This window comes from Burkholderia sp. ZZQ-2 (assembly GCF_050768715.1).
Classification (GTDB): Bacteria; Pseudomonadota; Gammaproteobacteria; order Burkholderiales; family Burkholderiaceae; genus Burkholderia; species Burkholderia cepacia.
The window spans coordinates 1-52,764 of sequence record NZ_LDVA01000299.1 but is presented as its reverse complement, the minus strand read 5'-3'; the positions used below and the strand labels follow the sequence as shown (position 1 = coordinate 52,764).

The 52,764-nt window shown below is 64.5% G+C and carries 60 protein-coding genes; 55 read left to right on the top strand and 5 right to left on the bottom strand.

Features of this window, described 5'->3' with window-relative positions; genetic code table 11:
• The 32 genes from tuf to dsbD form a co-directional block, all read left to right on the top strand.
• On the top strand, positions 1-1,173 hold a 1,173-nt coding region (gene tuf, locus ABY44_RS27050), incomplete at its 5' end, for an elongation factor Tu (RefSeq protein ID WP_258959413.1).
• A gap of 285 nt (positions 1,174-1,458) precedes the next feature.
• A complete protein-coding gene (gene rpsJ, locus ABY44_RS27045; protein WP_004199280.1) occupies positions 1,459-1,770 on the top strand; it encodes a 30S ribosomal protein S10 in 312 nt (103 codons plus the stop codon).
• 178 nt (positions 1,771-1,948) lie between these two features.
• Positions 1,949-2,599, top strand: a complete 651-nt coding sequence (gene rplC / locus ABY44_RS27040; protein WP_006482922.1) for a 50S ribosomal protein L3 — start codon at positions 1,949-1,951, stop codon at positions 2,597-2,599.
• On the top strand, positions 2,599-3,219 hold the full coding sequence (rplD, locus tag ABY44_RS27035) for a 50S ribosomal protein L4 (RefSeq protein ID WP_006477192.1): 621 nt from the start codon (positions 2,599-2,601) through the stop codon (positions 3,217-3,219). Before rplC ends, rplD begins: the two co-directional genes overlap by 1 nt.
• Positions 3,216-3,530, top strand: coding sequence for a 50S ribosomal protein L23 (gene rplW / locus ABY44_RS27030; RefSeq protein ID WP_004199275.1), 315 nt, complete (start codon positions 3,216-3,218; stop codon positions 3,528-3,530). Before rplD ends, rplW begins: the two co-directional genes overlap by 4 nt.
• A gap of 2 nt (positions 3,531-3,532) precedes the next feature.
• Entirely contained in the window at positions 3,533-4,360 is an 828-nt protein-coding gene (rplB, locus tag ABY44_RS27025; RefSeq protein ID WP_006482900.1) for a 50S ribosomal protein L2, read from the top strand.
• A gap of 10 nt (positions 4,361-4,370) precedes the next feature.
• The gene (gene rpsS / locus ABY44_RS27020; protein WP_004199273.1) at positions 4,371-4,646 is read left to right on the top strand and encodes a 30S ribosomal protein S19; all 276 of its coding nucleotides are present in this window, start codon (positions 4,371-4,373) and stop codon (positions 4,644-4,646) included.
• 12 nt (positions 4,647-4,658) lie between these two features.
• Positions 4,659-4,988, top strand: a complete 330-nt coding sequence (gene rplV, locus ABY44_RS27015) for a 50S ribosomal protein L22 (protein WP_004199272.1) — start codon at positions 4,659-4,661, stop codon at positions 4,986-4,988.
• A gap of 11 nt (positions 4,989-4,999) precedes the next feature.
• Positions 5,000-5,800, top strand: coding sequence for a 30S ribosomal protein S3 (rpsC, locus tag ABY44_RS27010; protein ID WP_006482899.1), 801 nt, complete (start codon positions 5,000-5,002; stop codon positions 5,798-5,800).
• Between the two features lie 2 nt (positions 5,801-5,802).
• Positions 5,803-6,219 carry a 50S ribosomal protein L16 gene (gene rplP, locus ABY44_RS27005; protein ID WP_006482873.1) on the top strand — a complete coding sequence of 139 codons (417 nt, stop codon included), beginning with the start codon at positions 5,803-5,805 and terminating at the stop codon, positions 6,217-6,219.
• Between the two features lie 9 nt (positions 6,220-6,228).
• Positions 6,229-6,423, top strand: a complete 195-nt coding sequence (rpmC, locus tag ABY44_RS27000) for a 50S ribosomal protein L29 (protein WP_006400652.1) — start codon at positions 6,229-6,231, stop codon at positions 6,421-6,423.
• The gene (gene rpsQ / locus ABY44_RS26995; protein WP_006477189.1) at positions 6,420-6,692 is read left to right on the top strand and encodes a 30S ribosomal protein S17; all 273 of its coding nucleotides are present in this window, start codon (positions 6,420-6,422) and stop codon (positions 6,690-6,692) included. Before rpmC ends, rpsQ begins: the two co-directional genes overlap by 4 nt.
• Before the next feature lie 309 nt (positions 6,693-7,001).
• Positions 7,002-7,370 carry a 50S ribosomal protein L14 gene (gene rplN, locus ABY44_RS26990; RefSeq protein ID WP_006482918.1) on the top strand — a complete coding sequence of 123 codons (369 nt, stop codon included), beginning with the start codon at positions 7,002-7,004 and terminating at the stop codon, positions 7,368-7,370.
• Positions 7,371-7,379: 9 nt separating this feature from the next.
• Positions 7,380-7,688: a 50S ribosomal protein L24 gene (gene rplX / locus ABY44_RS26985; RefSeq protein ID WP_006477187.1), complete on the top strand. Its 309-nt coding sequence runs from the start codon at positions 7,380-7,382 to the stop codon at positions 7,686-7,688.
• A 16-nt stretch (positions 7,689-7,704) separates the two neighbouring features.
• Positions 7,705-8,244, top strand: coding sequence for a 50S ribosomal protein L5 (gene rplE / locus ABY44_RS26980; protein ID WP_006482882.1), 540 nt, complete (start codon positions 7,705-7,707; stop codon positions 8,242-8,244).
• A 7-nt stretch (positions 8,245-8,251) separates the two neighbouring features.
• Positions 8,252-8,557, top strand: a complete 306-nt coding sequence (rpsN, locus tag ABY44_RS26975) for a 30S ribosomal protein S14 (protein WP_011350676.1) — start codon at positions 8,252-8,254, stop codon at positions 8,555-8,557.
• Between the two features lie 14 nt (positions 8,558-8,571).
• Positions 8,572-8,967 carry a 30S ribosomal protein S8 gene (rpsH, locus tag ABY44_RS26970; RefSeq protein ID WP_006477185.1) on the top strand — a complete coding sequence of 132 codons (396 nt, stop codon included), beginning with the start codon at positions 8,572-8,574 and terminating at the stop codon, positions 8,965-8,967.
• 18 nt (positions 8,968-8,985) lie between these two features.
• On the top strand, positions 8,986-9,516 hold the full coding sequence (gene rplF, locus ABY44_RS26965) for a 50S ribosomal protein L6 (protein ID WP_006758786.1): 531 nt from the start codon (positions 8,986-8,988) through the stop codon (positions 9,514-9,516).
• 12 nt (positions 9,517-9,528) lie between these two features.
• Positions 9,529-9,894 carry a 50S ribosomal protein L18 gene (gene rplR, locus ABY44_RS26960; RefSeq protein ID WP_006477183.1) on the top strand — a complete coding sequence of 122 codons (366 nt, stop codon included), beginning with the start codon at positions 9,529-9,531 and terminating at the stop codon, positions 9,892-9,894.
• Between the two features lie 14 nt (positions 9,895-9,908).
• A complete protein-coding gene (rpsE, locus tag ABY44_RS26955; protein ID WP_006482895.1) occupies positions 9,909-10,427 on the top strand; it encodes a 30S ribosomal protein S5 in 519 nt (172 codons plus the stop codon).
• A 15-nt stretch (positions 10,428-10,442) separates the two neighbouring features.
• On the top strand, positions 10,443-10,625 hold the full coding sequence (rpmD, locus tag ABY44_RS26950; protein WP_006400644.1) for a 50S ribosomal protein L30: 183 nt from the start codon (positions 10,443-10,445) through the stop codon (positions 10,623-10,625).
• 26 nt (positions 10,626-10,651) lie between these two features.
• Positions 10,652-11,086: a 50S ribosomal protein L15 gene (gene rplO / locus ABY44_RS26945; RefSeq protein WP_006482880.1), complete on the top strand. Its 435-nt coding sequence runs from the start codon at positions 10,652-10,654 to the stop codon at positions 11,084-11,086.
• A gap of 42 nt (positions 11,087-11,128) precedes the next feature.
• A complete protein-coding gene (secY, locus tag ABY44_RS26940; RefSeq protein WP_006482915.1) occupies positions 11,129-12,478 on the top strand; it encodes a preprotein translocase subunit SecY in 1,350 nt (449 codons plus the stop codon).
• Positions 12,479-12,486: 8 nt separating this feature from the next.
• Positions 12,487-12,705, top strand: a complete 219-nt coding sequence (infA, locus tag ABY44_RS26935; RefSeq protein ID WP_004521905.1) for a translation initiation factor IF-1 — start codon at positions 12,487-12,489, stop codon at positions 12,703-12,705.
• A gap of 20 nt (positions 12,706-12,725) precedes the next feature.
• Positions 12,726-12,842: a 50S ribosomal protein L36 gene (gene rpmJ, locus ABY44_RS26930; protein ID WP_004199844.1), complete on the top strand. Its 117-nt coding sequence runs from the start codon at positions 12,726-12,728 to the stop codon at positions 12,840-12,842.
• A 38-nt stretch (positions 12,843-12,880) separates the two neighbouring features.
• Positions 12,881-13,246 (top strand): 30S ribosomal protein S13, encoded by a 366-nt coding sequence (rpsM, locus tag ABY44_RS26925; protein WP_006400641.1) that lies wholly within the window; start codon positions 12,881-12,883, stop codon positions 13,244-13,246.
• A gap of 28 nt (positions 13,247-13,274) precedes the next feature.
• Positions 13,275-13,676 (top strand): 30S ribosomal protein S11, encoded by a 402-nt coding sequence (gene rpsK, locus ABY44_RS26920; protein ID WP_004197937.1) that lies wholly within the window; start codon positions 13,275-13,277, stop codon positions 13,674-13,676.
• Positions 13,677-13,830: 154 nt separating this feature from the next.
• Complete coding sequence (gene rpsD, locus ABY44_RS26915; protein ID WP_021161733.1) at positions 13,831-14,454, top strand: 30S ribosomal protein S4; 624 nt, start codon at positions 13,831-13,833, stop codon at positions 14,452-14,454.
• A gap of 124 nt (positions 14,455-14,578) precedes the next feature.
• Positions 14,579-15,556 carry a DNA-directed RNA polymerase subunit alpha gene (locus ABY44_RS26910; protein WP_006477176.1) on the top strand — a complete coding sequence of 326 codons (978 nt, stop codon included), beginning with the start codon at positions 14,579-14,581 and terminating at the stop codon, positions 15,554-15,556.
• 148 nt (positions 15,557-15,704) lie between these two features.
• On the top strand, positions 15,705-16,100 hold the full coding sequence (gene rplQ, locus ABY44_RS26905; protein ID WP_027788579.1) for a 50S ribosomal protein L17: 396 nt from the start codon (positions 15,705-15,707) through the stop codon (positions 16,098-16,100).
• 208 nt (positions 16,101-16,308) lie between these two features.
• Entirely contained in the window at positions 16,309-16,635 is a 327-nt protein-coding gene (gene cutA / locus ABY44_RS26900; RefSeq protein WP_021161734.1) for a divalent-cation tolerance protein CutA, read from the top strand.
• The gene (gene dsbD / locus ABY44_RS26895) at positions 16,628-18,478 is read left to right on the top strand and encodes a protein-disulfide reductase DsbD (protein ID WP_060173890.1); all 1,851 of its coding nucleotides are present in this window, start codon (positions 16,628-16,630) and stop codon (positions 18,476-18,478) included. Before cutA ends, dsbD begins: the two co-directional genes overlap by 8 nt.
• A gap of 95 nt (positions 18,479-18,573) precedes the next feature.
• Here the strand turns inward: dsbD and hemB are convergent, their stop codons facing one another.
• Positions 18,574-19,572, bottom strand: coding sequence for a porphobilinogen synthase (hemB, locus tag ABY44_RS26890; RefSeq protein WP_021161736.1), 999 nt, complete (start codon positions 19,570-19,572; stop codon positions 18,574-18,576).
• A 253-nt stretch (positions 19,573-19,825) separates the two neighbouring features.
• Entirely contained in the window at positions 19,826-20,485 is a 660-nt protein-coding gene (gene yihA / locus ABY44_RS26885) for a ribosome biogenesis GTP-binding protein YihA/YsxC (protein WP_021161737.1), read from the bottom strand.
• Positions 20,486-20,699: 214 nt separating this feature from the next.
• Here yihA and ABY44_RS26880 point away from each other — a divergent pair, with 214 nt between their 5' ends.
• From ABY44_RS26880 to msrQ, 5 genes are all read left to right on the top strand, one after another.
• Entirely contained in the window at positions 20,700-21,353 is a 654-nt protein-coding gene (locus ABY44_RS26880) for a c-type cytochrome (RefSeq protein ID WP_027788576.1), read from the top strand.
• Positions 21,354-21,475: 122 nt separating this feature from the next.
• On the top strand, positions 21,476-23,692 hold the full coding sequence (locus tag ABY44_RS26875) for a cytochrome c biogenesis protein ResB (RefSeq protein WP_060173891.1): 2,217 nt from the start codon (positions 21,476-21,478) through the stop codon (positions 23,690-23,692).
• 4 nt (positions 23,693-23,696) lie between these two features.
• Complete coding sequence (ccsB, locus tag ABY44_RS26870; protein ID WP_027788574.1) at positions 23,697-24,887, top strand: c-type cytochrome biogenesis protein CcsB; 1,191 nt, start codon at positions 23,697-23,699, stop codon at positions 24,885-24,887.
• 158 nt (positions 24,888-25,045) lie between these two features.
• Positions 25,046-26,041: a protein-methionine-sulfoxide reductase catalytic subunit MsrP gene (msrP, locus tag ABY44_RS26865; protein ID WP_060173892.1), complete on the top strand. Its 996-nt coding sequence runs from the start codon at positions 25,046-25,048 to the stop codon at positions 26,039-26,041.
• 20 nt (positions 26,042-26,061) lie between these two features.
• Complete coding sequence (msrQ, locus tag ABY44_RS26860) at positions 26,062-26,748, top strand: protein-methionine-sulfoxide reductase heme-binding subunit MsrQ (protein WP_060173893.1); 687 nt, start codon at positions 26,062-26,064, stop codon at positions 26,746-26,748.
• Positions 26,749-26,824: 76 nt separating this feature from the next.
• Here the strand turns inward: msrQ and lptM are convergent, their stop codons facing one another.
• Complete coding sequence (lptM, locus tag ABY44_RS26855; protein ID WP_021161743.1) at positions 26,825-27,103, bottom strand: LPS translocon maturation chaperone LptM; 279 nt, start codon at positions 27,101-27,103, stop codon at positions 26,825-26,827.
• A 36-nt stretch (positions 27,104-27,139) separates the two neighbouring features.
• Here lptM and cyaY point away from each other — a divergent pair, with 36 nt between their 5' ends.
• Positions 27,140-27,466, top strand: coding sequence for an iron donor protein CyaY (cyaY, locus tag ABY44_RS26850; RefSeq protein WP_021161744.1), 327 nt, complete (start codon positions 27,140-27,142; stop codon positions 27,464-27,466).
• Positions 27,467-27,545: 79 nt separating this feature from the next.
• On the opposite strand, the gene ABY44_RS26845 is transcribed toward cyaY, so the two are convergent.
• Positions 27,546-29,933: a penicillin-binding protein 1A gene (locus tag ABY44_RS26845; protein WP_124818436.1), complete on the bottom strand. Its 2,388-nt coding sequence runs from the start codon at positions 29,931-29,933 to the stop codon at positions 27,546-27,548.
• A gap of 225 nt (positions 29,934-30,158) precedes the next feature.
• Between ABY44_RS26845 and ABY44_RS26840 the strand changes: the two genes are divergently transcribed.
• From ABY44_RS26840 to ugpQ, 12 genes are all read left to right on the top strand, one after another.
• Entirely contained in the window at positions 30,159-31,079 is a 921-nt protein-coding gene (locus tag ABY44_RS26840; RefSeq protein WP_060194616.1) for a hypothetical protein, read from the top strand.
• The gene (locus ABY44_RS26835; protein WP_431642688.1) at positions 31,076-31,684 is read left to right on the top strand and encodes a fimbrial protein; all 609 of its coding nucleotides are present in this window, start codon (positions 31,076-31,078) and stop codon (positions 31,682-31,684) included. The genes ABY44_RS26840 and ABY44_RS26835 overlap by 4 nt, the downstream gene beginning before the upstream one ends.
• A complete protein-coding gene (locus ABY44_RS26830; RefSeq protein ID WP_431642686.1) occupies positions 31,681-32,547 on the top strand; it encodes a pilus assembly protein in 867 nt (288 codons plus the stop codon). The genes ABY44_RS26835 and ABY44_RS26830 overlap by 4 nt, the downstream gene beginning before the upstream one ends.
• Positions 32,544-34,187 (top strand): type IV pilus secretin PilQ, encoded by a 1,644-nt coding sequence (gene pilQ / locus ABY44_RS26825; RefSeq protein ID WP_124919746.1) that lies wholly within the window; start codon positions 32,544-32,546, stop codon positions 34,185-34,187. The genes ABY44_RS26830 and pilQ overlap by 4 nt, the downstream gene beginning before the upstream one ends.
• Before the next feature lie 40 nt (positions 34,188-34,227).
• Positions 34,228-34,782, top strand: a complete 555-nt coding sequence (gene aroK, locus ABY44_RS26820; protein ID WP_027788566.1) for a shikimate kinase AroK — start codon at positions 34,228-34,230, stop codon at positions 34,780-34,782.
• Complete coding sequence (aroB, locus tag ABY44_RS26815) at positions 34,779-35,858, top strand: 3-dehydroquinate synthase (RefSeq protein WP_027788565.1); 1,080 nt, start codon at positions 34,779-34,781, stop codon at positions 35,856-35,858. The genes aroK and aroB overlap by 4 nt, the downstream gene beginning before the upstream one ends.
• Positions 35,859-35,900: 42 nt before the next feature.
• Positions 35,901-37,109: a deoxyguanosinetriphosphate triphosphohydrolase gene (locus ABY44_RS26810; protein WP_021162708.1), complete on the top strand. Its 1,209-nt coding sequence runs from the start codon at positions 35,901-35,903 to the stop codon at positions 37,107-37,109.
• A gap of 90 nt (positions 37,110-37,199) precedes the next feature.
• Positions 37,200-38,534: a sn-glycerol-3-phosphate ABC transporter substrate-binding protein UgpB gene (ugpB, locus tag ABY44_RS26805; RefSeq protein WP_048025746.1), complete on the top strand. Its 1,335-nt coding sequence runs from the start codon at positions 37,200-37,202 to the stop codon at positions 38,532-38,534.
• 97 nt (positions 38,535-38,631) lie between these two features.
• Entirely contained in the window at positions 38,632-39,516 is an 885-nt protein-coding gene (ugpA, locus tag ABY44_RS26800) for a sn-glycerol-3-phosphate ABC transporter permease UgpA (RefSeq protein WP_027788563.1), read from the top strand.
• Positions 39,513-40,358 carry a sn-glycerol-3-phosphate ABC transporter permease UgpE gene (gene ugpE, locus ABY44_RS26795; protein WP_027788562.1) on the top strand — a complete coding sequence of 282 codons (846 nt, stop codon included), beginning with the start codon at positions 39,513-39,515 and terminating at the stop codon, positions 40,356-40,358. Before ugpA ends, ugpE begins: the two co-directional genes overlap by 4 nt.
• 32 nt (positions 40,359-40,390) lie before the next feature.
• Positions 40,391-41,476, top strand: coding sequence for a sn-glycerol-3-phosphate import ATP-binding protein UgpC (locus tag ABY44_RS26790; RefSeq protein ID WP_042977269.1), 1,086 nt, complete (start codon positions 40,391-40,393; stop codon positions 41,474-41,476).
• A 28-nt stretch (positions 41,477-41,504) separates the two neighbouring features.
• Positions 41,505-42,269 (top strand): glycerophosphodiester phosphodiesterase, encoded by a 765-nt coding sequence (ugpQ, locus tag ABY44_RS26785; RefSeq protein WP_060173899.1) that lies wholly within the window; start codon positions 41,505-41,507, stop codon positions 42,267-42,269.
• Positions 42,270-42,433: 164 nt separating this feature from the next.
• Here the strand turns inward: ugpQ and ABY44_RS26780 are convergent, their stop codons facing one another.
• Positions 42,434-43,165, bottom strand: coding sequence for an OmpW/AlkL family protein (locus tag ABY44_RS26780; RefSeq protein WP_059698123.1), 732 nt, complete (start codon positions 43,163-43,165; stop codon positions 42,434-42,436).
• A gap of 193 nt (positions 43,166-43,358) precedes the next feature.
• On the opposite strand from ABY44_RS26780, the gene ABY44_RS26775 reads away from it, so the two are divergent.
• From ABY44_RS26775 to ABY44_RS26755, 5 genes are all read left to right on the top strand, one after another.
• A complete protein-coding gene (locus tag ABY44_RS26775; RefSeq protein ID WP_006752972.1) occupies positions 43,359-44,072 on the top strand; it encodes a transposase in 714 nt (237 codons plus the stop codon).
• A gap of 288 nt (positions 44,073-44,360) precedes the next feature.
• The gene (locus ABY44_RS26770) at positions 44,361-49,064 is read left to right on the top strand and encodes a glutamate synthase-related protein (protein WP_060173900.1); all 4,704 of its coding nucleotides are present in this window, start codon (positions 44,361-44,363) and stop codon (positions 49,062-49,064) included.
• A gap of 85 nt (positions 49,065-49,149) precedes the next feature.
• Positions 49,150-50,616 (top strand): glutamate synthase subunit beta, encoded by a 1,467-nt coding sequence (locus tag ABY44_RS26765; protein ID WP_021162703.1) that lies wholly within the window; start codon positions 49,150-49,152, stop codon positions 50,614-50,616.
• Positions 50,617-50,926: 310 nt separating this feature from the next.
• Positions 50,927-52,417, top strand: coding sequence for an alanine/glycine:cation symporter family protein (locus ABY44_RS26760; RefSeq protein WP_060082830.1), 1,491 nt, complete (start codon positions 50,927-50,929; stop codon positions 52,415-52,417).
• Positions 52,414-52,764: 2'-5' RNA ligase family protein (locus tag ABY44_RS26755; protein ID WP_431642680.1), on the top strand; the 351-nt coding region annotated here is incomplete at its 3' end. The genes ABY44_RS26760 and ABY44_RS26755, both read left to right, overlap by 4 nt.

Here is a 52,764-nt window from a genome sequence, read left to right as displayed (position 1 = left end):
GAGCGGACCAAGCCGCACGTGAACGTTGGTACGATTGGTCACGTTGACCACGGCAAGACGACGCTGACGGCAGCGATCACGACGGTTCTGACGAAGAAGTTCGGCGGCGAAGCGAAGGCGTACGACCAGATCGACGCGGCACCGGAAGAAAAGGCGCGCGGCATCACGATCAACACGGCACACGTCGAGTACGAAACGGCTAACCGCCACTACGCACACGTCGACTGCCCGGGCCACGCTGACTATGTGAAGAACATGATCACGGGCGCAGCGCAGATGGACGGCGCGATCCTGGTTTGCTCGGCAGCAGACGGCCCGATGCCGCAAACGCGTGAGCACATCCTGCTGGCGCGTCAGGTTGGCGTTCCGTACATCATCGTGTTCCTGAACAAGTGCGACATGGTGGACGACGCTGAACTGCTCGAGCTGGTCGAGATGGAAGTTCGCGAACTCCTGTCGAAGTACGACTTCCCGGGCGACGACACGCCGATCGTGAAGGGTTCGGCAAAGCTGGCGCTGGAAGGCGACACGGGCGAGCTGGGCGAAGTGGCGATCATGAGCCTGGCAGACGCGCTGGACACGTACATCCCGACGCCGGAGCGTGCAGTTGACGGCGCGTTCCTGATGCCGGTGGAAGACGTGTTCTCGATCTCGGGCCGTGGTACGGTGGTGACGGGTCGTGTCGAGCGCGGCATCGTGAAGGTCGGCGAAGAAATCGAAATCGTCGGTATCAAGCCGACGGTGAAGACGACCTGCACGGGCGTTGAAATGTTCCGCAAGCTGCTGGACCAAGGTCAGGCAGGCGACAACGTCGGTATCCTGCTGCGCGGCACGAAGCGTGAAGACGTGGAGCGTGGCCAGGTTCTGGCGAAGCCGGGTTCGATCACGCCGCACACGCACTTCACGGCTGAAGTGTACGTGCTGAGCAAGGACGAAGGCGGCCGTCACACGCCGTTCTTCAACAACTACCGTCCGCAGTTCTACTTCCGTACGACGGACGTGACGGGCTCGATCGAGCTGCCGAAGGACAAGGAAATGGTGATGCCGGGCGACAACGTGTCGATCACGGTGAAGCTGATTGCACCGATCGCGATGGAAGAAGGTCTGCGCTTCGCAATCCGCGAAGGCGGCCGTACGGTCGGCGCCGGCGTCGTTGCCAAGATCCTCGACTAAGGTCGACGATCCGCGGATCCTTCCGGGATCCGCGATCCAGCGGTATGCAGTTGTACCGTCGAAACCGGGTGTTCAGCTTGCGCTGGCACCCGGTTTTTCTTTATGGCGTGCCGTCACGCACATTGACAAACCCGCACCACCTCTCCGATTTTTCGTGTAGAATCGCGGGCTTAGCAGTGGAAGTACCGTTCGGAACCTGTCGCTTCGCTCCCCGCAGGCAGCAGGTTTCGCGTTCTTTTGGTGTCCGGCGGTGCAACATCGCCTCGCTCTTTTCAAGGAATCGTCATGCAGCAACAGAAAATCCGCATTCGCCTGAAGGCTTTCGACTATCGTCTGATCGATCAATCGGCTGCCGAAATCGTCGATACCGCGAAGCGGACTGGCGCAATCGTCCGTGGCCCGGTGCCGCTGCCGACGCGCATTCAGCGTTTTGACATCCTGCGTTCGCCGCACGTCAACAAGACGTCGCGCGATCAGCTCGAAATCCGTACCCACCAGCGCCTGATGGACATCGTCGATCCGACCGACAAGACGGTTGACGCGCTGATGAAGCTCGATCTGCCGGCTGGCGTCGACGTGGAAATCAAGCTGCAGTAAGGCTTCCGGCGCCAACCGGCTTGTCGGGTGGCGCTAAGTCTTTGTATTGCTTGCGGAAATCGAGGAGTCGGGCTATACTGCTTGGCTTTTCGCGTATTCGCGTAAAAAAGTTGGGCCTTGCGTGCCCGGCATTTTGTAAATCAGCCCCGACCAATCGCAGTCGGGAATGGAGAAAATGATGAGCCTTGGACTCGTAGGTCGCAAGGTTGGCATGACCCGTATCTTCACGGCTGAAGGGGATTCGATTCCCGTCACCGTGCTGGACGTGTCGGACAACCGCGTGACGCAGATCAAGACTGTTGAAACCGACGGCTACACGGCCGTGCAGGTTGCATTCGGCTCCCGTCGTGCATCGCGCGTGACGAAGCCGCTGGCAGGTCATCTCGCCAAAGCCGGTGTCGAAGCCGGTGAAATCCTCAAGGAATTCCGCATTGACGCGGCCAAGGCAGCTGAGCTGTCGAATGGCGCCGTGGTCGGTGCTGATCTTTTCGAAGTGGGCCAGAAGGTCGACGTGCAAGGCGTGTCGATCGGTAAGGGCTACGCCGGTACGATCAAGCGTTACAACTTCTCCTCCGGCCGTGCGACGCACGGTAACTCGCGCTCGCACAACGTGCCGGGCTCGATCGGTATGGCGCAGGATCCGGGTCGTGTTTTCCCGGGTAAACGCATGACGGGTCACATGGGTGACGTGACGGTGACGGTGCAGAACCTCGAAATCGCTCGTATCGACGCAGAGCGCAAGCTGCTGCTCGTGAAGGGTGCGATTCCGGGCGCGAAGGGCGGCAAGGTCTTCGTGACGCCGGCCGTCAAGACCAAGGGGGCGAAATAATGGAACTCAAGCTCCTGAACGAAAATGGTCAGGAAGGTGCAGTGGTCAACGCGTCGGACGTCGTGTTCGGTCGTGACTACAACGAAGCGCTGATCCACCAGGTCGTCGTCGCTTACCAGGCGAATGCTCGCCAGGGTAACCGCGCACAGAAGGACCGTGAGCAAGTCAAGCACACGACCAAGAAGCCGTGGCGCCAGAAGGGTACGGGCCGTGCTCGTGCCGGTATGTCGTCGAGCCCGCTGTGGCGTGGCGGTGGTCGTATCTTCCCGAATTCGCCGGAAGAAAACTTCTCGCACAAGGTCAACAAGAAGATGCATCGCGCAGGTCTCTGCTCGATCTTCTCGCAGCTGGCCCGTGAAGGCCGCCTGTCGGTCGTCGAGGACATCATCCTCGAAGCGCCGAAGACCAAGCTGCTGGCCGACAAATTCAAGACCATGGGTCTCGACTCCGTGCTGATCATCACCGACACGGTTGACGAAAACCTGTACCTGGCATCGCGCAACCTGCCGCACGTGGCAATTGTCGAGCCGCGCTACGCTGACCCGCTGTCGCTGATCTACTTCAAGAAAGTGCTGGTCACGAAGGCTGCGGTCGCCCAGATCGAGGAGTTGCTGTCATGAGCGAGATTCGCAAGAACGATCATCGTTTGATGCAGGTCCTGCTCGCACCGGTGATCTCGGAAAAGGCGACGCTGGTTGCCGACAAGAACGAGCAAGTCGTGTTCGAAGTCGCACCGGATGCCACGAAGCAGGAAGTGAAGGCGGCTGTCGAGCTGCTGTTCAAGGTTGAAGTTGATTCCGTCAACGTGCTGGTTCAGAAGGGCAAGCAAAAGCGCTTTGGCCGTTCGATGGGCCGCCGCAAGGACGTGAAGAAGGCGTACGTTTGCCTGAAGCCCGGCCAGGAAATCAACTTTGAAGCGGAGGCCAAGTAATCATGGCAATCGTTAAAGTTAAGCCGACATCGCCGGGTCGCCGCGCGATGGTCAAGGTGGTCAACAAGAACCTGCACCAGGGCAAGCCGTTCGCGGCACTGCTCGACTCGCAGAGCTCGACCGCCGGCCGTAACAACAATGGCCGTATCACCACGCGTCACAAGGGTGGTGGTCACAAGCAACACTATCGTATCGTCGATTTCCGTCGCACGAAGGATGGCATCCCGGCAAAGGTCGAGCGTCTCGAGTACGACCCGAACCGTAGCGCGAACATCGCGCTGGTGCTCTACGCAGACGGCGAACGTCGCTACATCATCGCCCCGAAGGGCCTGACCGTCGGCCAACAGCTGATGTCGGGTTCGGAAGCGCCGATCCGCGCAGGCAACACGCTGCCGATCCGCAACATTCCGGTCGGTACGACGATCCACTGCATCGAGATGCTGCCGGGCAAGGGCGCGCAAATGGCGCGTTCGGCTGGTACGTCGGCCATGCTGCTCGCACGTGAAGGCGTCTACGCGCAGGTTCGTCTGCGTTCGGGCGAAATCCGCCGCGTGCACATCGAGTGCCGTGCAACGATCGGTGAAGTCGGCAACGAAGAGCATAGCCTGCGCCAGATCGGCAAGGCTGGCGCGAACCGCTGGCGCGGTATCCGCCCGACGGTGCGTGGCGTTGCGATGAACCCGGTTGATCACCCGCACGGTGGTGGTGAGGGCAAGACGGCTGCAGGTCGCGATCCGGTTAGCCCGTGGGGTACGCCGGCTAAGGGTTATCGCACCCGTAGCAACAAGCGCACGACGACGATGATCGTCCAGCGCCGTCACAAGCGTTAAGGAGTAGGCAATGGCACGTTCTGTAAAAAAAGGTCCGTTCTGCGACGCCCATTTGCTGAAGAAAGTTGAGGCGGCTGCAGCTTCGCGCGACAAAAAGCCGATCAAGACCTGGTCGCGTCGCTCGACGATTCTGCCGGATTTCATCGGCCTGACGATCGCTGTTCACAACGGCCGTCAACACGTTCCGGTGTACATCTCGGAAAACATGGTCGGCCACAAGCTTGGCGAGTTCGCACTGACCCGTACGTTCAAGGGTCACGCGGCCGACAAGAAGGCCAAGAAATAAGGGGCAATCAAGATGGAAGTGAAAGCAATTCATCGCGGTGCCCGCATCTCGGCGCAGAAAACGCGCCTTGTGGCTGACCAGATCCGCGGTTTGCCGGTCGACAAGGCGCTGAACGTTCTGACGTTCTCGCCGAAGAAAGCGGCTGGCATCGTGAAGAAGGTTGTGCTGTCGGCAATCGCGAATGCGGAGCACAACGAAGGCGCCGATATCGACGAGCTCAAGATCAAGAGCATCTACGTCGACAAGGCTGCATCGCTCAAGCGTTTCACCGCGCGCGCCAAGGGCCGCGGTAACCGCATCGAGAAGCAATCCTGTCACATCACTGTGACGGTCGGGAATTAAGGAGCCATACGATGGGACAGAAAATTCATCCGACTGGCTTCCGCCTGGCTGTCAGCCGCAATTGGGCTTCGCGTTGGTACGCGAACAACAACAATTTCGCGGCGATGCTTCAGGAAGACATCGGTGTTCGTGAGTACCTGAAGAAGAAGCTGAAGAACGCTTCGGTCGGTCGGGTCGTCATCGAGCGTCCGGCGAAGAACGCGCGCATCACGATTTACAGCTCGCGTCCGGGCGTGGTCATCGGCAAGAAGGGCGAGGATATCGAACAGCTGAAGACGGAACTGCAACGCCGCATGGGCGTGCCGGTTCACGTCAACATCGAAGAAATCCGCAAGCCGGAAACCGATGCTCAGTTGATCGCTGACTCGATCACGCAACAGCTCGAGCGCCGGATCATGTTCCGTCGCGCGATGAAGCGTGCGATGCAGAACGCGATGCGTCTGGGTGCCCAGGGCATCAAGATCATGAGCGCAGGCCGTCTGAACGGTATCGAAATCGCTCGTACGGAGTGGTATCGCGAAGGTCGCGTGCCGCTTCACACGCTGCGTGCTGATATCGACTACGCGACTTCGGAAGCGAAGACGACTTACGGGATCATCGGCGTCAAGGTGTGGGTCTACAAGGGCGATACGCTCGGCCGCAACGACGCACCGGTGGTGGAAGAAGTAGCCGAAGACAAGCGTCCGCGTCGCAATGCGCGTCCGGGCGACCGTCGTCCGCGCCGTGACGGCGAAGGCGGCGCTCCGGGTGCTCGTCGTGGCGCACCGCGCCGCGGCGCCGGCAAGCCCGAAGACGGCAAGACTGGAGAATAACGATGCTGCAACCGAAACGCAGAAAGTATCGTAAAGAGCAGAAGGGTCGTAACACCGGCAAGGCGACGCGCGGCAACGCAGTGTCGTTCGGTGAATTCGGCCTGAAGGCGATCGGTCGCGGTCGTTTGACCGCACGTCAGATTGAAGCGGCACGTCGTGCAATGACGCGTCACATCAAGCGTGGCGGCCGCATCTGGATCCGGATCTTCCCGGACAAGCCGATTTCGCAGAAGCCGGCCGAAGTGCGTATGGGTAACGGTAAGGGTAACCCGGAGTACTACGTCGCCGAGATTCAGCCGGGCAAGATGCTCTATGAAATGGACGGCGTAACCGAAGAACTGGCACGCGAAGCGTTCCGTCTGGCTGCAGCCAAGCTGCCGCTCAAGACGGCATTCATCGTGCGCCAGCTCGGCGCCTAAGGAGAAAACATGAAGGCTTCCGAACTTCTCCAGAAAGACCAGGCCGCGCTCAACAAGGAGCTGGCGGACCTGCTGAAGGCGCAATTCGGCCTGCGCATGCAACTCGCGACCCAGCAGCTCACGAACACGAGCCAGCTGAAGAAGGTTCGTCGCGACATCGCACGTGTGCGGACCGTCATGACTCAGAAGGCGAACCAGAAATGAACGATAGCGTGAAAACCTCGCTGAAGCGGACGCTGGTCGGTCGGGTCGTCAGCAACAAGATGGACAAGACCGTCACCGTGCTGATCGAGCACCGCGTCAAGCATCCGATCTACGGCAAGTATGTCGTGCGCTCGAAGAAGTACCACGCGCATGATGAAGCGAACACCTACAACGAAGGCGATCTCGTCGAAATCCAGGAAACTCGTCCTGTTTCGAAGACGAAGGCCTGGACGGTGTCGCGCCTCGTCGAAGCAGCTCGCGTCATCTAAGCGGGCAGCGCAGTAGGCAGTAACAGGCACTTCTCCACGAAGTGCTTGAAATCGCAAAGTTTTTGCTTGCGTGACCGGGATTATTTGTTATAATCCCGGTCTTCCCTCTTTATGGGAGCCCCGTCGCGGGCGAAGTTGGTGGGGGAAGCGGACTGGCGCCTGCCTGTCCGAAAGATTCACCGAATTGCGATGGCGGGTTTCGTTTGCCGTCGCTGCTGTTCCAACCCAAGCAGCCGATTGGCTGACGGGACCAAGACTGACCGAATGCATCATGGTGGTGCATCCGGATTAAGTTGGGAAAGACAAACCATGATCCAGACCGAATCTCGGCTCGAAGTAGCCGACAACACGGGTGCACGTGAAGTCCTGTGCATCAAGGTGCTCGGCGGCTCGAAGCGTCGTTATGCCGGCATTGGCGACATCATCAAGGTGAGCGTCAAAGAGGCAACGCCGCGCGGGCGCGTGAAGAAAGGCGAAATTTACAACGCCGTGGTGGTCCGCACCGCCAAGGGCGTGCGCCGTCAAGACGGCTCGCTGATCAAGTTCGACGGCAACGCCGCTGTGCTTTTGAATAACAAGCTCGAGCCGATCGGCACCCGTATCTTCGGGCCGGTGACGCGTGAGCTGCGTAGCGAACGATTCATGAAGATCGTTTCGCTGGCGCCGGAAGTGCTGTAAGGAGTCGCGATGAACAAGATTCGCAAAGGTGACGAAGTCATCGTCGTCACTGGCAAGGACAAGGGCAAGCGCGGCGTCGTGCTGGCTGTCGGTGCAGAGCATGTGACGGTTGAAGGTATCAACCTCGTCAAGAAGCATGTGAAGCCGAACCCGATGAAGGGTACGACGGGTGGCGTGGAAGCGAAGACGATGCCCCTGCATATTTCGAACGTCGCACTGGTCGACGCGAATGGCAAGGCGTCGCGTGTTGGCATCAAGGTCGAGGAAGGCAAGAAGGTTCGCTTCCTGAAGACGACCGGTGCCGTACTGAGCGCCTGACGCAGCGGAGTAAAAAATGGCTCGTTTTCAAGAGTTTTACAAAGAAAAGGTTGTGCCCGGCCTGATCGAGAAGTTCGGTTACAAGTCGGTCATGGAAGTGCCGCGCATCACCAAGATCACGCTGAACATGGGTCTTGGCGAAGCGATCGCTGACAAGAAGATCATCGAGAACGCCGTCGGCGACCTCACGAAGATCGCTGGTCAGAAGCCGGTCGTGACGAAGGCACGCAAGGCAATCGCAGGCTTCAAGATCCGCCAGGGTTACCCGATCGGCGCGATGGTGACGCTGCGTGGCCGTGCAATGTACGAATTCCTCGACCGTTTCGTGACGGTTGCCCTGCCCCGCGTGCGTGACTTCCGCGGCGTGTCGGGTCGTGCTTTCGATGGCCGTGGCAACTACAACATCGGTGTGAAAGAGCAGATCATTTTCCCCGAAATCGACTACGACAAGATCGACGCACTGCGTGGGCTGAACATCAGCATCACGACGACTGCGAAGACCGACGACGAAGCAAAGGCTCTGCTCGCCAGCTTCAAGTTCCCGTTCAGAAACTGAGGTTACCGTGGCTAAACTGGCACTGATCGAACGTGAAAAGAAGCGCGCCCGCCTGGTCGCGAAGTTCGCAGCAAAGCGCGATGCGCTGAAGGCGATCGTCGAAGACCAAAGCAAGTCGGAAGAAGAGCGCTACGAAGCACGCCTTGAGCTGCAGCAACTGCCCCGCAACGCAAACCCGACCCGCCAGCGTAACCGCTGCGCGATCACGGGCCGTCCGCGTGGCACGTTCCGTAAATTCGGCCTCGCGCGTAACAAGATTCGTGAAATCGCATTCCGTGGCGAGATTCCTGGCCTGACCAAGGCGAGCTGGTAATAGGAGAAACGTAAATGAGCATGAGTGATCCTATCGCCGATATGCTGACTCGCATCCGCAACGCGCAGATGGTCGAGAAGGTATCGGTTGCGATGCCCTCGTCGAAGGTCAAGGTTGCAATCGCGCAAGTCCTGAAGGACGAAGGTTACATCGACGATTTCGCCGTCAAGGCGGAAGGTGCGAAGTCCGAACTGAATATCGCGCTGAAGTACTACGCAGGTCGCCCGGTCATCGAACGCCTCGAGCGCGTGTCGAAGCCTGGTCTGCGCGTGTACCGCGGCCGTAACGACATTCCGCAGGTCATGAACGGCCTGGGCGTGGCAATCGTGTCGACGCCGAAGGGCGTGATGACCGACCGCAAGGCGCGCGCTACCGGCGTCGGCGGCGAAGTCATCTGCTACGTCGCTTAAAGCCGAGGAGAGAGAAACATGTCTCGAGTAGGTAAGAGCCCGATCGCGCTGCAAGGCGCGGAAGTCAAGCTGGCCGACGGTGCGATCACCGTCAAGGGCCCGCTGGGCACCATCACGCAAGCGATCAATCCGCTCGTGAACGTGGCGAACAACGACGGCACGCTGAACCTGTCGCCGGTGGACGAAAGCCGCGAAGCAAATGCACTGTCGGGCACGATGCGCGCGATCATCGCGAATGCCGTGCACGGCGTGACCAAGGGTTTCGAGCGCAAGCTGACGCTGGTTGGCGTCGGTTATCGTGCGCAAGCGCAAGGCGACAAGCTGAATCTGTCGCTGGGTTTCTCGCACCCGGTGGTGCACCAGATGCCGGAAGGCGTCAAGGCAGAAACCCCGACGCAAACCGAAATCGTGATCAAGGGGATCAACAAGCAACAAGTCGGTCAAGTAGCTGCGGAAGTTCGCGGTTACCGTCCGCCGGAGCCCTACAAGGGCAAGGGCGTGCGCTATTCCGACGAGGTTGTGATCCTCAAAGAAACGAAGAAGAAGTAAGGGTGCGCAATCATGGATAAGACTCAATCTCGCCTGCGCCGCGCTCGCCAGACGCGTATCAAGATCGCTGAGCTGCAGGTCGCGCGTCTCGCCGTGCATCGCACGAACACGCACATCTACGCTCAAGTGTTCTCGCCCTGCGGCACCAAGGTGCTCGCCAGCGCGTCGACGCTCGAAGCAGAAGTGCGCGCTGAACTGGCCGACAAGTCGGGCAAGGGCGGCAACGTTAATGCCGCGACGCTGATCGGCAAGCGTATTGCCGAGAAGGCAAAGGCTGCCGGCATCGAATCCGTCGCCTTCGACCGCTCGGGCTTCCGCTACCACGGCCGCGTCAAGGCGCTGGCTGAGGCAGCTCGCGAAGCTGGGCTCAAGTTCTAAGGAAGGAATTCGTCATGGCAAAGATGCAAGCGAAAGTTCAGGCTGACGAGCGCGACGACGGCCTTCGTGAAAAGATGATTTCGGTCAACCGCGTGACCAAGGTCGTGAAGGGTGGCCGTATTCTCGGCTTCGCCGCACTGACCGTGGTTGGCGACGGCGATGGCCGCATCGGTATGGGCAAGGGCAAGGCGAAGGAAGTGCCGGTCGCTGTCCAGAAGGCAATGGAACAAGCTCGCCGCAACATGTTCAAGGTGCCGCTCAAGAACGGCACGCTGCAACACGAAGTGCACGGCAAGCATGGCGCATCGGCTGTCCTCCTCGCTCCGGCGAAGGCAGGTACGGGCGTGATCGCCGGCGGCCCGATGCGCGCAGTGTTCGACGTGATGGGCGTTCAGAACGTCGTGGCAAAGAGCCACGGTTCGACGAACCCGTACAACCTCGTTCGCGCTACGCTGGACGGTCTGCGCAAGCAGTCCACCCCGGCAGACATCGCGGCGAAGCGCGGCAAGTCCGTCGAAGAAATTTTGGGCTAAGCCCGGGTGGTCACCATGTCTGAAAAAACTGTCAAGGTTCAGCTCGTTAAGAGCCTGATCGGGACCCGCGAATCGCACCGCGCGACCGTGCGTGGCCTGGGCCTGCGCCGACTCAACTCGGTCAGCGAGCTTCAGGACACGCCGGCGGTCCGCGGCATGATCAACAAGGTCTCGTACCTCGTTAAGGTCATCGCGTAAGCGGCCCTACGGATCAAGGAGTTGATATGGAATTGAATAACCTGAAGCCGGCAGCTGGCGCCAAGCACGCCAAGCGTCGCGTCGGCCGTGGCATCGGTTCGGGCCTCGGCAAGACGGCTGGCCGTGGTCACAAGGGTCAGAAATCGCGTTCGGGCGGCTTCCACAAAGTCGGTTTCGAAGGCGGTCAGATGCCGCTGCAACGTCGTCTGCCGAAGCGCGGCTTCACGTCGCTGACGAAGGAATTCGTCGGTGAAGTGCGCCTGGGCGACCTCGAGAAGCTGCCGGTCGATGAGATCGATCTGCTCGCACTGAAGCAAGCCGGCCTGGTCGGCGAGCTGACGAAGAGCGCAAAGATCATCGCGACGGGCGAGCTGAAGCGCAAGATCGTCGTGAAGGGTCTCGGTGCCACCAAGGGTGCGCGTGCTGCGATCGAAGCGGCTGGCGGTTCGTTCGCCGAGTGACACGCGTAGCGCGTCGTCATTTGCATTCATCGGAGAAGGTACTTGGCTAACAGCCCGAGTCTTGCAAAACCCGGTCGAAGCACGGCGAAATTCGGCGATCTGCGCCGGCGAGCGATGTTCCTGCTCCTGGCGCTGATCGTCTATCGCATCGGCGCGCACATTCCCGTGCCGGGCATCGATCCGGATCAACTGGCTAAGCTGTTCCAGAGCCAGGCGGGCGGCATCCTGGGCATGTTCAACATGTTCTCGGGTGGCGCGCTTTCCCGCTTCACGATCTTTGCGCTGGGGATCATGCCGTACATTTCGGCGTCGATCATCATGCAGTTGCTGGCGATCGTATCGCCGCAGCTCGAGGCGCTGAAGAAGGAAGGGCAGGCAGGGCAACGGAAGATCACGCAGTACACACGGTATTTCACCGTCGTGCTCGCGACCTTCCAGGCGTTCGGTATCGCGGCTGCGCTGGAAAACCAGCCGGGCCTCGTCACCGATCCCGGCATGCTGTTCCGTCTGACGACGGTCGTGACGCTGGTTACCGGCACGATGTTCCTGATGTGGCTTGGCGAGCAGATTACCGAGCGTGGTCTGGGCAACGGTATCTCGATCATCATCTTCGGCGGGATCGCAGCAGGGTTCCCGAATGCCGTCGGTGGGTTGTTCGAGCTGGTGCGTACGGGTTCGATGAGCATCATTTCGGCGATCATCATCGTCGTCCTGATTGCCGCGGTGACTTACCTGGTCGTGTTCATCGAACGCGGGCAGCGCAAGATCCTCGTGAACTACGCGAAGCGCCAGGTCGGCAACAAGATCTACGGTGGGCAGTCGTCGCATCTGCCGCTGAAGCTGAACATGTCGGGTGTGATTCCGCCGATCTTCGCGTCGTCGATCATTCTGTTCCCGGCAACGATTCTCGGCTGGTTCAGTACCGGTCAGCCGACGGGAAGCTGGATTTCCAACACGTTGCATAACGTTGCGGAAGCGCTGAAGCCGGGCCAGCCGGTCTATGTGTTGCTGTACACGCTGGCGATCGTGTTTTTCTGCTTCTTCTACACCGCACTGGTGTTCAACAGCAGGGAAACCGCAGACAACCTGAAGAAGAGCGGCGCGTTTGTTCCGGGTATCCGTCCGGGCGATCAGACCGCACGATATATCGACCGCATCCTCACGCGTCTGACGCTGGCCGGTGCGATCTACATCGTCTTCGTGTGTCTGCTGCCGGAATTCCTGGTACTGCGCTGGAACGTGCCGTTTTATTTTGGTGGAACGTCGCTGCTGATCATTGTCGTCGTCACGATGGACTTTATGGCGCAGGTGCAGTCGTACGTTATGTCGCAACAGTATGAGTCACTGCTCAAGAAGGCTAACTTCAAGGGCGGCAACATCCCAATGCGTTAATAAGGACTATGGCCAAAGACGATGTAATCCAGATGCAAGGCGAGGTGATCGAAAACCTCCCGAATGCTACCTTCCGCGTGAAGCTGGAAAACGGCCATGTCGTGTTGGGGCATATCTCCGGAAAGATGCGGATGCACTACATCCGCATTCTCCCGGGCGACAAGGTGACGGTTGAATTGACGCCTTACGATCTGTCTCGTGCGCGGATCGTGTTCCGGGCGAAGTGATTTGAAAAAAGGGTATTATCATGAAAGTGATGGCATCGGTTAAGCGCATTTGCCGCAATTGCAAGATCATCAAGCGCAAAGGCGTCGTTCGCGTGATCTGCAGCTCGGATCCGCGCCACAAGCAGCGCCAAGGCTGACCGCGCGTTTGTTTGCGCTTTTTGTTTGAGGAAAAACAATGGCTCGTATCGCAGGGGTTAACATCCCGAATCACCAGCATACCGAGATCGGCCTGACGGCTATCTTCGGTATCGGCCGCACCCGTTCGCGCAGCATCTGCGTGGCAGCTGGCGTCGATTTTTCGAAGAAGGTCAAGGACTTGACCGACGCAGACTTGGAAAAGCTGCGTGAAGAAGTGGGCAAGTTTGTCGTCGAAGGCGATCTGCGCCGTGAAGTGACGATGAACATCAAGCGCCTGATGGACCTCGGTTGCTACCGTGGTGTTCGTCATCGCAAGGGCCTGCCGATGCGCGGTCAGCGTACGCGTACGAACGCACGTACTCGCAAGGGTCCGCGTCGTGCAGCGCAAGCGCTGAAGAAGTAAGCGGAACTGACAGTTACAGGAAAACGTAATGGCTAAGGCTTCGAACACCGCGGCGCAACGCGTTCGCAAGAAGGTTAAGAAGAACGTCGCTGAAGGCGTGGTTCACGTTCACGCGTCGTTCAACAACACGATCATCACGATCACCGATCGCCAAGGCAACGCACTGGCATGGGCGACGTCGGGCGGTCAGGGCTTCAAGGGCTCGCGCAAATCGACGCCGTTCGCTGCCCAGGTCGCAGCCGAGTCGGCTGGCCGCGTCGCGATGGAATACGGCGTGAAGAATCTGGAAGTGCGGATCAAGGGCCCGGGCCCGGGTCGTGAGTCGGCAGTGCGCGCACTGCACGGCCTCGGCATCAAGATCACCGCGATTTCGGATGTCACCCCGATTCCGCACAACGGCTGCCGTCCGCCGAAGCGTCGTCGTATCTAAAGGTGTGCTGGCACGTTCGTGCTGGCACATTGCCTGTCGCCGCGTAGCGTCGACGGGCGTTGCTTTTTTGATTGACTAAGCCCACCGTTCGCCCCAAAGGGAGCGAACTAGCGCGGATTTCGATCCGCGTGACTGATTGATAAAGGAATGCAAAGTGGCACGTTATATCGGCCCTAAGGCCAAGCTGTCCCGCCGTGAAGGCACCGACCTGTTCCTGAAGAGCGCACGCCGCTCGCTCGCCGACAAGTGCAAGCTCGACAGCAAGCCGGGCCAGCACGGCCGTACCTCGGGCGCACGTACGTCCGACTACGGTACGCAGCTGCGTGAAAAGCAGAAGGTCAAGCGCATCTACGGCGTGCTGGAGCGTCAGTTCCGTCGCTACTTCGCTGAAGCCGACCGCCGCAAGGGCAACACGGGTGAAAACCTGCTGCAACTGCTCGAGTCGCGCCTCGACAACGTCGTGTATCGCATGGGCTTCGGCTCGACCCGCGCTGAAGCGCGTCAGCTGGTGAGCCACAAGTCGATCACCGTGAACGGCGTCGTCGCAAACGTCCCGTCGCAGCAAGTGAAGGCGGGTGACATCGTCGCGATCCGCGAAAAGGCGAAGAAGCAAGCGCGTATCGTCGAAGCGCTGTCGCTGGCCGAGCAAGGCGGCATGCCGAGCTGGGTTGCAGTCGATGCGAAGAAGTTCGAAGGCACGTTCAAGCAAATGCCGGAACGCGCTGAAATCGCAGGCGACATCAACGAAAGCCTGATCGTCGAATTGTATTCGCGTTAATCCGATTGACGGCCGAGGTACCCCGATTGCGTTGCGCAAGGAGGGGCCTCGGCTGTTTATTTTCTGGTTGTTACCGGTCAGCCTTATCGGTGTAACGAGCCGAGGGTATTGAAAAGGAAAGCCCATGCAAACCAGTTTGCTGAAACCCAAGATCATCGCCGTGGAATCGCTGGGCGAGAACCACGCGAGGGTGGTCATGGAACCGTTCGAACGCGGTTACGGCCATACCTTGGGCAATGCGCTTCGCCGCGTGCTGCTGTCGTCGATGGTTGGCTACGCGCCGACCGAAGTGACGATCGCGGGCGTGGTGCACGAGTACTCGACGCTGGATGGCGTGCAGGAAGACGTCGTCAACCTGCTGCTGAACCTGAAGGGCGTGGTGTTCAAGCTGCATAACCGTGACGAAGTGACGGTTACGCTGCGCAAGGAAGGTGAAGGCGTTGTCACGGCCGGCGATATCGAGCTGGCTCACGACTGCGAAGTCATCAACCCGAATCACGTGATTGCGCACCTGTCGAAGGGTGGCAAGCTCGACGTTCAGATCAAGATCGAAAAGGGTCGCGGCTATGTGCCCGGCAACGTTCGTCGCTACGGCGAAGACACGGCCAAGATCATCGGCCGCATCGTCCTCGACGCATCGTTCTCGCCGGTTCGCCGCGTGAGCTATGCGGTTGAAAGCGCACGTGTCGAGCAGCGTACCGACCTCGACAAGCTCGTGATGAACATCGAAACGAGCGGTGTGATCACGCCGGAAGAAGCGATCCGTCAATCGGCCCGCATCCTGGTCGACCAGCTGTCCGTGTTCGCGGCGCTGGAAGGCACGGAAACGGCAGCCGAAGCGCCGTCGCGTGCACCGCAGATCGATCCGATCCTGCTGCGTCCGGTGGACGATCTCGAGCTGACGGTTCGTTCGGCGAACTGCCTGAAGGCCGAGAACATCTACTACATCGGCGATCTCATCCAGCGCACGGAAAACGAGCTGCTGAAGACGCCGAACCTCGGTCGCAAGTCGCTCAACGAGATCAAGGAAGTGCTCGCTTCGCGCGGTCTCACGCTGGGCATGAAGCTCGAAAACTGGCCGCCGGCTGGTCTCGACAAGTAAGCCCGCTTGTAGCGCTGCTGTTGCTGTAGTTGGCAAAGATGCGGATTTTCCTTTAAAATCCGCATCTTGCTTTTTTCGTTACCGGCCCGTGCACCCATCGAGGTGCGATAGAAGAGCTGGATCAAAACTTTGAATCAAGGAAACTGAAATGCGCCATCGTCATGGTCTGCGGAAACTGAACCGCACGAGCAGCCACCGTCTGGCTATGCTCCGTAACATGTCCAACTCGCTGATCGAGCACGAAGTCATCAAGACGACGCTGCCGAAGGCGAAGGAACTCCGTAAAGTCGTCGAGCCGCTGATCACGCTCGGCAAGAAGCCGTCGCTGGCAAACCGTCGCCTGGCGTTCAACCGCCTGCGCGACCGTGACTCGGTGGCGAAGCTGTTCGACGTGCTCGGTCCGCGTTTCGCGAACCGTCCGGGCGGCTACCTGCGCGTGCTGAAGTTCGGCTTCCGCGTGGGCGACAACGCACCGATGGCACTGGTCGAGCTGCTCGATCGTCCGGAAGTCGACGAAACGGAAACCGTGCAAGAAGCTGAATAAGCTTCCGGTACGCAGCAGTATCTGAAAGGGGCCGAGCAATTGCTTGGCCCTTTTTGTTTTTGAAGCGGCGGCTGCGATCGATTGTCGCAGGGTGGTGCCGGCAGTGTTGCGCGGGCTGCGCTACGATACGGGGCAGCCGGTGCGCTCCCGGGTGGGCAACGCGCGCCGGCAGGAGCCAGGAGTCGATAGACCAGCCAGGAGGGCGCGGATGATAGTGGTGCTGATGCTGACGACGGTGCCCGATGCCGCGACCGCCGAGGCGCTTTCCGCCGGTGCGCTCGATGCGCGGCTTGCCGCGTGTGTGTCGGAGCTCGGTGCGATCAGGTCACGCTATCACTGGCAGGGCAAGGTCGAAACGGCCGACGAGATTCAGTTGCTGTTCAAGACGAGCCCCGTGCGGGCGCTCGAACTGGAGCGATTTATTCTCGCGCATCATCCATACGAGACACCTGAAATCGTCTCGTGGCAGGCGACGGCCTCGGCCGCTTACGGCCAGTGGGTGACCAGCGAAACTCAACGTCTATTTCATGTTTAACGGTATGGCGCTTTCCGTGCGCGTGCGCGCGCTGCGGTTCCTCGCAGTCCTGTTGTCGTTCATGCTCGTGCTGGGCGGCGGCCTGTCGGTCGCGCGTGCGGCCGACGATTTCCTCGATCCGTCGGTGGCGTTCAAGTTCAGCGCGAGCGAATCGCCGGGGCAGGTGGACGTCCGCTTCAAGGTCGCCAACGGCTATTACCTGTACCGCGAGCGGTTCGCGTTCGCGGTGAAGAGCGGGCAGGCGACGCTCGGCGAGCCGCAGTTCCCCGCCGGCCATGTGAAGTTCGACCAGACGTTCCAGAAGAACGTCGAGACCTACCGTGACGAAGTCGTCGTTCACGTGCCCGTCAAGCAGGCGTCGGGGCCGTTCGAGCTCGCGGTGACGTCGCAGGGCTGCGCCGACGAAGGGATCTGCTATCCGCCCGCCGAGCACGTCGTGAAGGTCGACGGCGCCGCACTGGGTGCGGCCTCGTCTTCCGGCGATGCGGCAGCCGAGGGCAGTTGGTTCGACAAGGTCACGAGCGCCGATTTCGCGCAGTCGCTGCTCGAGGGGCATGGCTTCTTCACGATCGTCGCGCTGTATTTCGTCGCGGGCGTCGTGCTGAGCCTCCTGCCGTGTTCGTACCCGATGATCCCGATCGTGTCGGCGATCATCATCGGTCAGGGCACGCGCGCGACGCATGCGCGCGGCTTCGCGCTGTCGCTGACGTACGTGGTCGGCATGGCGCTCGTCTATACGGTGCTGGGCATCGCCGCGGCGCTGGTCGGCCAGAGCCTCGGCGCGTGGCTGCAAAACCCGTGGGTGCTCGGCGCGTTCGGCGTGCTGCTCACCGCGTTCGCGGTGTCGCTGATTTCGGGCAAGGACATCGCGCTGCCCGCGCGCTGGCAGACCGGTGCAGCCGAAGTGTCGAGCGCGCGACAGGGCGGTCACTTCGTTGCGGTTGCCGCGATGGGCGCGTTGTCGGCGCTGGTGGTCGGCGCATGCATGACCGCGCCGCTGTTCGCGGTGCTCGCTTTCATCGCACACACGGGCAATGCGCTGCTCGGCGGTGCCGCGCTGTTCGCGATGGGGCTGGGGCTCGGCGTGCCGTTGCTCGTGGTCGGCGTCGGTGCCGGTACGGTGCTGCCCCGCGCAGGTGCATGGATGGACGGCGTGAAGGTGTTCTTCGGCATCGTGCTGCTCGCGGCCGCGCTGTGGATCGTGTGGCCGGTGCTTGCCGGCGGCCTGAAGATGGTGCTCGCTGCGTTGTGGCTACTCATCGCTGCCGCGGCGCTCGGCCTGTTCACGCCGCATGCTGGCGCCGCGTCGATCTGGCGCCGCCTCGGCCGTGGCCTCGGCGCCGCGCTCGCGATCTGGGCGGCGACGCTGCTCGTCGGTCTTGCGGCGGGCTCCAACGACCCCGTGAAACCGCTGGCTGTCCTTGCTGCGCGCACGGTCGCGTCGGGCGATGTGTCGGCAGCCGGTGCGGCTGCCGGGCAGCAGGGGCCAGCGTTCGCTTCGGTGCGCTCCAGCGGCGAACTCGACGCGCTGCTGAAGACGTCGGGCCAGCCCGTGATGCTCGACTTCTATGCCGACTGGTGCGTGAGCTGCAAGGAGATGGAGCATCTGACGTTCACGGATTCACGCGTGCAGGCGCGGCTCGCGCAGCTTCACCTGGTACGTGCGGACGTCACCGCGAACAACCCGGACGATCAGGCGCTGCTCAAGCGCTTCAACCTGTTCGGGCCGCCCGGCATCATCTTCTTCGATCGCAACGGCAACGAAATCGGCCGTGTGGTCGGCTATCAGGCGGCCGAGACGTTTCTGCGCAGTCTCGATCGCGCGGCGGTACCAACGGTGTAGCGCACGCTTGTCGGTGGCTTGTACACCGATTGCAAATGAAAACGGCGGGACACCGAAGTGTCCCGCCGTTTTTCGTGGCGCTGCCGGCGCGTGGCTCAGCGCTGCGCTTTCAGGAGGCGCGCGGCGTCGAGTGCGAAGTACGTGAGCACGCCGTCGGCGCCCGCACGCTTGAACGCGAGCAGCGATTCGAGCACGACCTTGTCGTGGTCGAGCCAGCCGTTCATCGCGGCGGCCTTCAGCATCGCGTATTCGCCGCTCACCTGGTACACGTAGGTCGGGAAGCGGAACTCGTCCTTCACCCGGCGCACGATGTCGAGGTACGGCATGCCGGGCTTGACCATCACCATGTCGGCGCCTTCGTCGATGTCGAGGCGCACTTCGCGCAACGCTTCGTCGCTGTTCGCCGGGTCCATCTGGTAGGTCATTTTGTTGCCCTTGCCCAGGTTGGACGCCGAGCCGACCGCGTCGCGGAACGGGCCATAGAACGCCGATGCGAACTTGGCCGAATAGGCCATGATGCGCGTATGGATATGGCCGTCGCTTTCCAGCATCTCGCGGATTGCGCCGATGCGGCCGTCCATCATGTCCGACGGCGCGACGATATCGACACCGGCTTCGGCCTGTGCGCGCGCCTGATCGATCAGGATCTCGATCGTGTCGTCGTTGATCACGTAGCCGTTCTCGTCGAGCACGCCGTCCTGGCCGTGGCTCGTGTACGGATCGAGTGCGACGTCGGTCAGCACGCCGAGTTCGGGAAAGCGCTTCTTCAGCTCGCGCACCGCGCGCGGGATCAGGCCTTCCGGGTTGGCTGCCTCGCGGCCGTCAGGCGTTTTCACCGACGGTTCGATGGCCGGGAACAGCGACAGCACAGGCACGCCGAGTTCGACGCATTGCTCGGCGACATGCATCAGCAGATCGACGGACACGCGTTCGACGCCGGGCATCGACGGCACCGGCTGCCGTTCGTTGGTGCCTTCGACGACGAATACCGGATAGATCAGGTCGTCGGTGGTCAGGCGGTTTTCGCGCATCAGGCGCCGGGAGAAGTCGTCGCGGCGCATCCGGCGCGGACGATGAAGCGGATGAAAGCTCATGGCGATTGGGTAGAAATCAGGGCAAGAAGGACCTTACGGAACCCTTCGGTCATTTTCGGGAGCGTTGGTATATGATAGCGATCGAGCGGCACGCGTCGCGTGCAGCTCCCCGCTTCTCCTCCCTGAGCGGGTGCCTGTCGTTTTTCGATTAGGCTGTTTGACCCGCCGTTCAACGGCGGGTTTTTTTATGAGCCGGCCGAATCCGCAGGCGCCGTCAGGTGCGCGCCGCCGATCCCGGCCGCGCGTTGCCCGATCATTGTGCTACAGGCTCGCTTTTTTCGTCGGCGGCGGACGGCCGCACCCAGCTCTCGATCAGTTCGTGCGCCTCGTCGAGGCCCGTGCGCTTCATCGCGGAAAACAGCTGGACCGTCAGCTTGCCCTGGACGCCCTGGTCACGATACGCATCGAGCCCCTTTTGCGTGGTCCGCAGCGCATTGATGCTTTCTTGCCGCGTCAATTTGTCGCACTTCGTCAGCAGCGTGTGGATCGGCTTGCCGGTCGGTACGAACCACTCGATCATGCGGCGATCGAGGTCGGTCAGCGGGCGGCGCGAATCCATCATCAGAATCAGGCCGCAAAGCTGCGAGCGGGTTGCCAGGTAGGACGACAGCAGCATTTCCCAGTGGGCCTTGGCGGCGCCGGGCACTTCCGCGTAGCCGTAGCCGGGCAGGTCGACGAGATTCGCGACGGGCTCGGCGGCCGGGCCGACGGAGAAGTAGTTGATATGCTGCGTGCGGCCGGGGGTCTTCGACGCGAAGGCCAGCCGCTTCTGGTTGCACAGCACGTTGATCGCCGTCGACTTGCCGGCATTCGAGCGGCCCGCGAACGCGATTTCCGGCTGGACCGTCGGCGGCAGGTCGCGCAGATGGTTGACGGTCGTGTAGAAGCGGGCTTGATGGAGCAGAAAGGCCATGGGAACCGGAAGGACGGGCGGCGCGAGCCGCTTGGTGGAGGCGGGGTAGCCCCGATAGGCGCGGGAGCTTTCAACGCGATATTGTACAATACGGCGGTTTTACCGAAGGCCACCGGGCGCCTGCCTCGCGCTTTTATGTGGCTTCTGCGGTAGACTGAACGCCGTCGTTTTTTGCAGAACCTCAAATTCCCACAAGACGAAACAGGGTGTGCGAATGAATCGACTGTGCAAGTCTCTGATGGTGCTTCAGGTTGCAGCAGGGTTCGTAGGTTTCGTAGCGGAGGCAAACGCGGCGGAGGCGGCAAAGCCGGATCTCGACCGCGGCAAGGCGATTGCCGGGCAGGTGTGCGCATCGTGTCACGGTGCCGATGGCAATAGCGCGTCGGGCAGTTTCCCGAAGCTTGCCGGCCAGCATCCCGAATATCTGGTCAAGCAGTTGAACGACTTCAAGACGCAGCCGGGCGCGAAGGGGCCGGTGCGGACCAACGCAGTGATGGTCGGATTCGCGAGCGCGCTGAGCGCGGACGACATGCGCAACGTCGCCGCGTACTACGGGTCGCAGACGACGAAGCTCGGCACCGCACGCGATGCGGCGACCGTGCCGATCGGCCAGAAGATCTATCGCGGCGGCATCGCGGAGAAGGGCGTACCCGCCTGCGCGAGCTGCCACGGGCCGACAGGGCAGGGTCTCCCGGTCCAGTACCCGCGTCTGTCTGGACAGTGGGCCGATTACACGGTCGCGCAGTTGACCGCGTTCCAGCAGGGTGCCGGCGCACGCAACAACAACGAGGCGATGCATCAGATCGCGACGCGGCTGTCGGACAACGAGATCAAGGCCGTCGCGGATTACATCGCGGGCCTGCGTTGAGCGGTCAGCCGCGAAGGAAATGACCGGACGCCCGAAGGGCGGCCGGAGTCAGAACAAGAAAAGGGTGGGGCGCCGCGCAGTCGCGGCCGCCTTGCCCTTTTTTGTTGTCAGTCGGAGTTTGAATGAGCGTTACCACGTCGGGGTTGCAGTCGAAGTCGAGTCAGGGTGCGTCGAAGCGCGCGGTCGAGCTGCTGAGCTCGATGCGCTTCGCGATTGCGTTGCTGGTGGTGCTGTCGATCGCGAGCATCATTGGCACGGTCCTGACCCAGGACGATCCGTATCCGAACTACGTGAACCAGTTCGGGCCGTTCTGGGCGGACATCTTCCGCTCGCTCGGCCTGTACAACGTGTACAGCGCGTGGTGGTTCATGCTGATCCTGATCTTCCTCGTCGTGTCGATCTCGCTGTGCGTGATCCGCAACGCGCCGAAGATGCTCGCCGATGCGAAGAGCTGGAAGGACAAGGTTCGCGAAGGCAGCCTGCGGGCTTTCCACCACAAGGCCGAGTACACGGCTTCCGGCACGCGCGCGACCGTCACGGCAACGCTCGCCACGTTCGTCACCAAGGCCGGCTACAAGCACGTCGTGCGTGAAAACGACGGCGCGACGCTGATCTCCGCGAAGCGCGGCGCGATGACCAAGTGGGGCTATATCTCCGCGCACCTCGCGATCGTCGTGATCTGTATCGGCGGTCTGCTCGACAGCAACCTGCCGATCAAATTCCAGATGTGGATGTTCGGCAAGAGCCCGGTCAACACGAGCGCGACGATCAGCGAGATCTCGCCCGACCATCGCCTGTCCGCGTCGAACCCGACGTTCCGCGGCTACGCGTGGGTGCCCGAGGGCCAGTTCGTGTCGACCGCGATCCTGAACCAGCCGAGCGGCTCGCTGATCCAGGACCTGCCGTTCTCGATCCAGCTCAACAAGTTCATCGTCGACTACTACACGACGGGCATGCCGAAACTGTTCGCGAGCGACATCGTCGTGATCGATCGCGAGACCGGCCGGAAAATTCCGGCGCGCGTCGAGGTCAACAAGCCGTTCACGTACAAGGGCGTGTCGATCTACCAGTCGAGCTTCCAGGACGGCGGCTCGCAGATGCAGATGACGGCCTATCCGATGACGGGCGGCAACGCGAAGACTTTCCCCGTGCAGGGCACGATCGGCAGTTCGGCGCCGCTGCAGATGCCGGGCGCCGACGGCGACACGATCGAGTTCGCCGATTTCCGCGCGATCAACGTCGAGAACATGGCCGACGCGAACGGCAAGCCGGACGTGCGTGGTGTGGCGACGACGAGCTCGCTGAGGGAAGTGTTCGACGAACGGCTCGGCTCCGGCGCGAAGACGTCGAAGCCGACGCAGCTCCACAACATCGGCCCGTCCGTGCAGTACAAGATCCGCGGCAAGGACGGCCAGGCGCGCGAATTCAACAACTACATGCTGCCCGTCGACATGAACGGCGAGCGCGTGTTCCTCGCCGGCGTGCGCACGAGCCCGAACGACCCGTTCCGCTACATGCGGATTCCGGCCGACAGCCAGGATTCGATCGGCGAATGGATGCACCTGCGCGCCGCGCTCGAGGATCCTTCCGTGCGCGCCGAAGCCGCCGCGCGCTTCGCGCAGCGTTCGCTGCCGGGCACCGACGCATCGCTGCGCGGCCGCCTGCAGGACAGCGCGTTGAAGGTGCTGACCCTGTTTGCGGCGAGCGACGACAGCGTCGGCCGCGGCGCCGACGGCCAGCCGATCGGCGGCTTCCAGGCCGTGGCGACGTTCATCGACCGCTCGGTGCCCAAGGCCGAGCAGGAGAAGGCCGCGAGCCTGCTGCTGCGGATGCTCGAAGGCTCGATGTGGGAGGTCTGGCAGATCGCGCGCGAGCGTGCGGGGGAGCCGGCGGCGCAGCAGGGTACCGACACGATCCGTTTCGTACAGAACGCGATCAACGCGCTATCCGACAGCTTTTTGTATGGATCGCCGGTCTATTTGCAGCTTGACTCATTCAAGCAGGTGCAAGCTTCGGTATTTCAGTTGACGCGCGCACCCGGCAAGAATCTGGTGTATCTTGGCAGCCTGCTGCTGGTCGCCGGCATCTTCTCGATGTTCTACGTGCGCGAGCGGCGCCTCTGGTTCTGGCTGAAGGACGCCGGTTCGGGCGTCGATGTGGTGATGGCAATGTCCACGGCCCGCAAGACCTTCGATTTCGAGAAAGAATACGTGCAGACGCGCGACGCGGCCGGTGCTGCCTTGCACGCCGCACCTCGCGACGCCGCGCCGGCCGGTGCGGCATCGACGGCCCGTTTGCCTGCCGGCGGCGGTTCCGATTCCGAGAATTCCACCCGGTAACATCATGGATCTCACGCAAGTTTCCTCTTCCCATCGGGCGTCGGCCCAGGCGCCGGTCACGGCACCGTTGTTCGACGATCGTCCGTTCCTCGCGCGCCTGTCGTTGCTCGACTGGCTGTTCGCACTGGCGCTCGTGGTGGGCGCGGGCTATGCGCTCGTGCACTACAACGCGCACATGGATTACTACGACAAGGCGGTGATGATCGGCACCGTGCCGGCGCTCGTCGCGCTCGGCTGGCGCTGGAAGCCCGCGCGGCTGATGATGGCGTCGATCGCCGTGCTGGCGCTGCTGTCGATCCAGATCTACCAGGGCGATCTCGCGCGCGCCGATTCGGCGTTCCTCCTCAAGTACTTCCTGTCGAGCCAGTCGGCAATCCTGTGGATGAGCGCGCTGTTCGTGCTCGCGACGATCTTCTACTGGATCGGCCTGCTCGCGCGCTCGGAATCGGGCTCCGCGATCGGCCAGAAGCTCACGTGGGTTGCCGTGCTGATGGGCTTCACCGGCCTGATGGTGCGCTGGTACGAGTCCTACCTGATCGGTGCGGATGTCGGGCACATTCCGGTGTCGAACCTCTATGAAGTGTTCGTGCTGTTCAGCCTGATCACCGCGCTGCTCTATCTCTATTACGAAGGCCACTACGGGACACGTTCGCTCGGCGCGTTCGTGCTGCTGGTGATCAGCGCGGCGGTCGGCTTCCTGATGTGGTACTCGGTCGCGCGCGATGCGCAGCAGATCCAGCCGCTCGTGCCGGCGCTGCAGAGCTGGTGGATGAAGATCCACGTGCCCGCGAACTTCATCGGCTACGGCAGCTTCGCGCTGTCGGCGATGGTGTCGGTCGCGTACCTGATGAAGGAGCGCGGCGTGCTCGCGGATCGCCTGCCGACGCTCGACGTGCTCGACGACGTGATGTACAAGTCGATCGCGGTCGGTTTCGCGTTCTTCACGATCGCGACGATCCTCGGCGCGCTGTGGGCGGCCGAGGCATGGGGCGGCTACTGGAGCTGGGACCCGAAGGAAACCTGGGCGCTGATCGTGTGGCTCAACTATGCGGCGTGGCTGCACATGCGCCTGATGAAGGGCCTGCGCGGTACGGTGGCCGCGTGGTGGGCGCTGACGGGCCTGCTCGTGACGACCTTCGCGTTCCTCGGCGTCAACATGTTCCTGTCCGGGCTGCACAGCTACGGCAAGCTGTAAGATTCCCGCTGCTCGTCCGACTATGAGACCGCCGGTGCACTGCGTGCCCGGCGGTTTTCTTTTGTAACGGACGGGCGGTCCGGCCGGCGAACGGCGCAAGATGAGTCGGGTCGAACGCCCATGAAGCTGCGCGCGGCGCAGGCAGGAGGAGCAGCACGATGTGGATCAAACGCCCTTTGCTGAACGTACTGACCGGTGGCGATATCGCGCCCGGCGAAATCACGCCGCGCGCGGTCTTCGAGAACCGGCGGCGCGTGTTGCAGGCGGCCGGCCTCGCGGCGGCGGGCGGGCTGCTCGGCGGCAGCGGCGCGGCATTTGCCGCCTATGCGTCGCCCGACGCGCGGGCAGCGAAGCTCGCGGCGAAAACGAACCCGAAGTTCGTCGCGGCCGACAAGGTGACGCCGTTCAAGGACATCACGTCCTACAACAACTTCTACGAATTCGGCACCGACAAGAGCGACCCCGCGCAGAATGCGGGCACGCTGCGGCCGCGCCCGTGGCGCGTGAGCGTCGAGGGCGAGGTGCTGCATCCGAAGGTGTTCGATCTCGACGAACTGCTGAAGCTCGCGCCGCTCGAGGAGCGCGTGTACCGGTTGCGCTGCGTCGAGGGATGGTCGATGGTGATCCCGTGGATCGGCGTGCCGCTGTCCGAGCTGATCAAGCGGGTGCAGCCGACCGGCAATGCGAAATACGTGCAGTTCATCACGCTGGCCGACCCGTCGCAGATGCCCGGCCTGTCGACACCCGTGCTCGACTGGCCGTACTCGGAAGGGCTGCGGATGGACGAGGCGATGAATCCGCTGACGCTGCTGACGGTGGGCGTCTACGGGCAGGTGCTGCCGAACCAGAACGGCGCGCCGGTGCGTATCGTCGTGCCGTGGAAGTACGGCTTCAAGAGCGCGAAGTCGCTCGTGAAGATTCGCTTCGTCGACAAGCAGCCGAAGACGAGCTGGAACACGTATGCGTCGAGCGAGTATGGCTTTTATTCGAACGTGAACCCGAACGTCGATCATCCGCGCTGGAGCCAGGCGACCGAGCGGCGCATCGGCGAGGACGGCTTTTTCACGCCGAAGCGCAAGACGCTGATGTTCAACGGCTACGGCGACCTGGTCGCGTCGATGTATCAGGGCATGGACCTGAAGAAGAATTTCTGAGGGCGAAGGTGAGAAACGACATGCCTCCTTCGACGCTGACGCCCGCGCGTGCGGCGGGCGCCGGCCCGGCTGCACGTGCCGTGCGGGCCGGCGCGACTCGCTCCGCCGCGCCGCGCTGGCTCGCGCCGGCCAAGGTGCTGGTATTCGCAGCGGGCCTTTATCCGCTCACGCGTCTCGTGCTGTTCGGGCTGACCGACCGGCTCGGCGCGAATCCGATCGAGTTCATCACGCGCTCGACGGGCCTCTGGACGCTCGTGATGCTGTGCGTCACGCTCGCCGTCACGCCGCTTCGGCGCATGACGGGGTTCGCCACGCTGCTGCGCTTTCGCCGGATGATCGGGCTGTTCGCGTTCTTCTACGCGACGCTGCACTTCACGACTTACCTGTGGTTCGACAAGTGGTTCGATGTTGTCGCGATCCTGAAGGACGTCGGCAAGCGCCCGTTCATCACGGTCGGTTTCGCCGCGTTCGTGCTGCTGATTCCGCTGGCGGCAACGTCGCCGCGCGCGATGGTGCGCCGGCTCGGCCGCCACTGGGCGACGCTGCACAGCGCGATCTACGCGATTGCGCTGTTCGGTGTGCTGCACTTCTGGTGGATGAGGGCCGGCAAGCACAATCTCGCGCAGCCGAAGCTGTATGCGGCGATCGTCGTCGCGCTGCTCGGCTGGCGGGTGGTTGCATGGGGATGGCGGCGCGTGCGCGCGTGACGGCGCAGCCAAAAACAAAAGGCGATGACCGGGAAGTCATCGCCTCGTTTCGCGAGCCTGCGCAGGCGGCGCGTCGTTACTTCGCGACGGCCGGGCTCGATGCCGGTGCAGCCGTGGCGGATGCCCCGCTCGACAATTCGGGCGACAGCATGAGCGGCGTGCCGGACGAATCGGGCACACTGTCGGACGACGCGTTTTCATCGGTCGGCTTCACGTCCGACGGCGGTGTGTCCTGCTGCTGGAGTGGCTTGGGCAGCGGAGGCACGGTGGGCAGATAGAGCGCGCCGCTTTGACCGCAGCCGGCAAGAATCGCCAAAGCCGCTACAATCGCGCTCATCCGGAAAACGACTCGCATGATCGTCCCTGAACAATTGAACCGATAGAGTTTAGCATGTCCGATACCGAATACCTGACCCGTGCCGAGGCCGTGCTGGCGGCCGTCGAGCGTACCGTCGACGACGCCAACGACGGCGATCACGACATCGATCTGGAGCGCAACGGCAGCGTCCTGACGCTGACGTTCGAGAACGGCTCGAAGATCATCGTCAACCTGCAGCCGCCGATGAAGGAAGTGTGGATCGCCGCGAAGGCCGGCGGTTTCCATTACCGGTTCATCGACGGCGCATGGCGCGATACGCGCACGGGCACCGAGTTCTTCTCGGCGCTCACCGAATACGCGACTCAGCAGGCCGGCCTGCCGATCACGTTCAGCGCATGACGATCGGGGCCCCGCCCCGACGCGTGACCCAACGAAAAAAGCGCCCCGCGGGGCGCTTTTTTCATGTCCGGGCCGAGAGTCAGTGCGCCTGGAACAGGTTCATGATGTCCTGCTTTTCCTGCTCGTCGACGTGCGGCACGGTCGCATCGACGTTCTGCGCGGCCGGTGCCTGCGGCACGCCGACCGTCGACACGAAGCCGTGACCCGGCGCGAACTCGGTGAAGTACAGCTCGCCGCCGAGCGATTCGACGCCGTCCGGCATCGTCGGCTTGAACTCGGGCACACCCTTCAGCGCGGCACCCATGTAGTCGATCCAGACGGGCAGCGACAGGCCGCCGCCCGTTTCGCGATCGCCGAGGCTGCGCGGATTGTCGTAGCCGATCCACGCGATCGCGGCAAGCGTGTGCTGGTAGCCGGCGAACCACGCGTCGTGCGAGTCGTTCGTCGTGCCGGTCTTGCCCGCGAGGTCGGTGCGCTTCAGCACGTTGGTCCGTGCGCCCGTGCCGCGTTGCGCGACGCTCTGCAGCAGGCTGTTCATCACGTACGCGTTACGCGCGTCGATGGCGCGCGGCGCATTCTGTTCGGCGACGAGCGGCTGCGCGCGCACGACGATCGCGCCGTTCGGATCGGTGACTTCGGCGATCAGGTACGGATTGACGCGGTAGCCGCCGTTCGCGAATACCGAATACGCGCCCGCCATCTGCAGCGGCGTGACCTGGCCCGCGCCGAGTGCCATCGGCAGGTACGCCGGATGGCGTTCCGCGTCGAAGCCGAAGCGCGTGATGTACTGCTGCGCGTACTTCGTGCCGATGTGGTTCAGGATCCGGATCGACACGAGGTTGCGCGAACGCTGCAGCGCGGTGCGCATCGACATCGGGCCTTCGAAGCCGCCGCCGTAGTTCTTCGGCTCCCACGGCTGGCCGCCCGTTTCGGCCGCGCTGAAATACAGCGGACCGTCGTTGATCACCGTTGCCGGCCCGAGGCCCTTGTCGAGCGACGCCGAATAGATGAACGGCTTGAACGACGAACCCGGCTGCCGCCACGCCTGCGTGACGTGGTTGAACTTGTTCTTGTTGTAGTCGAAGCCGCCGACGAGCGAGCGGATCGCGCCGTCCTGCGGGACGATCGACAGGAACGCCCCCTCGACCTGCGGCAACTGCGTGATCGACCACTTGCCGGTGTCGTTCTTCACGACGCGGACGATCGCACCCGGGCGGATGCGGCGATTCGGCTGCGCGTTGGCCGACAGCGCGCCCGACGCGAAGCGCAGGTTGTCGCCTTCGATCGTCGCATTGCTGCCGTCGATGAACGCGACCGTGATCTGGCGCGGGTTCGCGGCCGTGACGACCGCTGCAATCAGTTCGCCGTTGTCGGGGTGTTCGAGCAGCGCATCGTCGATCGCCTGTTCGCGGTCGTCGGCGCCGGCCGGCAGCTCGATGAAGCCTTCCGGCCCCCGATAGCCGTGCCGGCGTTCGTAATCCATGATGCCCTTGCGCAGCGCCGTATAGGCGACCTGCTGATCCGCGGAGTCGATCGTCGTGACGACGTTGAAGCCGCGCGTGTAGGTTTCCTCGTGGTATTGCGCGTACATCATTTGTCGGACCATTTCCGCGACGTACTCGGCGTGCACGCTGAAATCGCGGCCCGGACCCTTGACGACGAGCGGCTGTGCGACGGCCTCGTCGTACTGCTCGCGCGAGATGAAGTTCAGCTCGAGCATCCGTTGCAGGATGTATTCCTGGCGCACCTTCGCGCGCTTCGGGTTCACGACCGGGTTGTACGCGGACGGCGCCTTCGGCAGCCCCGCGAGCATTGCCGCTTCGGCGAGCGTGATGTCCTTCAGGTCCTTGCCGAAGTAGACCCGCGCGGCGCTCGCGAAGCCGTATGCGCGCTGGCCGAGATAGATCTGATTCATGTAGACCTCGAGAATCTGATCCTTCGTCAGCGCACGCTCGATCCGGTACGCGAGCAGCATCTCGTAGATCTTGCGCGTGTAGGTCTTCTCGCTCGACAGGAAGAAGTTGCGCGCGACCTGCATCGTGATCGTGCTCGCCCCCTGCGACGCATGGCCGTTCGTCAGCGCGACGAAGCCGGCGCGCACGATACCGGTGAGGTCGACGCCGCCGTGATCGTAGAACCGCGCGTCCTCGATCGCGAGGATCGCCTTCTTCAGCGAGTCGGGCACGTCCTTGAAATGGACGACGTCGCGGCGCTCTTCGCCGAATTCGCCGATCAGCACGTGATCGGACGTATAGATGCGCAGCGGCACCTTCGGGCGATAGTCGGTCAGCGCATCGAGCGACGGCATGTTCGGCCACGCGACGACGAGCGCGTAGCCGAGCACGAGGCCGCCGGCCACGACGAGCGCCACGCACATCGTGGCGAATCCGAGCAGGACTTTTTGCCACCAGGGCCGCTTCTTTGGCTCCGGGGCGGGAGGCGGGGACGTAGGAGTCGTGGATTGCATAGGCATACCGGAAAACAGTCCCGCGATTATAGCTGCCCGGTAAGACCGGTCCTGACGCGGGGGCCGCCCGCCCTGAAGCCGCGGGCCGGCGTACTTCCAGCATAGCCCGCGCGCGGCCGTCGCGAGCGGATGCTGGCCGTTAGGCCGACTGTCGGCCCGACGCGCCGTTTTGCAGAATCAGTCCCGGAAGCGCGGCGTGGGCCGCGACGATCTCGGGAGGCTGGGATGGCGGGAAGATGGCGAGCGCGGTTTGCGCAGGGCGGGCACCGGTCGACGGGAATCGACGTCGGTGCCGACGAGGTGAGGGTGGTCGTGCTGAGCCGGCGCGGCCGGGGCGCCGAGGTGTGCGTCGAGGGGCTGGAGCGGGAGCCGGTCGGGTTGGCGGGTGGCCCGGAGGATGCGCGTTGGGCGGCGGTCGCGCGGGCGCTGGCCGCGGCCGTGTCGAGACTGTCGGCGGCCGACGTGCGGTGCGGCGCGCGCGGCGTGATGGCGTTGCCCGATGACGAGATGCGCACCGCGATGCTGGACCTGGCCGGGCGGGACGACATCGAGGACGCCGCGCGGCAGGCGGCCGAACGCATTTCGGGGCTCGCGCCGGACAGTCTCGCGTTCGACTGGCGGCAGGAGGGCGGTGCGGGGGAGATCGAGGTTGCCGTGGCCTCGCTGGCGCTGATCGAACGGCGGGTCGATGTGGCCGCGCAGGCCGGTGTCGATCTGACGGTGGTCGACGGCGAATCGGCCGCCGCGCTGCGTGCGTTGCGCTATGCGGCGCAATGCGAACTCGACGCGCAGGCGGGCCCCTGCGCGGCGCTCTGGTTCCATGACTCGGGCGTGCAGGGCTGGCGAATCGACGGTCCGTCGGCCGTACCGGTGCTGACGCTGTCCGGCGTGGTGCCGGGGGCGTTTTCCGATGCATTGCGCCGGCGCGCGCTCGGGGCCGTGCGCTGTGTCCTCGTGGCCGGGGACGAGCGGTGTATCGCCCGCTTCGAAACGTCCGTCGCCGAGATCGGCGACGTGGTCGGCGCGGTTGCGGTGCCGTTCGACTGCGCGGGCTGGGGCGCGCAATCGTGCCTGTCCACCGGCACGCCGGGCGGCCCGGCATTGGCTGTTGCATTCGGGCTGGCATTGCGCGGGGTGTGGGAATGATGGCCCTCCGTGCGAAGCCGGGCGGCTTCAACCTGTTGCCGTACCGGGAGCGGCTGGCGCGGGCGTTGCGACGTCGTCGGGCCGCGCAGTGCGGTACGGCGGTTCTGCTCGGCATACTCGGCGCCGGCCTGTGGACGGGTGCCGCCAGCGGGGCGCGGTGGCGTGTGGATGCGGAGCGCGCAATCGTGGAGGCGCGGCTGCGGCAATTGCAGCCGCAGATGGGCGCCGCGACACGCGCCGCCAATGCGGCGGCCGTCGTCGCGCAGCGTGACGCGCAGGTGGCCGCGCGCGCCGCACCTTATCGGCACGTCGCGGGGCTGCTGGCGACCCTGGCGCAGGTGCACGACGGCACGGTTCGGCTCGATGCGCTGCGCACGACGTCGGCCGGTGCCGTGCTCGATGTCCGCGCCGTGAGCTACCGGGCGGCTGCGCGATGGCTTGCGGGGATGGCGCGCGAGCAGCGTGGCTGGCGGATCGATATCGATGCGTTGAAGCCAGCCCCGGATGCACCGGTCGCTGCCGGCGGGATGCCGTTCCGGTTCTCGGTCCAGTTGCGCTGGCACGACGCGATGCCGTCCCGGAAAGCATCGGGAGGTGGCGCATGACGGCGCTCGCGCATCGGCCCGCACCGTATCGCGGAGGATGGCGGAACGGCGTGCGGCGCGTGTCGCCGGCGACTGCGCATATCGCAGGCTGCGTGCTCGCGTTCGCGGCAGTGCTGACGGGCGGCATTCATCTGGCGAATGCTGCGGACTGGAGCGGGCTCGCGCACAGCCGGGCGTTGCTGGCGGCGGCGCAGAAGCAAGAGGCCGACGCGCGGCGTGTTCTCGCAGCCGCTGCACGGCAACACGACGCGCATCCGGCGGCGGCAGACGGCGATCGCTCGTCGCGTGCGCCGGAATGGGCCGCGTTGATGCTGGAACTGGCCGATCACGCCGCGTCGAGCGGGCTGCGCAGTGTATCGATCGAACCGCTGCGCGCCGAGGCGGCAGTGCCGGAAGGGCAGCGCTCGGTGCGCATCGTCGCGGATGGCGGGTTTCGCGCGTTGCTGCAGATGGTCGGATGGCTGGCGCGTTTTCCGGTGCTGGCGGTGCCGACCACGCTGCGTGTCGAACGAGGAAAGGAGGCCGCGCGTGTGGAGATGGCGGTCGACGTGTTTCCGGAGTTGCCGGCGATGACGTCCAAGGGCGGGGAGACGCCGGTTCTGGCCGACGCGCCCGGCGCCGATCCGTTCGGCGGGGCCGGCTCGTCGGAAACGGAGGGGGCGGCTGCCCGCCTGGCCGGCACGATTCGCGACAGGCGTGCTGGTCTCGCGTTGTTCGACGACGGTGGCGGCGCATTCGCTGCCCTGGTGCCCGGCGAAGCCCTCGGGGCCGCGCGGGTGGTGCGAGTCGATCCCGTCGCCGTGACGCTCGCGACGGCGGATGGCGCGTACCGAGTCGCTCTGGACGACGGGAGGCACCCATGATGAAGCACGGATGTCGGGCGCTCGCCGTCTGGGCCGGATTGACGGCGGCCGGTGCAAGCGCCTCGTTGCCGCCGCTGCCGGCCGTCTGGCCAGCGGCATCGATGGAGATGCCGGTGCCGGGCCTGCCGTTGCCGCAAGGCGCGGTGGACGGGGCGGACGGCCCCGCATCTGCGGAGGCCGGCCCGCCGCCGTTCGACCAGGCGGCTCGCACGGCGCTTCAGGCGGAGGCCGCCGCCCCGGCCCCCGGGCTGGAGGGGCCGCCGATCCCGTTGGCGCCGCCGGCCCGGATGGGCGATGCCGCCGCGCGGCACCCGGGCGATGCGGACGACGCACGGCGGATTTCGCTGAATCTGCAGGGAGCGGGGCTTGCGGCCGCGTTCGACGCATTCGCGCGGTTCACCGGGCTCAATATCGTCGTCGGCGAGCAGGTGCGCGGCACCGTCACGTTACGTCTGAACAATGTCCGCTGGCGCGATGCCTTCGACACGCTGCTCGACACGCACGGGCTCGCGATGTCGCGGCGGGGTAACGTGATATGGGTCACGCCGGCGGCCGAGCTGGCGGCGCGCGAACGCGAGCGCTTCGAAATGCACGCGCGGGCCGCGGATCTGGAGCCGCTTGCGAGCCGGACGTTCGCGCTGCGCTACCCGCGCGCGCAGGACGTGCAACGGCTGCTGGCCGGCGCAACCGGCCAGCGCCTGCTGTCGAAGCGCGGCGCCGCGGCGGCGGATCCGCGGACGAACCTGCTGTTCGTCACCGATCTCGCGCCGCGCCTCGACCAGATCGCGAGCCTGATCGATGCGATCGACCGGCCGTCGCGGCAGGTCCGGATCGAGGCCCGCATCGTCGAGGGCGAGCAAGGCTTTTCGCGCAATCTCGGCGCACGTGTCGCGCTGAGGGCGCAGGCGCGGCCGCCGTCGGGCGAGAGCGCCAGCGAAAGCGCCTCGTTCACGAGCGGCGCGCGCAACGCGCTCGACCTTGCCGGGCGGCCGCTCGGCGGCTTCGAAGCGGCGACCGCCGGCTTCACGCTGTTTGCCGCGCCGCTCAGCCGTGTGCTCGACGTCGAACTGAGCGCGCTCGAGGCGCAGGGGCGGGGCCAGATCGTTTCGAGCCCGCGCGTGGTGACCGCCGATCGCGTCAAGGCGATCGTCGAACAGGGTTCGGAGCTGCCGTACCAGGCGAAGGTGGGCAATGGCGTGAGCGGCGTGCAGTTCCGCCGGGCGACGCTCAAGCTCGAGGTCGAGCCGCAGATCACGCCGGACGGGCGCGTCGTGCTCGACCTGGACGTGACGAAGGACAGCGTCGGCGAGCCGACGGCGGCCGGCCCGGCGATTCATACGAAGCACGTACAGACGCGCGTCGAGGTCGAGAACGGCGGGACGGTCGCGATCGGCGGGATCTATGAGCAACTGAACCGGAACGATGTGACGCGCGTGCCGCTCTTGGGCAAAATACCGTTTCTGGGCGCGCTTTTCCGGCACCGCGCGCAACGCGACCAGCGCAGCGAACTGGTCGTCTTCATCACGCCGACGGTCGTCGATGCGCGCTGCGATGCACGCGGCATGGGCAGCGCGGATGCCGATAAAACGGGGCCGGAAGCCGCCGGCGCAGGCTCGACAAGGCAGCCGCTTTGCCAGTAAGCTGCGCCACACACCAGCAAGATTGAAGCAGAGGAAGCCGTTGCAAGCGCGGGACCCACATGCAAACGTATTTTTCGTCGGCCTTATGGGAGCGGGTAAGACCACCGTGGGCCGTGCGGTCGCGCGTCGTCTCGACAGGACGTTCTTCGACTCCGACCACGAAATCGAGGCCCGCACGGGCGCGCGCATTCCGGTGATCTTCGAGCTGGAGGGCGAGGCCGGGTTTCGCGATCGCGAAACGCAGGTCATCGCCGATCTCACGCAGCGCGAGAACATCGTGCTCGCGACGGGCGGCGGCGCGGTGCTGCGCCCGGAAAATCGCGACTGCCTGAAAAGCAACGGTATCGTCGTCTACCTGCGCGCGAACCCGCACGACCTGTGGCTGCGCACGCGCAAGGACAAGAACCGCCCGCTGCTGCAGACCGAAGACCCGAAGGGGCGCCTCGAAGCGCTGTATGAAGTGCGCGACCCGCTGTACCGCGAATGCGCGGATTTCGTCATCGAGACCGGCCGTCCGTCGGTCAACGGTCTCGTCAACATGGTGCTGATGCAACTCGAACTGGCGGGCGTCATCGCCAAGCCGCTACAAGCATGATTACTGTCAACGTCGACCTGGGCGACCGCGCCTACCCGATTCACATTGGCGCCGGCCTGATCGGCCGCGCCGAGCTGTTCGCACCTCACATCAAGGGTTCTTCCGTCACGATCGTCACGAACACGACGGTCGATCCGCTCTACGGCGACGCGCTGCGCGCGGCGCTCGCGCCGCTCGGCAAGCGCGTGTCGACGGTCGTGCTGCCGGACGGCGAGGCGTACAAGAACTGGGAGACGCTGAACCTGATCTTCGACGGCCTGCTGACCGACCGCGCGGACCGCAAGACGACGCTCGTCGCGCTCGGCGGCGGCGTGATCGGCGACATGACGGGCTTTGCGGCCGCATGCTACATGCGCGGCGTGCCGTTCATCCAGGTGCCGACGACGCTGCTGTCGCAGGTCGATTCGTCGGTCGGTGGCAAGACGGGCATCAACCACCCGCTCGGCAAGAACATGATCGGCGCGTTCTACCAGCCGCAGGCCGTGATCGCGGACATCGGCGCGCTGACGACGCTGCCCGATCGTGAACTGGCGGCCGGTGTCGCCGAGATCATCAAGACCGGCGCGATCGCCGATGCGGCATTCTTCGACTGGATCGAGGCGAACGTCGACGCGCTGAACCGTCGCGACCCGGCGGCGCTCGCGCACGCGGTGAAGCGCTCGTGCGAGATCAAGGCGAGCGTGGTGGCGGCCGACGAACGCGAAGGCGGCCTGCGCGCGATCCTGAACTTCGGCCACACGTTCGGTCATGCGATCGAAGCCGGGCTCGGCTACGGCGAGTGGCTGCACGGCGAGGCGGTCGGCTGCGGGATGGTGATGGCGGGCGACCTGTCGGTGCGGCTCGGCCTGCTCGACGAAGCGTCGCGGCAGCGCCTCGATGCGGTGATCGCGGCTGCGCACCTGCCGACCCGCGGGCCCGCGCTCGGCGACGCGCGCTACATGGACCTGATGCGCGTCGACAAGAAGGCGGAGGCCGGCGCGATCAAGTTCATCCTGCTGAAGCGATTCGGCGATACGCTGATCACGCAGGCGCCGGACGAAGCCGTATTCGCTACACTGGCGCAGACGACGCGCTAACGGGCGGCCCGGATGCAACGGCGCCCCTGACATGGAGGAGACGTGAGCGAGACATCCAGCAGCACACTGCCCGAAGCCGGCCGCGTATCCGCTGCGCCGGTGGCCGAGCCGCCGACACTGGCGGCGCTGGAAGCCCATCTCGCTCCGTATGCCGCACACGCGTCGCAGTCGCGCGGCCGCCGCCATCCGGAAACGCCACCGGCGGCGCGCACCGAATTCCAGCGCGACCGCGACCGCATCGTCCATTCGACCGCGTTTCGCCGGCTCGAATACAAGACACAGGTCTTCGTCAATCATGAAGGCGACCTGTTCCGCACGCGTCTCACGCACAGCCTCGAAGTCGCGCAGATCGCCCGCTCGGTCGCGCGCAACCTGCGCCTGAACGAGGATCTCGTCGAGGCGATCTCGCTCGCGCACGATCTCGGCCATACGCCGTTCGGCCATGCCGGGCAGGACGCGCTGAACGCCTGCATGCGCGAGCATGGCGGCTTCGAGCACAACCTGCAGAGCCTGGCGGTCGTCGACGAGCTCGAGGAGCACTACGGCGCGTTCAACGGGCTGAACCTGTGCTTCGAGACACGCGAAGGCATTCTGAAGCACTGCTCGCGCGAGAATGCGCGCAAGCTCGGCGCGCTCGGCGAGCGCTTCCTGCAGGGCCGCCAGCCGTCGCTCGAAGCGCAGCTTGCCAACATCGCGGACGAGATCGCGTACAACAACCACGACGTCGACGACGGCCTGCGTTCCGGCCTGATCACGATCGAGCAGCTCGCGGAAGTCGAGCTGTGGCAGCGCCACTACGAGGCGGCGCTCGCCGAGTTCCCGCACCTCGAAGGCCGCCGTCTCGTGCACGAGACGGTGCGCCGCATCATCAACACGCTGATCGTCGACCTGATCGACGAAACGACGCGCAATCTCGCACGCGTCGCACCGGCGTCGCTCGACGACGTGCGCGCGGCGCCGCCGCTCGTGTCGCACAGCGAATCCGTTGCCGCCCAGGCGGCCGCCCTCAAGCGTTTCCTCTTCAAGAACCTCTATCGCCACTACAAGGTGATGCGCATGGCGAGCAAGGCGCAGCGCGTCGTCACCGGGCTGTTCGATGCGTTCATCGACGATCCGCGGCTGCTGCCGCCGCCGTACCAGTCCGACGACGCCGCGCAGCAGCCGCGCCTCGTCGCGCACTACATCGCCGGCATGACCGACCGCTTCGCGCTGAAGGAGTATCAGCGCCTGTTCGTCATCAACGACAACTGACTGTCACAAACGATCACTAGACTTCGCCGGTTCAATGGCGATGGGAATGTTGCACACGCTGTTGGTAACGTTTTCATAGGAGAGAGGTCGATGAAGAAGAAGCCTGCGGGGACACTGGTTCGTTCGATCGCGCTCGGCGGCGCGTTGATGTTCGGGGTGCAGCACGTGGCGCTCGCCGCGACGGAAATCCAGTTCTGGCATGCGATGGAGGCCGCGCTCGGCGAGCGGGTCAACGCGATCGCCGACCAGTTCAACGCGTCGCAGAGCGACTACAAGATCGTGCCGGTCTTCAAGGGCACCTACGACCAGGCGCTCGCGGCCGGCATCGCGGCCTACCGCAGCGGCAATGCGCCGGCGATCCTCCAGGTCTATGAAGTCGGCACGGCCACGATGATGCAGGCGAAGAAGGCCGTCGTGCCCGTCTACGACGTGTTCAGGCAGGCCGGCGTGCCGCTCGACGAAAAGGCGTTCGTGCCGACCATCGCGAGCTACTACAGCGACGCGAAGACGGGCCATCTCGTGTCGATGCCGTTCAACAGCTCGACGCCGGTGCTGTACTACAACAAGGACGCGTTCAAGAAGGCCGGGCTCGATCCGAACCAGCCGCCGAAGACGTGGGCCGACGTGAAGGACGATGCCGAGAAACTGCGCAAGTCGGGGATGGCGTGCGGCTTCACGACCGGCTGGCAGGGCTGGATCCAGCTCGAAAACTACAGCGCGTGGCATGCACTGCCGTTCGCGAGCCGCAACAACGGCTTCGACGGTACGGACGCCGTGCTCGAATTCAACAAGCCGCAGCAGATCGCGCACGTGTCGTTCCTGCAGCAGATGGCGAAGGACGGCACGTTCACGTACGCGGGCCGCAAGGACGAAGCATCGGCGAAGTTCTACAGCGGCGACTGCGGGATCATGACGACGTCGTCGGGCGCGCTCGCGAACCTGCAGAAGTTCGCGAAGTTCAGCTTCGGCACGGGCATGATGCCGTACGACGCGAACGTGAAGGGCGCGCCGCAGAACGCGATCATCGGCGGCGCGAGCCTGTGGGTGCTGGCGGGCAAGGATCCGGCGACCTACAAGGGCGTCGCGAAATTCCTCGCGTTTCTCGCATCGCCGGCCGTCGCCGCGAAGTGGCACCAGGACACGGGTTACCTGCCGGTCACCAAGGCGGCGTACGACCTGACGCGCGAACAGGGCTTCTACGCGAAGAACCCGAGCGCCGAAACCGCGATCAAGCAGATGCTGAACAAGCCGCCGCTGCCGTACACGAAGGGGCTGCGCCTGGGCAACATGCCGCAGATCCGCACGGTCGTCGACGAGGAGTTCGAACAGGTCTGGGCGCAGAAGAAATCGCCGAAGGACGCGCTCGATTCGGCGGCCTCGCGCGGCAACGAGCTGCTGCGCCGCTTCGAGAAGTCGGGCAGCTGAGCGCGCATCGCGTTCGTGCCGCCGGCCGCGCCGCGCAAGCGCGCGGGCCGGCCGGCGGCGCGGTTTCCTTTCCGTTTCGCCTGACCGGATATCCGCGATGCAATCCCGTTCCCGTTTCGGCACGAGCCTGCTGCCGTACCTGCTGATCGCGCCGCAACTCGCGATCACCGCCGTGTTCTTCCTGTGGCCGGCCGGCGTCGCGCTATGGCAGTCGACGCAGATGCAGGACGCGTTCGGCACGTCGAGTGAATTCGTCGGCTTCGCGAACTTCACGCACCTGTTCGCCGATCCGCTGTATCTCGATTCGTTCCGCACGACGCTCGTGTTCAGCACGCTCGTCACGGTGAGCGGGCTCGTCGTGTCGCTGCTGCTCGCCGCGTGCGCGGACCGCGTGACCCGTGGCGCGCGCACATATCGCACGCTGTTGATCTGGCCGTACGCGGTCGCGCCGACGATCGCCGCCGTGCTGTGGGCGTTCCTGTTCAATCCGAGCATCGGCCTGATCACCTATGCGCTCGCGAAGGGCGGCATCGTGTGGAATCACGCGCTGAACGGCGGGCAGGCGATGTTCCTTGTCGTGCTCGCGTCGGTGTGGAAGCAGGTGAGCTACAACTTCCTGTTCTTCTACGCGGGCCTGCAGGCGATTCCGCGTTCGCTGATCGAGGCGGCGGCGATCGACGGCGCGGGGCCGGTGCGACGTTTCTTCAACCTCGTGCTGCCGCTGCTGTCGCCCACCAGTTTCTTCCTGCTGGTCGTCAACCTCGTCTATTCGTTCTTCGACACGTTCCCGGTGATCGACGCGGCCACCGGCGGCGGCCCCGCGCAGAGCACGAAGACGCTGATCTACAAGATCTACGCGGAAGGCTTCCAGGGGCTCGACATCGGCAGCTCCGGCGCGCAGTCGGTCGTACTGATGATCATCGTCGTCGGGCTCACGGTGATCCAGTTCCGTTTCGTCGAACGCAGGGTGCAATACGCATGATCGAAAATCGCAAGGGTTTCGACCTGTTCTGCCACGCGGTGCTGATCGCGGGCGTCGTGCTGATCGTGTTCCCCGTCTACGTCGCGTTCTGTGCGGCGACGATGAGCGCGCAGGAAGTGCTCACGGTGCCGCTGTCGCTCGTGCCGAGCACGCACCTGTTCGAGAACATCGCCTATATCTGGGGCCACGGCAGCGGCGCCGCGACGGCGCCGTTCGGCCGCCTGCTCGTCAACAGCTTCGCGATGGCGCTCGGCATCTCGGTCGGCAAGATCGCGGTGTCGATCCTGTCCGCGTACGCGATCGTCTATTTCCGCTTTCCGTTCCGCAACACGGCGTTCTGGCTGATCTTCGTCACGTTGATGCTGCCGGTGGAAGTGCGGATCTTCCCGACCGTGCAGGTCGTGTCGACGCTGCATCTGACGAACACCTACGCCGGGCTGACGCTGCCGCTGATCGCGTCGGCCACCGCGACGTTCCTGTTCCGGCAGTTCTTCATGACGCTGCCCGACGAACTGATGGACGCCGCGCGCATCGACGGCGCGGGGCCGATGCGCTTCTTCTGGGACGTCGTGCTGCCGCTGTCGAAGACGAGCATCGCGGCGCTGTTCGTGATCACGTTCATCTATGGCTGGAGCCAGTACCTGTGGCCGATCCTGATCACGACGGAGGCATCGCTGTCGACGGCGGTGGTGGGCATCAAGATGATGATCGCGAGCGGCGACGCCGCGACCGAATGGCAATACGTGATGGCGGCGACGCTGCTGGCGATGATTCCGCCGCTCGTCGTCGTGCTGGCGATGCAGCGCTGGTTCGTGCGCGGCCTCGTCGATTCCGAGAAATGAACCACGGACGGTAACCGGGAGAAGGACCAGGTATGGCTGCGCTGAGCTTGAAGGGCGTCAGGAAATCCTACGACGGCAAGCAGCACGTGCTGCATGGCATCGACGTGGAGATCGCCGACGGCGAATTCATCGTGCTGGTCGGCCCGTCGGGCTGCGGCAAGTCGACGTTGCTGCGGATGATCGCGGGGCTCGAGACGGTGACGGACGGCGAGATCGCGATCGGCGAGCGCGTCGTCAACACGCTGGAGCCGAAGGATCGCGACATCGCGATGGTGTTCCAGAACTATGCGCTGTATCCGCACATGACGGTCGCGCAGAACATGGGCTACGGGCTGAAGATCCGCGGGATCGAGCGCGCGACGATCGACTCGCGGGTGGCGGCGGCCGCGAAGATCCTCGAACTCGAGCCGCTGCTCGCGCGGCGCCCGCGCGAGCTGTCGGGCGGCCAGCGGCAGCGCGTCGCGATGGGGCGCGCGATCGTGCGCGAGCCGTCGGTGTTCCTGTTCGACGAGCCGTTGTCGAACCTCGACGCGAAATTGCGCGTGCAGATGCGGCTCGAGATCCAGCGGCTGCATGCGCGGCTCGCGACGACGAGCGTCTACGTGACCCACGACCAGATCGAGGCGATGACGCTCGCGCAGCGCGTGATCGTGATGAACCGCGGCTACGCGGAGCAGATCGGCGCGCCGGTCGACGTGTACGAGAAGCCGGCAACGGTGTTCGTCGCGGGCTTCATCGGCTCGCCCGCGATGAACCTGATGCACGGCCGGCTGTCGGACGACGGCGCGACGTTTACGGTCGCGGGCGGCGGCCCCGCGCTGCCGGTCGCCGGTTCGCCCGGCATCGGCGCCGAGATCGCCACCGGGCGCGACTGGGTGCTCGGCGTGCGTCCGGAGCACATGACACCGCAGCCGGGCGTCGCGCAGGCGACGCTGCCGGTCGACTCGTGCGAGCTGCTCGGCGCGGACAACCTCGCGCACGGCCGCTGGGGCAACCACGACGTCGCGGTGCGCCTGCCGCACGCGGACCGCCCCGCGCGCGGCACGGCGCTGGCCGCAGCACTGCCCGCGCACCGGCTGCATTTCTTCGATCCGGAGACCGGCAAGCGTGCCGGCTGAACCTGCTGCACCTGCCGGGAGACCGACGATGACAACCCGTACCGACTGGCCCTATCCGCGCGTCGTCGCCCATCGCGGCGGCGGCACGCTCGCGCCGGAGAACACGCTCGCCGCGCTCGACGAGGGCGCGCGCCGTGGCCACCGGATGGTCGAATTCGACGCGAAGCTGTCGGCCGATGACGTGACGTTCCTGCTGCACGACGACACGGTCGACCGGACGTCGAACGGTCACGGGCCGGCGGCGGGCATGCGATACGAGGCGCTGGCCGCACTCGATGCCGGCGCGTGGCGCGACGCGCGCTTCGCGGGCGAGCGGATGCCGACGCTCGAGGCGGCGGCGGCGCGCTGCATCGCGCACGGGCTGGCCGCCAACGTCGAGATCAAGCCGTGCCCGGGGCGCGAGCGCGAGACCGGGCAGCGCGTGGCGGCCGACGCGGCCGCGTACTGGCGCGACGCCGCGGTGGCGCCGCTCTTGTCGTCGTTCTCGTTCGATGCGCTGCAACAGGCACGCGCGACGGCGCCGGCGCTGCCGCGCGGGATGCTTTACGAGGCCGTGCCGGACGACTGGCATGCGCAGGTTGTCGGCGCGCTCGGCTGCGTTTCGTTGCATGCAGACCACAAACGGCTGGATGAACCGCTCGTGTGCGCGATCAAGGCGGCCGGCCTGCGCATCCTGGTTTACACGGTGAACGACCTCGAACGGGCTCGCGAACTTGCGCGCTGGGGTGTCGACGCGGTCTGCACGGACCGGATCGACCTGATTGCCCCCGATGCGCTGGACGACATCGCGTAGCGGAATGCCCCGCGCGGCGGCGCGTACGGGAAGACCCTGAGACAAAAAAACGACGCCCCGGCGGGATTTCCGCCGGGGCGTTTTACATCGTGGAGACGTTACGTCAGGAAAAATCCGCTACAAATTGCAGCAGGATTAACCATTCCCCAAATATTCGACTACGCTTAGAAGCGGTAGCCGACGTTCAGGTACGTGACGATCGGGTTCAGCGAGATGTGAGCCTTCGACGTTTCGGTCAGCGTGCCGACCTGGGTCCGCTTGGCCGTCGTGAAGGTCGCGGTCACGCTCACCGGGATGTACGACATCGAGAAGCCGGCGAACCAGTGTTTCGTGAAGTTGTACGTGAAGCCGGCGTTGAAGACGGGCGCCCACTGGTTGCTGGTCTGCGCGTTGGTCGGGCCGCCGAGCACGCCGTTCTCGAATGCGCTGTTCGTGATCTTTGCGCCGGTGAACCAGATATACGAAGCGCCGATGCCGACATACGGACGGAACTTCGCGTTGGCGTCGTTGAAGTAGTACTTCAGGAGGAGCGCGGGGCTCCATTGGTACGCACGGCCGAGCGTACCGAAACGCGAGAACTGGCCCTTGCCGGTGATGTCGAACTTCGGCGGGATGCCGGCGATGAACTCGGTAGCGATGTGGTCGGTCACGAAGTAACCGGTTGCCAGTGCGAGCGTGTCGGCGTCGCTGATGCCGGCGCCGGTGTTGGGAACCGACTGGTTGATCGGCGTGCCGCCTACGCCGTACAGGAACAGCGGGTCGCTGCTGTCCTGCGGCGCAAGGTGCAGCCAGCCGGTGCTGACGTAGAAATCACCTGCGGATTGTGCATGTGCCGTACCGCCCGCAAACGTAAATGCGAGCGCTGCAGCCCCCGTAATGGCCAGTTTTCGTTTCATTGTGTCTCCTCCGATCTAAGGCGTGCTCATTATGACGACTGCGTTTAAAACCAAACAAGCTCGTAAGTTAGAGTTTTCACCCTAGGATTAGTACGACCGTACGCATCCGCGCACCGACAGGACGGGCATTCTGTGCAAGTGCGCACTTCCGGACCCTCGGGTATTTCCTAACGCGTTCAAACGGACATTCAGCATGGCACGGTTAGCACGACTCTACGTTCCCGACCAGCCGCAGCACGTGATACTGCGCGGCCTGGATCAGCAACCCGCGTTCGTCGACGACCAGGACTACGAACTCTTCATCGATTGCCTGAAGGCCGCCGCGCGCGATCATCACCTGTCGGTGCACGCCTACGTGCTGCTGCCGCGCCAGGTGCAACTGCTCGTCACGCCGAGCGACGAGGCGAGCCTGCCGAAAGCGATGCAGGCTGTCGGCCGCCGCTACGTCGCGCATTTCAACCGGCGCTATTCGCGGCGCGGCACCCTGTGGGAAGGCCGCTATCGCGCGACCGTGATCGAGGGCGAGCGCTATTTCCTGCTCGCGAGCCGCGTCGTCGAGATGAGCCCGGTGCGCGCGCAGCTGGTCGCGACGCCGGACGCCTATCGCTGGTCGAGCTACCGGCATCACGTCGGGCTCACCGTCGACAGCCTGATCACCGACCATCCGCTCTACTGGGCGCTCGGCAATACGCCGTTCGACCGCCAGCGCGCGTACAAGGAGCTGTGCGAGCAGCCGCTCGACGAGCGGCAGGCCGACCAGCTGCAGCAGGCGACGCTGAAAGGCTGGGTGCTCGGCGGCGAGAACTATCGCGAGTGGGCGGCGCGCACGGCGAACCGGCGCGTGTCGCCGCTGCCGCGCGGACGCCCCAGAAAGGTGCGCGAGAACACGCCGCCGATCCAGCAGTAACGCCGGAAAGGCGGGCCAGAAGCGGCGCTGCGGGCGCCGCTTCTTTTTGCACCAAAACGATACGACCCCAATAAAACAGCACCAGATCGAAGCATTCGTTTAATTGGGGTTCGATCAAGCGGTTTTTGTTGCTATTCCCTTGATTCGTCGCGTATATTCCGAATTCCGGTGGCCCGGGCGAAGCATGCCCACCCACTGTCGGCCGCGCCGTCTCCCGTCGGGAGCGGGATCGACGGCAACAAGAAAATGGTTCAACGGCCTCCAGGCCCCCTTTACGACGGTGTCCCCATGAACGACCACCAGCAGCCGCTCGCCGCGGTGCCCGCCGCACAAGGTCTGTATGACCCGCAAAACGAACACGACGCCTGCGGCGTCGGCTTCGTCGCTCACATCAAGGGCAAGAAGAGCCACGAGATCATTCAGCAGGGTCTGAAGATCCTCGAGAACCTCGATCACCGTGGCGCGGTCGGTGCCGATCCGCTGATGGGCGACGGCGCAGGCATCCTGATCCAGATTCCGGACGCGTTCTATCGCGAGGAAATGGCGAAGCAGGGCGTGAACCTGCCGCCGGCCGGCGAATATGGGGTCGGCATGATCTTCCTGCCGAAGGAAAACGCATCGCGTCTCGCGTGCGAGCAGGAGCTCGAGCGCACGGTGAAGGCCGAAGGCCAGGTCGTGCTCGGCTGGCGCGACGTGCCGGTCGACCACGCGATGCCGATTTCGCCGACCGTGAAGGCGAGCGAGCCGCTGATCCGTCAGATCTTCATCGGCCGCGGCAAGGACATCATGGTGACGGACGCGCTCGAGCGGAAGCTGTACGTGATCCGCAAGACGGCCAGCCACCGCATCCAGGCGCTGAAGCTCAAGCACGGCAAGGAATACTTCGTGCCGTCGATGTCGGCGCGCACGATCGTCTACAAGGGGCTGCTGCTCGCGGGCCAGGTCGGCGTGTACTACCGCGACCTGCAGGACACGCGCGTCGTGTCGGCGCTCGCGCTCGTGCACCAGCGCTTCTCGACCAACACGTTCCCGGCATGGGAGCTGGCTCACCCGTACCGGATGATCGCGCACAACGGCGAGATCAACACCGTGAAGGGCAACGTGAACTGGCTGAACGCGCGTACCGGCGCGATCGCGTCGCACGTGCTCGCCGACGATCTTCCGAAGCTGTGGCCGCTGATCTACCCGGGCCAGTCCGATACGGCCTCGTTCGACAACTGTCTCGAACTGCTGGTGATGGCCGGCTACCCGCTCGTGCACGCGGTGATGATGATGATCCCGGAAGCATGGGAACAGCACACGCTGATGGACGAGAACCGCCGCGCGTTCTACGAATACCACGCCGCGATGATGGAGCCGTGGGACGGCCCGGCCGCGATCGCGTTCACCGACGGCCGCCAGATCGGCGCGACGCTCGACCGTAACGGCCTGCGTCCGGCGCGCTACATCGTCACCGACGACGACCTCGTCATCATGGCGTCGGAAGCCGGCACGCTGCCGATCCCCGAATCGAAGATCGTCAAGAAGTGGCGCCTGCAGCCGGGCAAGATGTTCCTGATCGACATGGAACACGGCCGCATCATCGACGACAAGGAGCTCAAGGACAACCTCGCGAACGCGAAGCCGTACAAGAGCTGGATCGACGCGGTGCGCATCAAGCTCGACGAGATCGAGCCGAAGGCCGAGGAAGTCGCGGCCGGCCGTACGCAGGGCGCCGCGCTGCTCGACCGCCAGCAGGCGTTCGGCTATACGCAGGAAGACCTGAAGTTCCTGATGGCGCCGATGGCGCAGCAGGGCGAAGAGGCCGTCGGTTCGATGGGCAACGACTCGCCGCTCGCGGTCATGTCGAACAAGAACAAGACGCTCTATCACTACTTCAAGCAGCTGTTCGCGCAGGTCACGAACCCGCCGATCGACCCGATCCGCGAGAACATGGTCATGTCGCTCGTGTCGTTCATCGGCCCGAAGCCGAACCTGCTCGACACGAACAACATCAACCCGCCGATGCGTCTCGAAGTGTCGCAGCCGGTGCTCGACTTCAAGGACATCGCGAAGATCCGCGCGATCGACCAGTACACGGGCGGCAAGTTCAGCGCGTACGAACTGAACATCTGCTATCCCGTCGCCTGGGGCAAGGAAGGCATCGAGGCGCGTCTCGCGTCGCTGTGCGCGGAAGCCGTCGACGCGGTGAAGTCGGGCTACAACATGCTGATCGTGTCCGACCGCAAGACGGACGCCGAGCATGTCGCGATCCCGGCGCTGCTCGCCACGTCGGCGATCCACACGCACCTCGTCCAGCAAGGGCTGCGCACGAGCACGGGCCTCGTCGTCGAGACGGGCTCCGCACGTGAGACGCACCACTTCGCGCTGCTCGCGGGCTACGGCGCGGAAGCCGTGCACCCGTACCTCGCGATGGAAACGCTCGCGAAGATGGCCGAAGGCCTGCCGGGCGACCTGTCGCCGGAGAAGGCCGTCTACAACTTCACGAAGGCGGTCGGCAAGGGCCTGCAGAAGGTGATGTCGAAGATGGGCATCTCGACGTACATGTCGTACACGGGCGCGCAGATCTTCGAAGCGCTCGGCCTGTCGAGCGACCTCGTCGAGAAGTACTTCAAGGGCACGGCGTCGAAGGTCGGCGGCATCGGCCTGTTCGAAGTCGCGGAAGAAGCGATCCGCCTGCACCGCGACGCATTCGGCGACAACCCGGTCCTGCGCGACATGCTCGACGCGGGCGGCGAGTACGCGTACCGCGTGCGCGGCGAAGACCACATGTGGACGCCGGATTCGATCGCGAAGCTCCAGCACGCGACGCGCAGCAACTCGTACCAGACGTACAAGGAATACGCGCACCTGATCAACGACCAGACCAAGCGTCACATGACGTTCCGCGGCCTGTTCGAGTTCAAGGTCGAGCCGACCAAGGCGATTCCGATCGACGACGTCGAGCCGGCGAAGGACATCGTCAAGCGCTTTGCGACGGGCGCGATGTCGCTCGGTTCGATCAGCACCGAAGCGCACGCGACGCTCGCGATCGCGATGAACCGGATCGGCGGCAAGTCGAACACCGGCGAAGGCGGCGAGGACGAGAAGCGTTACCGCAACGAGCTGCGCGGCATTCCGATCAAGTCGGGCGAGACGCTGAAGTCGGTGATCGGCGAAGAGATCGTCAGCGACATTCCGCTGAAGGACGGCGATTCGCTGCGCTCGAAGATCAAGCAGGTCGCGTCGGGCCGCTTCGGCGTCACCGCCGAGTACCTGGCGTCGGCCGACCAGATCCAGATCAAGATGGCGCAGGGCGCGAAGCCGGGCGAAGGCGGCCAGCTGCCGGGCCACAAGGTGTCCGAGTACATCGGCAAGCTGCGTTACTCGGTGCCGGGTGTCGGCCTGATCTCGCCGCCGCCGCACCACGACATCTACTCGATCGAGGATCTGGCGCAGCTGATCCACGACCTGAAGAACGTGAACCCGAGCTCGAGCATCTCGGTGAAGCTCGTGTCGGAAGTGGGCGTGGGCACGGTCGCGGCCGGTGTCGCGAAGGCGAAGGCCGATCACGTCGTGATCGCCGGCCATGACGGCGGCACGGGTGCGTCGCCGCTGTCGTCGGTCAAGCACGCGGGCACGCCGTGGGAACTCGGCCTGGCCGAAACGCAGCAGACGCTGGTGCTGAACCGCCTGCGCGGCCGGATCCGCGTGCAGGCCGACGGCCAGATGAAGACGGGCCGCGACGTCGTGATCGGCGCGCTGCTCGGCGCGGACGAATTCGGCTTCGCGACGGCACCGCTCGTCGTCGAAGGCTGCATCATGATGCGCAAGTGCCACCTGAACACGTGCCCGGTCGGCGTCGCGACGCAGGATCCGGTGCTGCGTGCGAAGTTCAAGGGCCAGCCCGAGCACGTCGTGAACTACTTCTTCTTCGTCGCCGAGGAAGTGCGCGAGATCATGGCGCAGCTCGGCGTCGCGAAGTTCGACGACCTGATCGGCCGTGCCGACCTGCTCGACACCCGCAAGGGCATCGAGCACTGGAAGGCGAAGGGCCTCGACTTCTCGCGCGTGTTCTACCAGCCGGAAGAGTGCGAGGACGTCGCACCGCGCCACGTCGACGTGCAGGATCACGGCCTCGAGCGTGCACTCGATCACGTGCTGATCGAGAAGGCGAAGGCGGCGATCGAGAACGGCGAGCACGTATCGTTCATCCAGCCGGTGCGCAACGTGAACCGCACGGTCGGCGCGATGCTGTCGGGCGTGATCGCGAAGAAGCACGGCCACGAAGGCCTGGCCGACGACGCGGTGCACATCCAGCTGAAGGGCACGGCCGGCCAGAGCTTCGGCGCGTTCCTCGCGAAGGGCGTGACGCTCGACCTCGTCGGCGACGGCAACGACTACGTCGGCAAGGGCCTGTCGGGCGGCCGGATCATCATCCGTCCGACCAACGACTTCCGCGGCAAGTCCGAGGAAAACATCATCTGCGGCAACACGGTGATGTACGGCGCGATCGAAGGCGAATCGTTCTTCCGCGGCGTCGCGGGCGAGCGCTTCTGCGTGCGCAACTCGGGCGCGACGGCGGTCGTCGAAGGCACGGGCGACCACGGCTGCGAATACATGACGGGCGGTACGGTCGTTGTGCTCGGCGAGACCGGGCGCAACTTCGCGGCCGGCATGTCGGGCGGTCTCGCGTACATCTACGATCCGGAAGGCACGTTCGCGGCGAAGTGCAACAAGTCGATGGTCGCGCTCGAGCCGGTGCTGCAGCAGGCCGAGCAGGAGCGCACGGTCGACCGCGCACTCTGGCACGCAGGCACGACGGACGAAGCGCTGCTCAAGGGGCTCGTCGAGCGTCATTTCCAGTTCACGGGTTCGCCGCGCGCGAAGTCGCTGCTGGAAAACTGGGACGCGGCGCGCCGCCAGTTCGTGAAGGTGTTCCCGCACGAATACAAGCGCGCGCTGGGCGAGATCGGTGCGAAGAAGGCGGCGAAGGAAGAACTGGCCGCCTGAGCGACGAACGACATAGCGAATGCCGCGCGCGCCTGACGGCCGCGCGCGGCTCCCCCACCCGATACACCGAACAGAAGAGCACCTTATGGGCAAGGCAACCGGTTTTCTGGAGTTCGAACGCCGCCACGAGGCGTACGAAGCACCGCTCACGCGCGTGAAGCACTACAAGGAATTCGTCGCGGCACTGACCGACGCGGACGCGAAGGTCCAGGGCGCACGCTGCATGGATTGCGGCATCCCGTTCTGCAACAACGGCTGCCCGGTCAACAACATCATTCCGGATTTCAACGATCTCGTTTACCGCCAGGACTGGCAGCAGGCGATCGAAGTCCTGCACTCGACCAACAACTTCCCGGAGTTCACGGGCCGCATCTGCCCGGCGCCGTGCGAGGCGGCGTGCACGCTCGGGATCAACAACGACCCGGTCGGCATCAAGTCGATCGAGCACGCGATCATCGACAAGGCCTGGGCGGAAGGCTGGGTGAAGCCGCTGCCGGCCGAGCACAAGACGGGCAAGAAGGTTGCGGTCGTCGGTTCGGGCCCCGCGGGCCTCGCCGCCGCGCAGCAGCTCGCGCGCGCGGGCCACGACGTGACGGTGTTCGAGAAGAACGATCGTGTCGGCGGCCTGCTGCGTTACGGGATCCCCGACTTCAAGCTCGAGAAGTGGCTGATCGACCGCCGCATGCGCCAGATGGAAGCGGAAGGCGTGACGTTCCGCACCAGCGTGTTCATCGGCAAGGATCCGCTGCCCGAGTCGATCGGCAGCCTCGCGAAGGAAACCATTTCTCCGGACACGCTGAAGGAAGAATTCGACGCGGTCGTGATCGCGGGCGGTTCGGAAACGCCGCGCGACCTGCCGGTGCCGGGCCGCGAGCTCGCCGGCGTGCATTACGCGATGGACTTCCTGCCGCAGCAGAACCGCGTGAACGCGGGCGACAAGCTCGCCGACCAGCTGCTCGCGAAGGGCAAGCACGTGATCGTGATCGGCGGCGGCGATACGGGTTCCGACTGCGTCGGCACGTCGAACCGTCACGGCGCGAAGCAGGTCACGCAGTTCGAGCTGCTGCCGCAGCCGCCGGAAGAGGAGAACAAGCCGCTCGTGTGGCCGTACTGGCCGATCAAGCTGCGCACGTCGTCGTCGCACGAGGAAGGCTGCGAGCGCGACTGGGCGGTCGCGACGAAGCGTCTCGAAGGCAAGAACGGCAAGGTCGAGAAGCTGATCGCCGCGCGCGTCGAGTGGAAGGACGGCAAGATGCAGGAAGTGCCGGGCTCGGAGTTCGAACTGAAGGCCGATCTCGTCCTGCTCGCGATGGGCTTCACGCAGCCGGCGGCGCCGGTGCTCGAAGCGTTCGGCGTCGCGAAGGACGCGCGCGGCAACGCGCGTGCGGCGACCGAAGGCGATCGCTCGTACTACACGTCGGTCGACAAGGTGTTCGCCGCGGGCGACATGCGTCGCGGCCAGTCGCTCGTGGTGTGGGCGATCCGCGAAGGCCGCCAGTGCGCGCGCTCGGTCGATGCGTACCTGATGGGGCATTCGAACCTGCCGCGCTGAGCTGAATATCGCGAGCGGGTTTCGACGAAAGCCGGGCGTCCGAAAGGGCGCCCGGTTTTTTTATGGCCGGCGCCAGCCGGGGCGCGCCGGTTTCGCGTGCGAGACGGCGCCGTCCGATCGGGCTGCCTTGCCGTGCCGACACGCATCATTTTCGCGAAGCGTCGTCTAACCTGATGACATCCGGATGCGATTTCTCGTCATCCCAAATCCTTTCGTTTTGTAATATTCCTTGGAAACTGTCATATCATGTCGCCCCTCGGCCGCGTTCGCGGTCGACGCTCATGACTGACCCTATTTACAAGGAAACCGGATGGAAGCACTCCTGCATGGGCTGATCGACGCCGTCAACGGCGTGTTGTGGAACTACGTGCTGATCGCGCTGCTGCTCGGCGCCGGTGCGTGGTTCACGTTGCGGTTCCGGATGATCCAGCTGAAGGCGCTGTTCCTCAGCATGAAACTGGTTGGCAGCAAGGGCGAGCCGGGCAGCATCTCGTCGTTCCAGGCGTTCGCGACCGGGCTCGCGAGCCGTGTCGGCACCGGCAACATCGCGGGCGTCGCGGTCGCGCTGACGGTCGGCGGGCCGGGCGCGATCTTCTGGATGTGGATGACGGCGCTGGTTGGGATGTCGTCCGCGTTCGTCGAGGCGACGCTCGCGCAGATCTTCAAGGTGTCGCACCCGGACGGCAGTTATCGCGGCGGCCCCGCGTACTACATCCAGACGGGCCTGCGCTCGCGCGGCTTCGGCGTGCTGTTCTCGCTGTCGCTGATCCTCGCGTTCGGTTTCGTGTTCAACGCGGTGCAGGCGAACGCGATCGCCGACGCATTCCATACGTCGTTCGGTTGGAGCCGCGAGACGGTCGGCCTCGGCCTCGTGCTGCTGTCCGCGCCGATCATCTTCGGCGGCATCCGCCGTATCGCGACGGTCGCGCAGGTGATCGTGCCGCTGATGGCGATCGGCTATCTCGCGCTCGCGGTCTATGCGGTCGCGACGCACATCGCGCTCGTGCCGGACGTGATCGCGCTGATCGTGAGGAGCGCATTCGGTCTCGAGCAGGCGGCAGGCGGCCTGACCGGCTACGCGGTCAGCCAGGCAATCGCGATCGGCGTGAAGCGCGGGCTGTTCTCGAACGAAGCGGGGATGGGCAGCGCGCCGAACGCGGCCGCGACCGCGAGCACGCGGCACCCCGTCACGCAGGGGCTGATCCAGATGCTCGGCGTGTTCGTCGACACGATCGTGATCTGCAGCGCGACCGCGTTCGTGATCCTGCTGTCGGGCCAGTACGAGCTCGGCACGGGGATGGAAGGCGCGGCGCTCACGCAGCGCGCGATCTCGAGCCACGTCGGCGACTGGGGCGGCATCTACATGGCCGTCGCGATCTTCTTCCTCGCGTTTTCGTCGGTGATCGGCAACTACGCGTATGCGGAGGGCAACGTCGAATTCATCACGAAGCGGCGCGGCGTGCTGCCGCTGTTCCGTGTCGCGGTGCTCGGCATGGTGATGTTCGGCAGCGTCGGGCAACTGCCGCTCGTCTGGGCCATGGCCGATACGAGCATGGGGCTGATGGCGATCATCAACCTGATCGCGATCCTCGCGCTCGGCAAGCATGCGCACGCCGCGTGGGCCGACTATCGTCGCCAGCGCGCGGCGGGCATCGCCGATCCGGTGTTCACGCGCAACACGATCCCCGAGCTCGCGCGTGTGCTGCCGGCCGACGTGTGGGGCGAGCACGGCCCGCTGCCGCAGCGTCCCGCTTCGGCTCAAACGGCACGCGCCCCGCGTGCCGCGGTGAGCGAGTCATGAACGGCGACCGGCTCCGTGCGTTCGTCGCGCTGATGCCCGATGCGGCCTCGCGCGACGCGCTGCACGCGTTGCCGGTCACCCGCGGAGCGCGGCGCACGCAGTCCGCGCAACTGCACATGACGCTCGCGTTCATCGGCGCGATCGAACGGGACCGATGCGAGGCGCTGGCCGCGCATCTGCCTGCGCTCGCGGCCGCCCATGCGCTGCCGTTGCTGCCGGTCGAGCGGATCGCGTGGTGGCCGAGCCTGCCGCGCGCGAGGCTGATCGTCGCGGAGCTCGCGGCCGATCCGGCCTGCCTGGCGCTGAATGCCGGGCTGGTCGCGCTGCTGGGCGAACTCGGCGTGCCG

Coding starts and splice junctions, on each gene's coding strand:
- ugpE (WP_027788562.1), top strand. CDS start 39,513: ATGATCGAAAATCGCAAGGGTTTCGACCTGTTCTGCCACGCGGTGCTG.
- rpsQ (WP_006477189.1), top strand. CDS start 6,420: ATGAACGATAGCGTGAAAACCTCGCTGAAGCGGACGCTGGTCGGTCGG.
- ABY44_RS26780 (WP_059698123.1), bottom strand. CDS start 43,165: ATGAAACGAAAACTGGCCATTACGGGGGCTGCAGCGCTCGCATTTACG.
- rplC (WP_006482922.1), top strand. CDS start 1,949: ATGAGCCTTGGACTCGTAGGTCGCAAGGTTGGCATGACCCGTATCTTC.
- aroB (WP_027788565.1), top strand. CDS start 34,779: ATGATTACTGTCAACGTCGACCTGGGCGACCGCGCCTACCCGATTCAC.
- ugpA (WP_027788563.1), top strand. CDS start 38,632: ATGCAATCCCGTTCCCGTTTCGGCACGAGCCTGCTGCCGTACCTGCTG.
- rpmC (WP_006400652.1), top strand. CDS start 6,229: ATGAAGGCTTCCGAACTTCTCCAGAAAGACCAGGCCGCGCTCAACAAG.
- ABY44_RS26765 (WP_021162703.1), top strand. CDS start 49,150: ATGGGCAAGGCAACCGGTTTTCTGGAGTTCGAACGCCGCCACGAGGCG.
- rplB (WP_006482900.1), top strand. CDS start 3,533: ATGGCAATCGTTAAAGTTAAGCCGACATCGCCGGGTCGCCGCGCGATG.
- cyaY (WP_021161744.1), top strand. CDS start 27,140: ATGTCCGATACCGAATACCTGACCCGTGCCGAGGCCGTGCTGGCGGCC.
- ABY44_RS26875 (WP_060173891.1), top strand. CDS start 21,476: ATGAGCGTTACCACGTCGGGGTTGCAGTCGAAGTCGAGTCAGGGTGCG.
- rpsK (WP_004197937.1), top strand. CDS start 13,275: ATGGCTAAGGCTTCGAACACCGCGGCGCAACGCGTTCGCAAGAAGGTT.
- ABY44_RS26880 (WP_027788576.1), top strand. CDS start 20,700: ATGAATCGACTGTGCAAGTCTCTGATGGTGCTTCAGGTTGCAGCAGGG.
- rplD (WP_006477192.1), top strand. CDS start 2,599: ATGGAACTCAAGCTCCTGAACGAAAATGGTCAGGAAGGTGCAGTGGTC.
- cutA (WP_021161734.1), top strand. CDS start 16,309: ATGATAGTGGTGCTGATGCTGACGACGGTGCCCGATGCCGCGACCGCC.
- rplV (WP_004199272.1), top strand. CDS start 4,659: ATGGAAGTGAAAGCAATTCATCGCGGTGCCCGCATCTCGGCGCAGAAA.
- ugpB (WP_048025746.1), top strand. CDS start 37,200: ATGAAGAAGAAGCCTGCGGGGACACTGGTTCGTTCGATCGCGCTCGGC.
- ABY44_RS26830 (WP_431642686.1), top strand. CDS start 31,681: ATGACGGCGCTCGCGCATCGGCCCGCACCGTATCGCGGAGGATGGCGG.
- rplF (WP_006758786.1), top strand. CDS start 8,986: ATGTCTCGAGTAGGTAAGAGCCCGATCGCGCTGCAAGGCGCGGAAGTC.
- rpsH (WP_006477185.1), top strand. CDS start 8,572: ATGAGCATGAGTGATCCTATCGCCGATATGCTGACTCGCATCCGCAAC.
- rpmD (WP_006400644.1), top strand. CDS start 10,443: ATGTCTGAAAAAACTGTCAAGGTTCAGCTCGTTAAGAGCCTGATCGGG.
- rpsS (WP_004199273.1), top strand. CDS start 4,371: ATGGCACGTTCTGTAAAAAAAGGTCCGTTCTGCGACGCCCATTTGCTG.
- ABY44_RS26910 (WP_006477176.1), top strand. CDS start 14,579: ATGCAAACCAGTTTGCTGAAACCCAAGATCATCGCCGTGGAATCGCTG.
- ABY44_RS26840 (WP_060194616.1), top strand. CDS start 30,159: ATGGCGGGAAGATGGCGAGCGCGGTTTGCGCAGGGCGGGCACCGGTCG.
- ABY44_RS26835 (WP_431642688.1), top strand. CDS start 31,076: ATGATGGCCCTCCGTGCGAAGCCGGGCGGCTTCAACCTGTTGCCGTAC.
- ccsB (WP_027788574.1), top strand. CDS start 23,697: ATGGATCTCACGCAAGTTTCCTCTTCCCATCGGGCGTCGGCCCAGGCG.
- ABY44_RS26770 (WP_060173900.1), top strand. CDS start 44,361: ATGAACGACCACCAGCAGCCGCTCGCCGCGGTGCCCGCCGCACAAGGT.
- hemB (WP_021161736.1), bottom strand. CDS start 19,572: ATGAGCTTTCATCCGCTTCATCGTCCGCGCCGGATGCGCCGCGACGAC.
- rplP (WP_006482873.1), top strand. CDS start 5,803: ATGCTGCAACCGAAACGCAGAAAGTATCGTAAAGAGCAGAAGGGTCGT.
- msrP (WP_060173892.1), top strand. CDS start 25,046: ATGTGGATCAAACGCCCTTTGCTGAACGTACTGACCGGTGGCGATATC.
- rplR (WP_006477183.1), top strand. CDS start 9,529: ATGGATAAGACTCAATCTCGCCTGCGCCGCGCTCGCCAGACGCGTATC.
- ugpQ (WP_060173899.1), top strand. CDS start 41,505: ATGACAACCCGTACCGACTGGCCCTATCCGCGCGTCGTCGCCCATCGC.
- ABY44_RS26760 (WP_060082830.1), top strand. CDS start 50,927: ATGGAAGCACTCCTGCATGGGCTGATCGACGCCGTCAACGGCGTGTTG.
- ABY44_RS26845 (WP_124818436.1), bottom strand. CDS start 29,933: ATGCAATCCACGACTCCTACGTCCCCGCCTCCCGCCCCGGAGCCAAAG.
- rplX (WP_006477187.1), top strand. CDS start 7,380: ATGAACAAGATTCGCAAAGGTGACGAAGTCATCGTCGTCACTGGCAAG.
- rplE (WP_006482882.1), top strand. CDS start 7,705: ATGGCTCGTTTTCAAGAGTTTTACAAAGAAAAGGTTGTGCCCGGCCTG.
- yihA (WP_021161737.1), bottom strand. CDS start 20,485: ATGGCCTTTCTGCTCCATCAAGCCCGCTTCTACACGACCGTCAACCAT.
- dsbD (WP_060173890.1), top strand. CDS start 16,628: ATGTTTAACGGTATGGCGCTTTCCGTGCGCGTGCGCGCGCTGCGGTTC.
- pilQ (WP_124919746.1), top strand. CDS start 32,544: ATGATGAAGCACGGATGTCGGGCGCTCGCCGTCTGGGCCGGATTGACG.
- rplN (WP_006482918.1), top strand. CDS start 7,002: ATGATCCAGACCGAATCTCGGCTCGAAGTAGCCGACAACACGGGTGCA.
- rpsC (WP_006482899.1), top strand. CDS start 5,000: ATGGGACAGAAAATTCATCCGACTGGCTTCCGCCTGGCTGTCAGCCGC.
- rpmJ (WP_004199844.1), top strand. CDS start 12,726: ATGAAAGTGATGGCATCGGTTAAGCGCATTTGCCGCAATTGCAAGATC.
- rplO (WP_006482880.1), top strand. CDS start 10,652: ATGGAATTGAATAACCTGAAGCCGGCAGCTGGCGCCAAGCACGCCAAG.
- rpsE (WP_006482895.1), top strand. CDS start 9,909: ATGGCAAAGATGCAAGCGAAAGTTCAGGCTGACGAGCGCGACGACGGC.
- rpsJ (WP_004199280.1), top strand. CDS start 1,459: ATGCAGCAACAGAAAATCCGCATTCGCCTGAAGGCTTTCGACTATCGT.
- lptM (WP_021161743.1), bottom strand. CDS start 27,103: ATGCGAGTCGTTTTCCGGATGAGCGCGATTGTAGCGGCTTTGGCGATT.
- msrQ (WP_060173893.1), top strand. CDS start 26,062: ATGCCTCCTTCGACGCTGACGCCCGCGCGTGCGGCGGGCGCCGGCCCG.
- ABY44_RS26775 (WP_006752972.1), top strand. CDS start 43,359: ATGGCACGGTTAGCACGACTCTACGTTCCCGACCAGCCGCAGCACGTG.
- infA (WP_004521905.1), top strand. CDS start 12,487: ATGGCCAAAGACGATGTAATCCAGATGCAAGGCGAGGTGATCGAAAAC.
- ABY44_RS26790 (WP_042977269.1), top strand. CDS start 40,391: ATGGCTGCGCTGAGCTTGAAGGGCGTCAGGAAATCCTACGACGGCAAG.
- rplQ (WP_027788579.1), top strand. CDS start 15,705: ATGCGCCATCGTCATGGTCTGCGGAAACTGAACCGCACGAGCAGCCAC.
- rpsM (WP_006400641.1), top strand. CDS start 12,881: ATGGCTCGTATCGCAGGGGTTAACATCCCGAATCACCAGCATACCGAG.
- rplW (WP_004199275.1), top strand. CDS start 3,216: ATGAGCGAGATTCGCAAGAACGATCATCGTTTGATGCAGGTCCTGCTC.